The organism is Clostridium manihotivorum (assembly GCF_004015185.1).
Classification (GTDB): Bacteria; Bacillota; Clostridia; order Clostridiales; family Clostridiaceae; genus Clostridium_AR; species Clostridium_AR manihotivorum.
In genome coordinates this window covers 115,343-173,013 of the sequence record NZ_CP025746.1, presented here as the reverse complement: position 1 = coordinate 173,013, position 57,671 = coordinate 115,343, and the positions used below count along the sequence as shown (strand labels likewise).

Below are 57,671 nucleotides of genomic sequence, written 5' to 3'. Positions count from 1 at the left end.
AGTTAATTTGTTTATTTGTCAATGTTATAGATAAATAACTCAGATATAACTTAAGTAGTAGTATAGTTATTTAGAGCTAATATTCTTGTAGTAAAGGGGAGAAGTATATGTACGAATTAACTAAAGAATATGAAACTGGAATAGATAAAATAGATAATGAGCATAGAAAGTTATTTGAGATAGCTGATAAATGTTATCAAATTGTCAATGGCGGTTTCTATGAGGATAAGTATAAAGAAATACAATCAGTAATAAATGAATTAAAATATTATACTAAGTTTCATTTTTCTGAAGAGGAAAAGTTTATGGAAAGTATAAAGCATAAACAGATATTTAGCCACAAGTTACAGCATGATTATTTTATTGAAAAGATAGATAGTATAGACATTAACGAGCTAAAAGATAATCAAGATAAATATATAGCAGATATTTTAGACTTTGTTGTTATATGGATAAAGCAGCACATACTCCAGAAAGATAAACAGTATGTTAAGGATGTTCATTAAAGGACTTTTTGTATCGATACACTTTACAAAAGATAACAACCACCTATAATAGTGTATAAATATACTAATAGAGGTGATTTTATGAAGACAAAGAATGTTGTTTATATAGGTTTATTAGCAGCCTTATGTTTTGTAGCTACCTATATTAATATACCACTTAACTTAGGTGGAGCAAAAACTATGATACATCTAGGAACTACAGCTATCTTTATTTCTGCTGTAATGATAGGACCAGAAGCAGGCTTTGCTGGGGCTATAGGATGCGGGTTGTTTGATTTATTAGATCCAGCTTATGCATCTTATGCTATATTTACATTCATAATAAAGGGGCTTCAAGGTTATAGCGCTGGCAAAATAGCTTTTTTAGGAAGCAAGAAGGGCGAGAGTCCTATTCAGAATCTTTTTGCCTTCCTTGTAGGGGCTATAGTTTCTTTAATAGGATATTTCTTTGTAGATTGGCTAGTTTTCTACAACCTTCCAGTGGCACTTCAGCATACTTTAACATCTATTGCAACTTCTGTAATAGGAATAATATTTTCCTTAGTGGTAACATCAATAATAAAACCAATAACTAAGAAAGCTAATATTGGGTTATAAGTTTAAGGAGCATAAGTGATGAGAAAAAGAATTGCTGTAATGCATGACCTACCATCCTTTGGTGGAGCAGCTTTAATGAATACAATTCCTATAATGTACAATATGGGAATTGAGGTTAATCCTATTCCAACAGCACTTTTCACAAGTCATGGTGGGTTTAAAGGTGTAAAGAATATCGGAAATGATGCTTTTTTAGATGAATATCTTGATCAGTGGGATAAACTGAAACTAAGTTTTAATGGAATATATTTAGGATTATTTACTTCATTAAATCAAGTTATTTTCGCTAAGAAGTTTTTGAATAGGTTCAAGGCTGAGGATAATATTGTTTTATTGGACCCTATAATGGGTGACAATGGAAAGCCGTACAGCTTTATAAGTGATGAAAGTATAGAAAATATAAAATCTCTTCTGCCATATGCTGATATCATAACGCCTAACCTTACTGAAGCTTACCTTTTGCTAGGAAGGGAGTATAATGAAAATCCAAAAGATAGTGAAGTTTTAGATATTTTAAGTAAGCTATCTTTAATTGGGCCTAAAAAGATTGTCTTAACTTCAGTGTTAAAGGGAGAGAGGATAAGTACCTTTTTATATGATAGTAGTTCAGAGTCGATAAAAGAGTATTGCAGAGATACTTTAGATGGATACTATCCTGGAACAGGAGACGCTTTTGCATCTGTACTCATAGGAAGTATGCTTCAAGGAAAGGATTTAGAAACCTCTGTTTGTAAAGCTATAAATCTTGTAGAGAAAGCAATAAATATACTAAATGATGAGGGCCTGAATCCAATGGAAGGACTGCCTTTAGCAAATGCTGACTTGATTAGAGAACTTATTTAAAATTAATTATAACAGAGGATTTTAGCGGCACCAAAGATTAAGTTAGAGTTAGTAAAAAAGATTTTATCAGTTTATGTAATAAATTATTTCCTGAAAAATAAAGAGAATAAGATTATTATATTAGCCCAGATTGATTTAGTTAGTCTGGGCTAATATGCTATCATATGTGAGCGCTTTGTTTTACTTGGTTAATTATATCAGGGTTCTCCACTTCTTCTAGAGATTCATTCCAGTGTTTATCGAAGTTTATCTTATATATCTCCACACTACTTTCATCATTAACAGGACACATAAGAACATATTCAGCAGAGTTTACTAAAACTTGATCTAAGATCTTATACTCTACCTTATTGCCATCTTCATCAGTAAAGCTCATTATTCTATGTTGTGGCATAATAAATTGCTCCTTTCTATTAAAGTTATAAGATTATTATTTACATAAATCCGATTTATATGAGAGTTATAAAAATAAAATAGAAATAACTATTATTATAAAATTTAAACTAAACCATGATTTTTATGACTTAAATATTAATATTTAGGGCATCCTTATATTGAAACTTATAATGATAAAAAACATTTTAATTTGAAAATATGGTCAATAAGTTTGAAAGGAGCTGAAAAACCGTTGGAATGAGCATATTTATAGACCATATGCTTATATGTAGGGTGAGTTTCATCCGAAGTTACGCCTTTGGAGTGTCAGACCATACGAAGATAGTATTAAATATACAAAATCGGACACGGTGAATAAGGAAGTAAAATTAAACTCTAGAAGTTATTTGCAGAGTATTTTAGTTTTACAAAACGGTAGAAATGAATAGAAGCGTAGGAGTAAATCTTAATAAAGAATTTAGACATCTTATGAAATATAAGAGAGCACCTTTTCCAAAAGAGGATTTAGAATCAGCATATATGGAATATGATCATTGCGAACAAAAGGAGTATGATCATCATTCTAATAATGCAAAGCATCATAATATGTTTGAGGATTGGGGAATGAAGGAGTGCATATATGCTAGTGTTGGTTTTGCTGTATCAGTGGCTTCAGTGGCTTATGTACTTACAAGATCTAATCACAAGAAATTCGGAATGTTTTAATAATATATTATTAGAAACTTTCTTTCCTAAAGGTTAATTGGTTCACTTGTAAAGTAATAAACTTCAAAAATACATTAATGGTTAAATAGAAAAGCTTTTATGGATATTAAAGAAATATACCACCTCATTACTTGGGGTGGTATATTTCACCTAAGAGGTGATTGTATGAATTATGATATTTTATTGAATTTAATTGATACACATAATGAGGCTAGTATAATAGCAACTAAGAGGTTTCAACCTAAAGAGGTTGTTTTTATATGTGATAAGGATAATGATACTGACATCCAATTAGAAGGATTAAGAAAATACTATTCTAGGAACTTTCCAAACATTATATTTGTAACCAAGGTAATAGAAAAGCTCGATATAGAATCAATCAAAGCTATTGTTGAAAAATATAAAAATAATAAGGTATTAATAAATCTCACAAGAGGCCAAAGACTTAATTCATTAATATTACTACATTTGGCAAAGCAATATAACTTTCCTTGCGTATATTTAGATATTGAAAATAAGAAGCTCACTAGCTTTAATGAAGATGTTATAAATATAGTGGATGAGGAGTTTGAAGATTTAAATATTAAGGATATGATTGAAAGCATAGGGGGATCCATAATAGTTGATTCTATGGAAAGCAATAGCAATGATATAATAGAAAAATTAATAGACTTGATATCAAATAATTTAGACACTTGGGAAAGATTAAAACATAGACTATACGATCCAAAGGTTTTTATACACAATGAAGCAGACCCTACGGTTATGGGGCTAGATATGAGCCTTCTTACAGAAGAAGAGATAAATATATATAATTCAATACTAAAGCTTCTTAAAAATCAAAATCAAATCGATTATATTATAGAACATGAACAGTATGTAAATATAAAGTTTCTAAATAATTATATAAAAACCTTCATCTTTAAGAGTGGATCTTGGTTAGAAACTTATACAAGGAAGGTAATCGAAAGAATACAGCAAGTTAATGATGTTAAGAGTGGTATGTTATTTCTATGGGACGATGAACAGTCAAGGGTAAAGAATGAATTAGATGTAGTAGCTATAAAGGATACTGTTTTGATTTGCATTTCTTGTAAGGACTCAGGGAAATATGATGAAGTTGCATTGAATGAACTAAATGTTTATGCTCATCAGTTAGGTGGAGAAGAGGTTATTAAGATTTTGGTTGCTACTAAAATGCCATTAAAAAAACCTGTGCTTGAAAGAGCGAAAGAAATGGGCATTAGTGTAGTAATATTTGATGGAAACAGAGATAGCTTTGAAGAGAAATTAAGAAAAATAGTATTAAGATAAAACCCCTCATTAAATTTAGTGAGAGGTTTTTTATCCTTTAGAAGATCGTATTTAGATGTTATAGTTTTATGCCTATTGTTTCACCCATAGTTACTTTTGTTTCAAAGCCTAGCTTAGTTTGGTCTATTATATCATTATGGACTTTAGCTACGCCTTTCTTTAGGAATAATATAGTAGTGGAACCACCAAACTTGAAGTAGCCTTTCTCTGCTCCTTTTTCTACCTTTTTATTAGGAGTATAGCTTTGAATTATTGTACCAACACAGGTTGCACCAACTTCTATATGAAGTATGTCACCAAAGTTCTCTGATTTAAATAGAGACCATTCTCTTTTGTTTTGACAGAATAGCTTTGGTACTTTTTCTAGAGCTATAGGGTTTACTGAATAGTAGCTACCATCTATTTTTTTTGTTTCCCCACAAGTTCCATAGTCTATAAAGTGAAAACGATGGTAATCAGTAGGGCATAAACGAAGCAGTATGCAGGTTCCTCCATCGTACTCATTTGCTACAGCATCATCACTTATTAATTCCTTTAGAGAATAAGTAAGACCTTTTACCTGAACTATATTATCTAAGTCTATATTTTCATATACAAATAGTCTTCCATCACCTGGAGATACTAATGCATCTTTGTTCATATCTGTTGGACGAGCTTCAGAGGTTAATTTTCTACAAAAGAAGTCGTTGAAGCTTGTAAATTCAGACTGCTTTTTTACTGCTAAATTAATATCTATATTAAATTCATCTATAAATTCGTTTACCTTTTTCTTGCTTAAAGGTGAATCACAATAATAACCATACACTTTTGAGAAAAGCTTTCGCTTTATAAAAAGCTCTGTTAAGCTTTTTCCTACAGGAGATTCATAACACCACTTTAAATAGTTTAATCCAGCAACCTGTTCTTCCTCATAGTTTTTTGTTTTTCTATCGTAGATCTTAATCATAGTTTTACCTCACCTTTTAAATATATATTTGATACATATAGCATATTAGATGTACCACTTAGCAATAAAATTTATAGTTTCAAATTCTTCTCTCAGAACCCAGAGGAGCTTTTAAAATAGATTTCAGATCAAAGTATTACATCTTTATATAAATATATACCACATATTTTCACTTAATTGTATCATATCAGATTTTTTGGTCAACAATAATATCTTGAAATAGATATTGTTAATACTATCTAAATATTGTATATTTAAGATAAATAAGTATGTATAAAATATGTATATAATGTTTAGATATAAGTAGTTTACCTAAATTTATATATTTTTATTGGCTGGTCAATAAAAATTACGGAGTGAGTTAAGATGAATAAAACCAAAAGAATAATTTTTGAAGCTGCAATAAGTATATTTTCAAAAGCTGGTTATAATGGTGCTACTATGGATGAAATAGCTCTAGAAGCAGGTGTTGCAAAAGGCACATTATATTATCACTTTAAAAGTAAAGAAGAAATATTTAACTTCATAATTACTGAGGGTATAAACCTTATGCATGAAGAAATAGATCAAGTTAAAGACTTGGAAGGGGATGCATTATTTAAGCTTAAAGAAGTGTGTAAGATACAACTCTCATTTTTATATAAAAATAAGGAATTTTTTAAGGTTATAATGAGTCAGTTGTGGGGCCAAGAGCTAAGACAGTTTGAACTTAGAAATCAATTGCAAAAGTATGTGTATAGCATTGAAGTTTACATAAAAGAAGCTTCAGATACAGGGCTTATAAGGAAGGGAGATACTTCTTTTTTAGCCTATGCTTTTTTTGGAAGTTTAATATCTGCTGCTATATACGAGATATTGAATATAGATAAGATAAACTTAGAGAACATTATTGATAACCTAATAGATTATAATTTCAGAGGGTTACAAATTAATAAATCTTAAACTATTATACTTTAAGGGCTGCTGACATTTGTCAGTAGCCTTTTTTACCGTCTAGAAAACTATCTTTTCCATAAAGATTCATATAATAGATACGGGACTATTTAATACACATACAAAATAGGTATATTTAGGATATTGAGAGAAATATTGAGTTCTATTTAGTTTACGAGGTTTATATTAGTATAATCGCCTGTAATTGGCTTTGAAAAAAGTTGTACTATGTAGTATAAATGAAACTGACCAGTCAGTACAAAACTTATGAAAAGTGGGGTGGAAATATGAAATTTGCTAAAATTGCTTGGAAAGACATTTCTAGCATATTTAGAAACAGGCTGATAAGAGTTTCTGTAGTAGCAATCATCATAGTACCGTTATTATACAGCTTACTTTATCTAGCAGCCTTTTGGGATCCATATTCAAGATTAGAAGATCTTCCAATAGCTGTTGTCAATTTAGACAAGGGTTCTGAGAATGATGGTAAGGCTGTAAACTATGGTGATGATATTGTAAAAGAACTAAAAGATAATAGGGAAGTAGGGTGGAACTTTACGACCTTACAAGATGCAAAGGATGGGCTAAGTGGAAGCAAATATTATTCAATGTTTGTAATTCCAGAAGATTTTTCTAGTAAAATAATAAGATCTAAGGATCACAAACCAGAAGCACCAGAGATTAAGTTTGTGCCTAACGATAAAAAGAATTTTCTTGCTTCACAAATTGGAGGAAAAGTTGAACTAGCAATACAACAAAAAATTTCATCTAATATATCAAAAGAATTTACTAAGGTTACTTTTGATAATATGTATGAACTAAAAGATGGAATGCAGCAAGCTGCAGACGGAAGTAAGAAACTTTATGATGGTATAAATACTTTAGGTAGCAGTGTACCTACTATGAAGGATGGAATCGCTCAACTTAATGATGGTTCTACTGCACTAAAGAATGGTATAGGTCAATTAAAAGATAAGACATCTGCTATGCCAAGCGGAGTATCTCAACTTTATAATGGATCAAATCAAATAACAGATGGTCTTGGACAGTTAAAGGCTTCAGCTGGAGTACCTAAATTAATTGATGGTTCAAGTCAGATAACTAATGCACTAGGACAGTTAAATGATAAGGTTAAGCAAGGTCAAGATACTATTGTAAGTCTAGGTCTTAACAAGCTTGATCCTAAAAAGGTTCTAAATGTTGAGAATCTACAAAAGGTTAGAGCTGTAATAACAGCAGGAAAAAAGGTATCCAATGAAGATCTTTCAATACTTAACTCTCTAAATACTACTAACGTTAAGTTAGTTAAAAGCACAATGGATGATGTACAGCAATTAGCTAGTGATGAAGGCATAAAGACTATAATGAGCAAACCTTCAATACAGCTCGTTTTATCTCAAATGGACTTCTCAAAGGCTGAAAACCAACAAGCCTTACAGACTAGAGTTGCCAATGCTACAAAGTTAGTTAATGATGCAAACAAGCTTCAAGCTATGCTCACTGGAGTACAAAGCAAATTACCTAAAGAACTTGCAGGAATAATGTCGTCAAGTGATGCTATGAAGAAAACTTTCTCTGATTTGAGAGCTACCATAGATAATGTAAACAAGTTAAATGCAACAATAAACTCTTTTGGAACTATAAATACTGGTGCAGTAAGCCAGGCACTAGGTAATGTAGCTTCAAACAAAGCACAATTAAGCTCTCTTCTACAAGCTTCGGCTGCCTTTGGTAAAGATACTAGTGCTCAACAAGCTTTACAGAATACTATGAATGACTTACCAAACTTAGAGCAAAGCTTAGAAGACATACAAAATATGCAAAGTCAGATTAATACAGATACATTTAAACAACAAAAGGATGGGCTTTTAAATGGACTTGATGCTTTAGTTGCAGCAGGAAAGTTAACTGATAGCCAAGCTCAACCATACAAAGACTATATAAATAAGACTGCTCCAGCAATCCTTAAGATGAGCAGTATGAATGTTAAGCCATATATAGATAATATAAATACTTTGAAAAAGTATAGCCAATTGATTCAAGGCTTAGCCCAAGCTTCTGCTCAAAATGCTAATAACTTACTAAGTCTATCTAGTTCACTAAATAATATTAGTGCAGACCAAGTTCAAGCGATTCAAGGACTATTGTCTAACTATGGAAGCTTAAGAGCTGATTTAGATAAAAATTTAGCTTTAGCAAATAATATTAAACCTTTATTGACCGATGATAATGCATTAGCTTTATATGGGCTTACTCAAACAGCTAATGAACTTCAAGGCGATTTGGCAAAGAATCAAGATAACTTAAACTTAATAAATGATTTAATATCAAGTACTCAAGATCCTAAGGTTCAAGCACTGCTTCCAAAGCTAGCAAAGGTCAAGAATGATATTGATACAGCTAAGCCTCTTATAGCTCAGCTTAGTACACCTCAAACTTTAGCTATGCTTGAAAAAGCACCTGAGCTTGCAAACCAAGTTAAGGGACTTCAACAAGATTTGAAGAATAATGCAGATATATTGGAAATAGCTAATAGAACTTTAACAGAAGGAAATCTTGAAACCGCACAGAACTTGATAGCTTCGCTTCCACAGTTAACACAAGGTATCCAAAAGTTATATGATGGATCTACTCAAGTAACTGGAGGTATCCAAACTGTAGATGGAGCTGTAAATAAATTATATGATGGATCAAGCCAAGTAGCTGGAGGGCTAGGTCAACTTAATGGATCTGTTCCTACATTAATAAGTGGTGTAGGCCAATTATATGATGGATCAGCGAAGTTAAATGATGGCTTAGGACAGCTGAATGGTAAGATGCCAGAGCTTTCAGACGGTGTTACTAAACTTACAGATGGTTCTAAGGAATTATCAGACAAGTTAGGAGAAGGTTCTGAAAAACTAAACACTAAGCTTAAGAATTCAAGTGAAGATATGGGTGCCTTTGTATCAGAACCAGTTAAGGTAAGCACAGATGCTATAAATGCAGTGAAAGACTACGGTAGTGGATTTACCCCATACTTTATCCCATTATCCTTATGGGTTGGTGCAATAATGATGTTCTTTGTAATATCACCAAAGGTTGCCGATGGAATGAATGCAGGTTCTGCTTCAAGAGTTTTGGGTAAATACTTCTCATATACCTTTATAGGCTTCCTACAAGCTGTATTAGTAAGTGTTGTAGTATTATTCTTAGGTCTTAAGCCAACGAATATGATAGCTTATTTTGGATTCAATATACTACTATCTTTCACATTTATAGCTATAATACAAGCACTTATATCCTTGCTAGGGGATGCAGGAAGGTTACTTGCAATAGTATTACTTATATTTAACTTAACAACCTGTGCAGGTACATTCCCATTAGAGTTAGTACCAAAATTCTTCTCAGTACTAAATCCATACCTTCCATTTACTTATGCTATTTCAGGCTTAAGAGAGGCTATATCAGGCTCAGATATATCAGTTATAGCACATAGCTCTTTAGTTATGTTAGCATATCTGGTAGTATTTATAACAGTAGCTGTTCTCTTCATAGAAAGAGGAGAAAAGTTTGTAAAGCTAATAGAAGGTAAAAAGGAAGAATTAGCAGCATAGTATATAGTAGGGATATTTAATATAAACTGCTGATGGAGTTTTCTATCAGCAGTTTTTTTCATATCTTGACTTTAATGTTAGAAAGGTTTAAAATTAGTATGTATTTTTCAAATAACTAGATATGTCCTCATAGTTAAATGGATAGAACAGTCCCCTCCTAAGGGACAGATGTAGGTTCGATTCCTACTGGGGATACCAAAAAAAGGCTATAAATGAGTGTATAACTTGTTTGTAGCTTTTTTGATTTTAGAAATGCGACAATTTAAGCGACACAATACTTCTTTAAGGCTTCTTAAACATTTCATCTAAAAGTGAAGCAGTTCTTTCTTTAAATTCTTTCATGATATGGGTATAGGTGTTTAATGTTGTAGCTATGTCCTTATGTCCTAGCCTTTCAGAGATGACTTTTATGTTTTCATTATTTAGAAGTAATAATGTAGCGTGAGTATGTCTTAATCCATGAAAGGTTATTTGTGGAAGTTGCATATAATTAATAGGAGCTTGTCCTTTTCTCTTTGTAATATCTTCAATAGATTCCTTGTAATGAGACACTGCACGTGTAAAGTTCATTGATAGGTTACGGGGGTTATAGATTAAACCATATCTATTTTGAATAACAAAATCACTTTCTTTAGGTGTATATTCGTCTTTAATGGCTCTTAGGTGCTCAACCAATATTCTAGGTATAGTTATTATTCTGTAGCTTGTATCGGTCTTTAGAATGTCTGTAGGTATTAACACCTTATTAATTCTATCAAATACAATTTGGCCACTTACTTCAATTTCTCCTTTTTCTAAGTTGATATTACGCCATCTAAGACCACATAATTCAGCAATTCTTAATCCTGTAAGTATATCTATAAATATTGGGGTATACAAAGATGTTCCTTCTATCTGATTTAAAAAGAAATCGACCTGTTCTTTGCTCCAGTATTCAATACTAGGCTTTGTTACTGGCAATTTTTCAATATCTGTAGGAGATATAGCTATCAGCCTCATTTTAATTGCATACTTAAAGCAATTATTTATTATTTCTATAATTTTCTTTACTGACGATGGCTTTAAGCCTTCATCTACAAGATGATTATAAAAGTTTTGGACTATCATTGTGTCAATTTCAGTTAGCTTATATCGGCCTAAGTAAGGAAGTATATGTGTTTCTATCCTAGATTTATAATTGGTCCTGGTATTAATACTTAGAGTTCTGCTTTTATGCTCATCAAACCATTGATTTATAAAATCGCTAAAAACAATATTTTTTGCTTCAACCTTAATGGTTCCTTTATTTACACTGTTAGCATATTCATTAAAGTATGCTTCTGCTTCTTTCTGAGTTCTGAAGCCAGTTTTTTTTATTCTTAATCTTTTTCCATCTTTGCCAGTTCCGAAACTACCTTCAACTATCCAATTAGGTTTGTTTTTTGTTCCTTTATTTTTGAAATAAGCCATTTTATTTGATCCTCTCTAATTTTTTCATAATACTTTTATTAAAGTTAGTTAAGTATCTAATTATAGTTATTAGATTTAATGTTTTGTCACTTAGTGTTTTGTATGGAGATATATTTAATATCTTTTCGGGATTGCTTAAGTAATAAAGTGCTATATCTTTTTGTGGTTTCTCATTGTAATAATGTTCAACTATATAATACTTTTCATCATCAGTTAACAGATCATAAGCACTTTCAAATGCTGATATAAAATCTAGTGTAGCTTTATAGGCACTGTTTAGCCGTTCTAAGGTATCCAAACGTTCTTTTGTATCTCCTAAATTGACATAATCATTTTCATAAGTTTTTATATCTAATTTAAGAATTTCACATCTAGCTTTATTAAACCTGTATTCATCAATTATATTCATAAATTCCTCCTGGTTAAGATTTATAAGCATTCTACTAACTTATAAATCTAATTTTACCTAGTGACACCATAAGCATTTCACCATTTTCTAGCTCTAGAAGTGCACAAGGGGTACTTTGTCCATTCCAATGAGTATCTTTATAAAACTCATGGAAATAAGCGATACATTCTACTTGATCTTTATTATTAAATACTTCAACTTTTCTTAAATTGTCTCTATTCATTTAATTAATCTCTCCCTGTAAAATAGAAATAATATCATTTAGTAATTCATTTTGAGATTCTTTTAAGTGATTACTTTGGTGCATTACTTCGACTTTAATGTCTTCAACACCTATTCTTACTATTTCTATTGCTTGATTTTTGCTATAGCCTTTTTCTATTATTTCGGCTACTACTTGCTCTACTTCTTGAGTAAATCCATTTAGCTGGTCTGTTAAGTTTTTTATTGTTGTATACATTCTAATTCCTCCATTAATGTTTCTTTTGCTTTTTCCAGTGCTTCATAATATAAGTCAAATAATATTGAGGCAAATTGTTCATCATATTGTCTTTTGATTTTAAACCCATAAACTTCACTTCCAAGTGAAGTAACTAAGGATTCATGATTGTTTATTATTTTTAGTGCAGAAAGTACCTTATATATAGAGTGATGATCGTTTAATATACACATTATTTTTTTTATAAGTTTTTGATTTGGCCTAAATGCAACCATGTCAACTTCAACATAGGAATATCTTTTGGTTAGCCTTTTGATAGTTATATAGGGTATGTTTGAATTCTCACAATAGATAAAATGTGAATTTGTATTATAGTTATCTTCTATTATTTTGTATTTTATATATTTAGCCATTGTTTTTGCTCCTCTAAATTTTTACTTCATTGCAAGCTTTTACGCCATTATATACAGGCTCTTTTGGTAGTATTTCTTGAACAGTATTTTCAGTTTTAAAAGAAATATCAAAATAGTATACCTTATTGCCATTTGCATTGTCTTTTTTTACACCATAGCCTTTTATTTGTCTGCCAAAGTTAGTCTGGCTTACTGGTACTATTTTTTGTTTAATGCAAAAAGCATTATAGCTGTTATAGAGTACTGTTGCATTTATAAGATTTCCTTTGCTTTGAGAAATACAGTTTTTATAAAAGGCATAGACACTATCAACTTCTTCTTTAAAATTCTCGAGTTCTTGTTTAGCCGCATTACTTACCGTTACAGTCCAATTATTTTTTTTAAGCCTTTTTAACCCCTCATAAGCCCAAGTAAAAACAATGTCAATTTCATTTCTTATTATCTTATCTGATATGAGAGGATCTTTTAATTTATTTGCTATACCTTTTCTTACTTCTTCTTCGTTCCCAAAAGATTGATTAAAAGGTATTATTATAGGTCTGCGGAAAAAGCCTTTAGATTTATCAGAGGTATATGGCATACGATTAAGTCCAAAAAAATGAGTTATATTAAACCTCATTCTAACTATATTGGCAAACTTACGATTTACCTTTACTGGTTCAGAGCACACCATTGATTTAAATATCTTACTGTTCATTTTCCCTTCTGTTTCATCATCGCGGACTATATTAACGTGTTTTCCTTCTGCACTTGATATGTCATAATCACCATTAAAGTCACCTAAACCTATACTGCAAATATATTTTTCGTCTAGTAGAGCTTCCTGTATTTCTTCCAGAGCTCCTTTTCCATTTGAGCCTTCCCCTTTATAAATAAAGCAATTCTGAACTTCCTTTCCATGTGGTGATAGCATAAGTCCCCATGACTCTTGAAGGGTTATAATACTTTCAGTATCTAAAATACCTTCTAAAAAACTTTTGAAATGAGAATTATTAAATTTTGTTTTAAAGTCATGTTCTATTAAATTAGCTTTAAATTGTACTGATAACTTGTATTTTGGATCGTGTGGTAGTAGTGAGTCTTTTTTTATATCAATTACACCATTTAAACAATTAATATAATCTTTTTCAGCAAATGTTTCTCGTGCATCTTCACTTGTAAGCATGATTTTTTTAGCAAATTCTAATGAATGATTTACTGTTTTATCTTTACTATTTATTGCATATTGAAAAAATAATTTTTGAACTTTTTCAGTTTCTAAAAAGTCATAACACCCTTTTTGCTTATTGTAAATGAACCATAGATTTCCTTTAACATAACAGGGGTTATTCTCCATTACATATTGAACTAATAACCAAGTGTCAACATTTCCTTTTTCATCACAATAAGGAGGTAATGCATACTTAAGTACACTATCAACTTTCTGAATAACTATATCAGTTTCTAATGGTGGATTTAAGTAACATTGATTATACATAAAAGCATATGGAATTAGATTCTCTTTTTTTCTCATATTAGGATTATTTTTAATTTGTGACCCTAACCATGACAGTAAAGTGTTATCCCTTCCTTCTCCTTCATTAACTACTTTATAATATTTTGAGTTGGAAATCTTTGTTGTATTGCTTGCTTTTTTTACTGGCTTATCTTGATGCTGTTTGAATAGGGTAATAAGACTTTGAGGCATAGGTTTAATTTCGGAATTATTTTTTATTGAATAAATTAAGGCTTTACCTTGACCGTTAAGTTGAATTTTAGTGCCTGGAATAGGAACTAAGTTGCCATCGGTCCTTACATCAATACCAGGTTTACCAACACCCTTAAAATAATCTGTAATACCTTTTATTCCCTCAACATACTTAAAATATAAATGATAACCACCTCTAGGGCTTTGAATTATAAAAGTTGAATTAATTATTTCAATATCCTCTTTTGGTAAGTCTTTGATGAGTTCTTTAAAACTTTCAACTCCGTTAACAGTATCAGAATGGCCTATATCTAAATCAATGACAGTTATATTACTTTTTTTACCTAATAAAAGTGAAAATCCAGTAACTTGACCTTGCTTCTGATTTCCTTCTTTATTGATCCATGAGAATTTTTTTATATTACAACCATCAATATCTTTTATCCAAGTTTCTTCTTTGCTCCATTGACAAAATGGAGTTTTGCTATATCCAGTTAGAGGAACTAGTGGTAATAATTCATGAGACGAAACTATTTCTCTTATGTTTATACTCAAATATAATCACCTACTTAAAGGCTAGTCTAAAGTGTTTTAGTCCATTAAATGACGGTTGTTTATTTAACTTTTGACATAGCTCTACATAATTTTTTAGTATAATAAAATTCATCTTTACACCTTCCTTCACTAAGCATCTGCAATATTAGCAAGTGTTTTTAATAGACCTTTAAAGGTTTCAAATTGCATTTCGTATCCTTTAATCTTATTTCTTAATTTCTCATTTTCCAGTTGAAGTTCAAGTACTTCATTGTTATTTTCTAGGCCTAAATATGAATTTAAGTCTTTTCTTGCTACTAAGAATTTACGTCCTATCTTTTTGCCCCTCAGCAGTCCTCTAGCAATGTCCTTTCTTAATTGTTCAACTGTTACTCCAGTTTCTTGACTCGCTTGTATAAGCTCTAAAAGCTCTTCTTTCATCACAGATAAATCCCCCTATTCTTAACTACTATTTTTATTAAATTTATTACTTTCTTACTCTACAATACATACCGTTACTTAATGCAAAGCTATTTCCATCATTATTTTGAAAGTAGTATCCATCAAAATTATTACTATGCTCTACGCAACCAGCTTCCCACTGATCATATTCGGCGTTATAAACTTCTAAAGGATAGCCGCAAGTTAGTTCAATTTCATTTATGCTATATCTATCATTACTACCTAGCTTTAAGACACCTTCCTTAGCACTTTTTGAATAATGATTTACCTTCCACATAAAGATATCAATGTCTTGAATTAACTTTTCCATAGCTTCACAAGCTTTTATATCTTCAAAACTATTATTTTTCACCTGGGTATAAATCTTATTAAGAGTTTTTGAAGTACTTTCTACTAAATTAAAAGCTCTCATATATTCTGAATCAATCATTATTGACCCCTCCTTTTTTGTACTCTTGCTAATTCTGCACCTGCATTAAAGCCGTTAGAATAGGCTTGTTCAATATATATATCTTCAATTTTATTTCTAATTGAAAGCCATTTTCTGAATAAATCTAAGAGATTTCCTTCTGGAATCATTCCATACATATCAGAAAAAATTTTATCGTCAGCTTCTTTCAATACGTCCAGTATGTAATCATTATCTGTTTCATAATTGTTTCTCAACATTTCTTCCCTTGAGTAGCTCATATTTATCACTCCATTGAATTATTGTTGTAAATCATTGCGATTTATTTTTGTCATTGCTCTGCAGTGTCTATTTTAGAATTTAATAGATATGATTTTTGCATATTAGCACTTTACTAATTTTCAGATAAGAAAAGTTCTTCTACAGTTGAGCTAAGAGCAGCTGCAATTGCCTTCATCTGTCCAAGTCTAATGTTGTCAAATTCAATGCCTTTTTCCCACTTAATTAAAGTTGCTGGGGAAACATGAATTTCTTTTGCTAGGTCAATTTGTTTAATGCCCTTTTTGATTCGAGCAATTTTTAAATTAATTCCCATATTAATTTCACCTCACCGTCATTTAAAGTAACTGTTGATATTTTGATTATAGTCATTATAAATGACTATGTCAATAATATTATTCAAAAATATATATTTTTAATGACGGTTGTGATATTATAATGCTGAGGTGAATAATGGTGAGTATTTCAGATAATATAAAAAAGATACGAAAAGATAATAAATTAACTCAAAGACAATTTGCTGAAAAAATAAATAAAAAAGAAATAACTGTGAGAAGATATGAAAGTGGCGATATAGTACCACCAATAAATGTATTAAATGAAATATCAGAAAAATTTGATATACCAATGGCAGATATAATTGGTGATGATATTGGGTCTGACATTCAAAATAAATTTGTTGATTCAGAAGTGGAGATTGCTAATAATTCTGACGAAGGAATTATAAATGCATTGGATAAACTTCATAAGAAGCCATCATTAATACAGAAGGAGAAACGAATAAAAGAAGAATTGCATACTATATTAGATGACTTTGATAAATTTGCATCTAATAAGCTTGTTGAAAAAGATATTGGATATAAATTTAATGACTTTTCTAGCTTTGAACAAGATGAGCTATTTAGATTTATGTATGATATGCTTAAAATAAAAACTACTGAAATTAAATCAAGAAATAAATAGAAGCTAATTTATGATCCTTTACTAAAGTAAGGGATTTTTTTATTTCCACCATTGCGGAACTTTTCGCAGTAATAATCAAAAAATATTTTTCGACAAATATAAGACAAAGTGTCAAGGTGTCATATAAATTTTTGAATATATAATTTTCTACCAAGTGATTAGCTATGTATTTATAAAGTTTTCTACTAGGTAGATTTTTCTTTTATATAATAAGCACTTGATTTATTTATTTTAGGGATAGTTTGAGGAGAGTTATCTTTAAACTATCCCTATGTTTAAAGTATTGATACATCTATATTAGGGATAGTCAGTAATAGTTGGGATAGTTTTTAAATTAGTAAAAAAAATATATACAAGTATATAGGTATAAAAGGTAGAAATATACCTATATACCACATTAAAAATATTAAATATATAGTTTTCATCTATGAAACTATTAAACTATCCCTAGATTTCATGTAAAAGCTCATGTTTTCTTACTTAGGATAGTTTGCCTAACTGTAACTAAACTATTAAACTGTTAAGAATATTTATTCACATTGCTAACAGTCTGACCTTGACAGGTGGCGACACCTATGCGAAAAAGTGCAAAAAGTGTGTAGTGTGGCTATATTACTGGGTTTGTGCTATAATATAGGCGTGATATGGCTGATAATCAACAATGAATAATAAATGTATATTAATAGTCTTGCAAGTCGCGTTGTCGCTTGTATTGTCGCCTAAAATTACATGGATATACACTAACCTAGTGTTTAAGCCAATGTTATTCGGAAGTGGTATTCCTATATAGAATATAAATGTATAATATACAGAATATATAGTATAAATATACATAAGTGAGGGGTGTCTTCTAATCTAGAAATAGGTAAAACCACGGTCGGCCAGTTCCACAATTTTTATAATATTTTTAAAAAGTCATAGGTGTAATAAGTCTATGGTGAAGGGAGTAAACAAAAGATGGAAAATTTACAAGATCAAAATTTAGAAATTGAAGGAGAGGGAAAGTCAACGGAAACTAATTCAGTTGGTGAAATAACCTTAGAACAATTTCAAAATGCAATTACAAATAATCTAGATATTAAAGGCTATTATGATAGCGTTGTAGATAAAACTGTTAGCAAAAGGCTTGATAAAAGTATTGAGTCGTGGAAGACTAACAACTTAGAAAATTTGATTAATGAGGAAATCGATAAAAGGTATCCTCAAAAGTCAGAAGCAGAAATAAAACTTGAAGAAATGAATAAAGCTCTTGAAAAATCAAATGAAGAAAAGCGGCAGCTAGAATTAAAAATGCAATATCAAGAGTTATTGGTTAAATCAAATATACCTGTTGAAATGGTTAAATATTTAGCGGGCAAAGATGTAGAAGAAACTATGAATAATATAGAAGCGTTTAAAGGGTTAATGGTTCAATATGTTAATGGAGAAGTTGAAAATAGAATGAAACTTGGTTCTTATATTCCAGGTGGAGGCTCTTCTATTAGCGGTAGAAAAGAAATAAGTGACTTTGAGCGTATAGTAAAGGGAGTAAGATAAATATATGGCAGATACAGATTTAATTTTAAGTCAACAATTAGATGGGGTTATACCCACTGAAATAAGTAATGAGATAGTACAACAAATAATGCAAGGATCAATTTGTATGAAGTATGCAAAAGTTGAACCTATGACAACACCTAAAAAGACGATACCAGTTGTTATAAATGTTCCAGGAGCTACATGGGTTGGTGAAGGCGAAAAAATAAAGGTTGGGAAACCTTCAATAGTTCCAGTAACATTAGAAGCTAAAAAAATAGCAATAATAATGACTGCATCAAGAGAAGCTCTTTCAGATCCAGTAATAAGTTTGTTCGAAGATCTTAGAGATGCTATCGCAGAAAGTTTTTATAGTGTAATTGATAGAACTATATTAACTGGAGATACTTCAAATCCATTTCCAAAGACATTATTATCTATAGGTACAACAAATGGTGTAAGCGAAACAGATGATATAATGACAGACATATCTAACACTTTAGGAAAAGTAGAAGAGTATGGATTTACACCAACTGTACTTATTCAAGCGCCAAAAACAAAGACAAAATTAAGAAATCTTAAAACAACTATGGGAACTCAATTGGTTAATGATGTAAGTAATATCTATTCCACACCAGTTGAATACACAACACATTTTGATAGTACAAAGACACCTTTAATTACTGGAGATTTTAATTATCTAAGGCTTGGTATATTACAAGATATTCAATATGAGGTACTTAGAGAAAGTACACTAACATTAGAAGATGGTACAAGTATTAATTTAGGACAAGAAGACCTTATGGGGTTAAGAGTTACTATGAGAGTTGCATCGCAAGTACTAAGAGATGAAGCTTTTTCAGTAATAAAGCCTAAAGTTTAGTGGCGACAACATGGCGACAATAAGTCGCTAAACAGATTTGAAAATTAAATTTTATGATTAAAACAAAACCCACTCAAAGCCTTTAGGAATAAGGCTTTAAAGTGGGTTTTTAATTAGTAGGACAAGCTTCATAAATTCATATTTTAATTCCTACTGGGGATACCATGTATGGTAAAAGAATGGCTTAACTTTAAGGGTTAAGCCATTTTTGCTTACTTTAAATCTTAGTATAAAGCCAAAGTTAGAGCTTAATTTAAGTAGCCACAGGGTTAAACTCTACAATAAATACGTAACTTTATATAAATATAAAAAGTTATAAATAAAACTTTAAAACAAGTAAACTTGTTAAGAATTTATAGTAATAATGCCGTATTCCTGATTTTTTTTATTAAGATATATTACTTTGCAATAAGTATATACTTTAGTTAAACGTTATGCTATCATATTTTTGTAAAGGTAATCATGTTAGTAAGTAAGAGGTGATGGTATTGAAATTAAAATTAGCTCCAATTTTTTCTGACAATATGGTCCTTCAGAGGAATTCTGAGGTTGTTATTTGGGGTGAGGCTGATGAGAATGAAGTGGTTTTCGGTAAACTATGTGGACAAGAAGTAAAGGCCATAACTGAAGGCGGAAGGTTTAGATTAATTTTTAATAAGCTTGAAACAGGCGGGCCTTATGAACTTAGTGTTTTATCAAAGGATCATGAAATTATACTAAAAAATATTCTGGTAGGTGAAGTTTGGATTGCTGGGGGGCAATCAAATATGGAGTTCAACTTGAAGGACTCTATAGGTGCAGAAGAAGAAATTACTAATTCTAATTGTTCAGATATAAGGTATTACAATGTACCGGATATAACTTATGAAGATGAAAAATGTATAATTCCTGAGGGAATTGTTGATAATGGCTGGAGTATATCTTCACCAGATACATCAAGATATTATTCAGCAGTTGCTTATTACTTCGCTAAGAACTTATATGCTGACTTAAAAGTTCCAATAGGTATAATCAATTGTAATAAAGGGGGAACTTCTGCCTCTTGCTGGATGAATGAAAAGTATCTAATTGAAGATAAAGAATTATCTGAAGCATACCTAGATCCCTACAAAAGGGTTATAGATAATCTTACAGAGGAAGAAGAGGAAAAATTAATCCATGAGTTTCATAAAGCTCAAGAGGATTATGCATTAAAAGAGCAACAGTATATGAAAGATTATCCTGAATGATCTATTCAGCAGTTGCAGGCTGATATAGGCTTTGCTCCTTGGGAGCCTCCGTTTGGTAGAAAGTCATATCTAAGACCTAGTGGGCTTTACTATACAAAGTTTAGAAAGATAACTCCATTTACAGCAAGAGGTGTCATCTGGTATCAAGGGGAACAGGATTCTTCACACGCAAACTTATATAAGAAGCTTTTTAGTTCATTAATAAGAAGCTGGAGAGAGGATTTAGAAAATCCTGAGCTTCCTTTTGCGTTTGTCCAATTACCTATGTTTAATGAAGAAAAGGTTGATACTTGGCAGATTTTAAGAGATGCTCAGCTATATACTTATAAAAATGTAAAAAATACTTCTATAGTAGTAACAGTGGATTGTGGAGAAAAAGAAGATGTTCATCCTAAGAATAAAAAGCCGGTAGGTGAAAGGTTGTCCTTAGTAGCAAGACAGGATGTATATAAGGAAAACATAAATGGATACTCTCCTATATATAAATCTTATAATATCAAGGACAACAAGATAGAAATAAGTTTTGATCATGTTGAAGCTGGGGATCTAGTTGTAAAGTATGATGAAAAACTGAAGGGGTTTGAAATTTGTGGGGAAGATAGAGTGTGGGTTGCTGCAAAAGCTGAGATAGTTGAAGATAAGGTTGTAGTTTATAATGATAAGATAGACAATCCTATAGGAGTTGCCTATGGGTGGAAAAACTTTGTAGAGATTAATCTATTTAATTCAAAGGGACTACCAGCAGCTCCTTTTAATACACTTAGCGAATACTAGCAATAGAAGTATACATCTTACTGATTAATAGGGGGAGAATTGTGTTGTTTGAATAATAACGCAATTCTCCCCTATATTTTAGGTTTTATAAGAGTATGTTATTCATAAGAGTTCTTATATTAAGATGTGGAAGTGTATTTGAAGAACTTAAATTTGAAGATATGTACTTGAAAAGTATATGCCTAAAAGTACTTAAGTTAAATCATAAAGCTAGTAAATTGCCGAATCTTATAAGGATACTAACTAAATAATATGAAATATACTTTAGAATATAATATATTTTTTAAATAAAAGTATAGACATTTAATTAATATATTTATATAATAAAAATGTGAAACGTATACAAAAGTATTAAATGTTTAATTAAAAGATTATAGTTTAGAAAAATAATAGAGATGGGGGATATAATTTGAAACATAAGTTTCCAGAGAACTTCTGGTGGGGCGCTGCTACATCTGGCCCTCAATCAGAAGGTAGATTTAATAAGAAGCACAGAAGTGTATTCGATTATTGGTATGATACAGAACCAGATGCATTTTTTGATAGAGTAGGGCCTAATGTAGCTTCAAATTTTTATAATAGCTTCCGTGAAGATTTTAAGATGATGAAGTCAATAGGATTTAACTCTTTTAGAACTTCAATTCAATGGACACGTCTTATAAAAGACTTTGAAACAGCGGAGGTTGAAGCAGATGCAGTTAGATTCTATAACGAAGTAATTGATGAATGTATATCTAATGGTATGATACCGGTTATGAATCTTCATCATTTCGATCTTCCTGTAGAGCTTTATGAAAAGTATGGTGGATGGGAATCAAAACATGTTGTTGATCTATTTGCTAAGTATGCTAAGGTTTGCTTTGACCTATTTGGTGATAGAGTTAAACATTGGACAACTTTTAATGAGCCAATAGTAATAGTGCAAGGTGAATACTTGAATCAGTTCCACTATCCTAATATAGTAGATGGTAAGAAAGCTGTACAAGTTTCTTACAATCTAAACCTTGCATCAGCGAAGGCTATAGAAGAATTTAAAAAGAATGAAAATAACAAGGGTGGAAGAATAGGAATAGTATTGAACCTTACCCCTGCATACCCAAGATCTGATTCAGAAGAGGATTTGGCTGCATCAGATTTTGCAAATAAGTTCCATAACAGAATGTTCTTAGACCCAGCGGTTTTAGGACATTTCCCAGAGGGGTTAGCAGAAGTCTTTGAAAAAGATGGAGTGCTTTGGCAGTCAAGTTCAGAAGAAATGGAGCTTATAAGAAATAATAAGGTTGATTTTCTTGGTGTAAACTTCTACCAACCGTTAAGAGTTAAGGTTAGAGAACATGAATTAGATGAGTCAAAAACTGGCTGGCTTCCAGACAAGTACTATGAGTATTATGAGATGCCAGGAAGAAGAGTGAATCCACATAAGAATTGGGAAATATATCCTGAAGCTATGTATGATATAGCTATAAATATAAGAGATAATTATGGTAATATTCCATGGTATGTGTCTGAAAATGGTATGGGTGTTTATGGTGAAGAAAAATTCAAAGATGAAAATGGAATGATTGTAGATGATTATAGAATTGACTTTGTAACAGAGCATCTAGAGTTTCTTCATAAAGGTATAGAAGAAGGTTCCAATTGTTTTGGATATCATTTATGGACACCAATAGATTGCTGGTCATGGATGAACGCATATAGAAATAGATATGGATTCATATCTTTAGATCTAGCAACTCAAATAAAGACTATAAAGAAGTCAGGCTATTGGTTCAAAGACGTAGCTGAGAATAATGGTTTTTAATTAGATATTTAAATATATCTCATTAATAGAGAACTAAATAGCAGTGATTTGGAAGTATATTAGTATATTTATAGAAAGCTTAAAACTAATTTAACATACATTAATCCCATAATGTTAAGTAGTCCCAAAGGTTGACCTCTTTTGGGACTAATATCAAAGAAGTATTTGTATATCAGTAGAATTATTTATATGTATAAGTATGTCTTACAAATAATAATGATAGAAAATTAAATGATATTGATTGGTGTGAAAAGTTTATTTTAAATTATTTTTATAGAGTAGGTGAAAATAATGCATATATTAACCTTTGACATAGGTGGAACGTCTATAAAGTATGGCGTTTTAGATAGAGCTGGTAATATATATGAAAAGGGCAAGTTTAAAACTCCAAATTATAATATTGATGCACTGATTTCTGGAATAGCAGAAGTTAAAAATAGTTATAAAGATAAATATGAATTTGAAGGGATTGCTATGAGCTGTCCTGGAGCAGTTGATGATGTTTCTGGAGTTATAGGCGGAGCTAGTGCAGTACCTTGTATACATGGATTTGATATTAAGAAAAAGATAAAAGAAGCTACAGGATTAAGTAACATAAGAATGGATAATGATGCTAACTGTGCAGCTTTGGCAGAGGTTTGGATTGGAGCAGCAAGAGATAACAAGGATGTGCTATTTGTAATATTAGGGTCTGGTGTTGGAGGAGCTGTAATAAAGAACAAGAGAATACATAAAGGTGCCAATCTTCATGGTGGAGAATTTGGTTACATGATTGTATCAGAGGATTATACAACTTTAAGCACGGTGGCAACACCTGTTCATATGGCAAATAGCTATGCAAGAATAAAAGGAATTAGCGAAGGCTCTGTTGATGGTGAGCAAGTATTTAAGCTTGCACAATCTGGAGATGAAGTAGCTTTACAAGAGATAAAGAAATTCTATAGGAATATAGCTATTGGCATATATAATATTCAATATGTGTATGATCCTGAAGTTATAATTATAGGTGGAGGAATAAGCGTAAGAGAAGATCTTCTTCAAAATATAGAGGCAGCTATGGACGAACTTATGAAGACTGTTAGTATTGCTAAGGTTAGACCTACTATAAGAAAATGTAAGTACAGCATTAAGGAGTAAATATATTTCGAGTTAAAAACACCCAAAAATGTAATAAAATATGGTATAATATAATAAGGGAAAGTGCCTAATTTACTACGTTTGCGGGGATGAAATATGGATAAAATGACAAGAAAACAAAAGAGAAAAAAAGAGAATGAAATAAATTATTTCGGAGAATTTTCGAAAATTAAAAACCACTTTTTTAAAGATCTAAATAAAAAATTAGCAATTGTAAAAGACAAAAGAAATCAGAATTATGTTACTTATACACCAGAAATAATACTATTTACGGTAATAATGAAAAATGTTTCAGGCATAGTAAGCATGAACAAAATGACAAAGATTTTAATAATGACGCCGTAATAGAAAATATTGCGACGTCATTAGGATATGATTCTTTAGAAGAAATACCACATTATGATACAATTAATAACTTTCTAAAAGAGTTAGAAGTAAGTGAATTAGAAAAAATTAGAGACTACATGATAAGAGAACTTTTCAGAAAAAGATCATTAGAGAAATATAGATTGATGGATAAATACTGGTGTATTGCCATTGATGGTTCACAACTATATTCTTTTAACGAAAGGCATTGTGATCACTGTTTAAAAAAAGAATATAAAAATAAAGAAACTGGAGAAGTAGAAAAAACTGTATACTATCATACGGTTTTAGAAGCAAAGTTAGTCTTAGGAGATATGGTATTTAGTATATTAACTGAATTTGTTGAAAATGAGGACGAGAGCGTCAGCAAACAGGATTGTGAAATAAATGCAGCTAAAAGGCTAATGAAAAAATTAAAATACAAGTTTAGAAAGCTAAATATCTGTCTTCTAGGGGATAGTCTTTATGCTTGTGAACCGATTTATGAATTATGTGATGAGTATAATTGGGAATTTATCTTTAGATTTAAAGAAGGAAGAGCCAAAACTCTCTGGGAAGAAATTCAGGTTATAAAAAGCTTTGAAAACAACGAAATTACTTCTACATTGGCTTTTGAAAAACAAGAGTTTAGTTGGGATGCAACTTATATTAATGAAGTCTCATATAAACATAGATTTATTAATACCGTAGATTTTACTGAGACAATTTTTAAGAAATCTAAAGATAAAGACAGCCGTGAAAAAACGACCAAAAACTTTGTTTTTGTTACGAATATACAGATTACCAAAAGAAATGCGTTCAAAATTGTATCTGCTGGTAGAAGTAGGTGGAAAATTGAAAATGAAGGCTTTAATAACCAGAAGAATATAAGATATGACATAGAGCATGCTTGTTGTTTAAATTATCAAGCTATGAAAAACCACTATTTATTAATACAGATATCAGACATATTAAGACAACTGTTAGAAAAAGGTAGCGTAGCAATAAGAGAATTAAAAGTTGGTATAAAAGAAATATCTTCAAGAATATTAGAATCTTTTCGACGAGAACCTCTAATATCTGAAGATATATCACGATTAAATCAACATATAAAAATACGCGACCTATAACAATATAATTTTAACAAAGGTGATGATAAAAAGAAAGACTATGGAACAAAAAAATAGAAAAAATTTTATTGGTTGCAAAGCAACCTAAGATATTATTTTTAAAATTATCGGAATAAAGATATTTTCTTAATTTTCTGAAAAAGAAAAAATCAATTTAAGAAGATTTTCTAAACATAAATTAATTTAATCGTTGATACTGATGTAAGTATTTCAATGATGCAAATCTAATAGGTGCAGTTTATAATTATATTAATTAGTTTAAATTAAATCAAAAGATATGTTTTCCGCTTGTTGTCATATATGATTTTACAGGGATAAGGAACTATGGAAAGTCCACTATATTACAACATATATAATAATAATAGTATCATTTATTTAACGTATATCTAAAGTAAATAAAAGTATATATTTTTATTAAAAAGTATATAGACATTTGGAAAAGTGTAGTATATAATAATGTTGTAAGATATATGTAAACGATATTAATAAATCTACTAAGGTATAAAAAACTATGGAATTATGATTTTAGATCATAAAATCAAAGGGGGAATTTATAAATGAATAAAAAGACATTAGCTTTAGTGATGAGTTGTGTTTTAGCAGTAGGAGTATTTACTGGCTGTGGTTCAAAGGGAGATTCAAAAGATGGAGACAAGATAACACTTACAATACTTAGTCAGAAAACAGATTTTGTGAACACAAAGTTTAAAGACTATGCCGAAGCTTATAAGAAGGATCATCCAAATATAGAATTAAAGTTTGAAGCTTATACAGACTATGATGCTCAAACTCAAACAAGAATAACTTCAAATGAATATGGCGACGTATTAATGATTCCTAATACACTTCCTATAAGTGAAAGGCCAAATTACTTTGAATCTCTTGGAAATGAAAAGGATTTAGCTGGTAAGTATTATGGACTTGATGGTGTTGGAGATGAATTTGGTGGTAAGATATACGGTATACCATCAGATATGAATGTAAGTGGTATGGTTTATAATAAAAAGGTATTTAAGGATGCAGGGATTACAGAGTTACCTAAGACACCTGATGAATTCTTAAGCGATATGCAAAAAATTAAGGACAAGCTACCAGATGTTACTCCTTATTATACAAACTACAAGGATGGATGGCCACTAGTACAATGGGAGCCTGATACATTATCTGTATTCGGAAAGAACACATATACTAATCAGGAAATGGTTAATTCTGATGACCCATTCTCAGCTGGAAAGCCTCACTATATAGTGTACAAGCTTATGTACGACTTAGCTAATAAGAAGCTTATAGAAAAAGATCCAACTACTACAGATTGGGAACAATCTAAGACTCTTTTAGCAAAAGGAAAGATAGGCGCTATGGAGCTTGGAAGCTTTGCTATAGCTCAAATACAAGCTCAAGCTTCAAATGCAGATGATATAGGCTATATGCCTTTCCCTTACCAAGTGAATGGTAAGTTCTATTCTAATCTATCTGCTGACTATCCAATAGCTGTAAATAAGAACAGCAAGCACGTTACTGAAGCAAAAGAATTCCTTACTTGGTTTGTAGAAAAATCAGGATATGCTCAAGATTGTGGTACAGTACCAACACTAAAGGGAGCTGATATGCCAAAGTCATTACAAGCATTTAAAGATCTAGGGGTAGAGTACTTAATGCCAGCTTCTGCTAAGCAAGGTCAGGCTGGATGGAATGATAAGATAGATAAAGCGGCTGAAATTGGTTTATGGCAAGCTGACTTTAGAAGAAGAATTATTGAATCAGCTATAGGAAACTCAAAGGAAACTTATGATCAAATAATGAATGACTTAAACTCTAAGTGGAAAGCAGCAAGAGAAAAGGTTGCTTCAGGAAAATAGTTAATAGAATTTAATCTTAGTAAAATCCTGTAATAGGGGGGGCTAAGATAATTACAATAGAGTTAAAAAAGAGGTTTTAAATATTTTACTAAAATAGGAACTTTGTAGTACAAAATACAAAGTTCTTGTTTTAATAGATTATTAGAAGGGGGATATATTATTGTTTAAAGTCAGCAAGATGAGTTATAGTGCTCAGAAGAAGTTAATAATTGTACTATTTTCAGTGATACCAGTGGCTCTACTATTAGTTTTTTGTTATTATCCTCTAGTTAGAATGTTTGAATATAGTTTTACTGATTGGAACGGAATCTCAAAGGATTTTAATTTTGTAGCCTTTGATAATTATAAAACTATTTTTTCTAAGCCAGAGTATTTTAAAGTTTTCAAAACTAGTATTTATTATTTCCTAGCTACATTTGTGCAAATGGGAATAGCTCTTTACTTTGCTACAGTCTTAAGCTTCAAAGTTAAGTTTAAAAATTTCTTTAAGGGTGCTATTTTCTTCCCATATCTTTTGAATGGCGTTGCCATCGGATTCATATTCTTATACTTCTTTCAACCAAATGGAACTTTAGATACTATAATGAAAGCCGTTGGATTGGGCAATCACACTCAATTATGGCTTGGAAACCCTAATATAATAAACATATCACTAGCATTTACTTCTATTTGGAGGTACATGGGTGGTAACTTTATTATATTCCTTGGTACTATTCAATCTATCGACGGTGAAATATATGAGGCTGCAGAAATAGATGGAGCAAATAGATGGAGGCAATTTGTAAGCATAATACTTCCAAACATAAAGAGAATAGTTGTACTTAATATAGTTTTAGGTATAAATGGAGCCTTAAGTGTATTTGAAATACCATATATAATGACTCAAGGAGCTAATGGAAGTAAGACTTTCGTTATTCAAACACTTGATACTGGATTTAAGTATCAAAAGCTAGGTCTTGCTTGTTCAATGGCAATAGTATTATTAATCATATCAATAAGCGTAACTTTAATCCAAAAGAAGTTTTTAAGTGAGGAGGATTAGTTTATGGTAAATAATAAAGCTTTAAGCACAGCAACAAAATCACCTAAAAATGGAATGGACTTAAAATACAAAGCTAAATATATTGCTTCAGACGTGTTTAAGTATGCTACGTTGATTTTAGGAGCAGCTATGACTATAGTTCCTATATTAGTAGTACTTTTTACGTCGTTTAAGACAAGTACAGAATATCAGACTACAGGACCACTTACATTACCTTCAGGATTAAATTTTAGTAATTATGTCACTGCTTTTACTAAAGGCAATATGGTTACAGGATTTAAAAATACAGCTATAATACTTGTTGTGTCATTATTCGGTAAAATACTACTTGGAACTATGATAGCTTATGTATTACATAGGTTTAAGTTTAGAGGTAAGAGCATAATTTTAGGTTTGTTTCTTTTCGCTATGCTAGTGCCAACAGTATCTAACCAAGTAGTTGTATTTAAAATAATTGCTAAAATAGGATTGTTTAATAAATTAGGTTCAATATTATTACTTAACCTTGGAACAGATGTAATATCAATGTATATATTTCTACAATTTTTAGATAAGATTCCAGTGGCTTTAGATGAATCCGCTATGCTAGATGGAGCATCTTACTTTACAATATATACAAGAATAATATTACCTCTTCTTAGACCAGCTATCGCTACAGTAGTAATACTAAGTGGAGTAGGAATCTATAATGATTTCTATACACCTTTCTTGTATATGCCTGATCCAAAGCTTAGGACAATATCCACAGCACTTTTCAACTTTAAGGGGCCAATGGGTTCTCAATGGGAGATCATTGCTGCTGGTATAATGATAGTTATAATACCAACTTTAATCATTTTTATATCATTACAAAAACATATCTATAATGGAGTGCAAGGATCCGTTAAGTAAGATAGGTTAACAAAGTTAAGTCTATGCATGACTTTTCTCTTTAAAATAAGGGACATGAGTGTATAGACTTAATTTATTCTTTTGGGTTAGATAGTGAAAGCTAAAATTCTCATAAGAATATAATAAAAAAAGCTTGTCTTTTTTGTAGGAGAATACATTTTATATAAAGCTGTTGGTGAGTATATGTAGCTAATCTAAATACATATAGAAAGATATATTAAAAAGTATAGGGAGATTAATATGGATTATATAAAGGGATTTACCTTTGGATTTATGGATAAAAGTTCAGATTTATCCTCCAATGAAGGAAAACAATCGTTAAGATTACTTAAAGAAAGAACAAATTCAAGTCATGTCATTTTAGCAGTTGGAGCTATCCAAGAAAAACCTCAATCAACAAATATTTATTACAATGATGATGAAACTGTAAGGGATGCTGACCTATATAATATAATTCACTATGCTAGGGAGTTAGGCCTTAAGGTTATTTTAAAGCCTATACTAAACTGTAAGGATGGTACTTGGAGGGCACACATAAACTTTTTTGATATAGAGGCCCCATGTGAACCAAAGTGGAGTGACTGGTTTAGACGCTATAGTGAGTTTATGGTTCATTATTCAAAGATAGCTGAAGAGACTAACTGTGAGATGTTGATAATAGGCTGTGAGATGGTTCAGACAGAAAGAAAAGACCAGTACTGGAGAAATCTAATCAAGGATGTTAGAAAGCAGTATAATGGACTAATTTCATACAATACTGACAAGTATCAAGAAGGTAATGTAAGTTGGTGGGATGCTGTAGATGTTATTTCCTCAAGTGGATATTATCCTATTGATAAGTGGGATAAGGAGCTGGATAGGATAGAAGCTATAGTAAGTCCTTTTAATAAACCATTCTTTTTTGCTGAAGCAGGATGCCCAAGTAGGACGGGATCAGCATTTTTACCTAATGATTGGACTCTTAAAGGTGATATAGATCTTAAAGAACAAGAAACGTTTTATAAGACTATGTTTGAAAAGGCTGGTAAGAGAGAATGGGTGAGAGGATTTGGTTTATGGGACTGGAAAGCTAGACTTTATGGAGAAAATGATGCCATGTATAATGGTGATTATAGTGTTTTTGGAAAGCCAGCAGAAAAGATAGTATTTGACTTTTATAAGAAAAAATAAAATATCTTAAACCTGTTAGAAGCGTGAGAGTTAGAAGCTTCTAACAAGTTTAAGATATTAAGCTTAATACTTTAAACTAATGCTATTAAAAATGTGTTTTAGCGAACTATTACTGTTTCAAAAGCAAAACCATCATATCTATGGATAGAGATTGAGTATTCAAATGCGCTACCGCTTTCAAGGTAAGCAACTTGTTCAACCACTGCTACAGGATCATTTGGTTCCAGATTAAGATGGTCTTGTTCTATATCACTTGCCTTTCTAACCCTAATTGTTCTGTGCGAACTTTGAACTTTTAGGCCGAGATCGTTTTCTATGTAGGAATATATGGAATCTAGTGCGTGTTGCCTCTTAAGTCCAGGTATTAGGCTAATAGGCATATATGTATTTTCCATTACGAAAGGTTTGTTATCAAGATATCGTACTCTTAATATACTATACACAAATTCCTCATTTTCAAGATTAAGCTTTGATTTAATTTCTTCATTACTAGCTATTACCTCAAATTTTAGAAGTTCGCTTGTAACCTTTCTATTACTATATAGCGCTGTTAGCCCTCTAAATTGATTTGAAACGAGAAGTTTACTCATGTCAGTACTGCTGATACTTTTTACGAAGGTACCAGAACCTCTTCTTTTAACTATTAATCCCTCAGCCACCAATATATCTAAAGCCTTTTTTACAGTCATCTTACTAGCTTCATATTTTTCACATAGATCTTTTTCAAAAGGTAGTTGTTCGTTGGCTTGAAGAGAACCTTGAACTATTTGATTTCTTATATCATTTGCTATTTGCATATATTTAGTCATGACATTCTCCTAAATTATAAAAGTTTATAGGTATATACTTATATGATAACACATTATACCTATTTAATATATACTTATTTAATAAAATTTTAACATGCATGAAGCCTAGTATTTGTAGCGCTTTGCATCTGTGTGTTAGAAAATGTTTTTAGTTTTATGAGTATACTTTTCTTTTGTGATAAGATACAAATTTACTATTGGAAATGTGTATAATAGATACAAACTTATATTAGCTAAAATTCTAAATCCTAAGGACATTATATAAAGTTAATTAATCTTCATATTAAGTAAAAAAATAATTTATATGTTTATAGATATTTTTTAAGTCATTAAGTATAATGAACTTAATAGAAAATAAGGGTAAATTAGGATTATATTTTAAGTCTGTTAATGCAACTTTTCGCACTTATAGGAGGAAATATGGGCAAAAAGGAAAAGGTTTTGATAGCAACAAACATAGTAGTTGGAATAGGTATAATTTCAACTATAGCAATAGGAATACATAAATATAAGGAATCGAACATAGAAGATAAGCCTGCTAAAATAGAAACTACAACTTTAGAAAAAGAAGAAAGTAAAGAATCATATGAAAAGGTAGATTTAGAATCAAGTAAAAGTGATATGGCAAAGGGTAGCGAAGCTAGTGACCAAGCATCTAACAACAAAAAAGATGATAATGCCCAAAAAGCTACTTCTACAGATAGTAGTACTCAAACTACATCTACTACTAAGACATCAAATGATAGTAAGAAAAATACAACAAGTACAACTAACAATAAAGCTACTTCAAAAACCAATACAAGTACATCTAATACAAATAAAACTACTAGTTCATCAGATGCTAAAGCAAATACAGGTTCTGCATCAAATGCTCAACAAAGTAATAATGTATCAACTCCTAATAATGATGCAACCCAGAAGACAGAAACAAAGACTGAGGTACAACAAGCTACTCCGGAAAAAACAGCAAATCCAAAAACGGATATTCCAGCTGGTACAACTTCTAGTAGCAGTGATACCAAAGCGGATCAGCCTGCAAGTACGAACTCTGACACCAGCTCTCAAGCACAGGATGGTAAAAGTCAAACGTCTGATCAAGGAAATACGCCTTAGAAGGGGTACTGAAGAAACTCTCTTCAGTACCCCTTTTTCGTGTGCCCAGCATGGGCAACAACTTGGCGGTGAAAGTCCGCTGTGGGCTTGGTAGTGGGAACCACTAGCTAAGGGCAAGGGTGTCCATCGTGAGGTGGAATCTGAAGGAAGCCTAAGGCAAAGTCTCGGTCTGAGGGACACGAACTACATATAAGGCTTACTAGGGACGGACGAGTTTGCTAAACAAAACGAAGTCCTACACTATCCCAATTCCTAGGAGTAAATGTAGCAGATATATGAGATGAAGGTTGTTGTTCTTACCTGGGGAGGTCTGATAGATACATCGCTAACAAAGATGAATTTCTAAGCGGTAACCTACATAGCGATATGTAACTGAACTATCAGAAGTCAGCAGAAGTCATAGTAACTCCGCTAATCGCGATAGCGGATGAAGGACTGAACTTTAAGGAGGTTTTTCAAGTTTGAAAGTTTCGCAGAATACTCAAAGATTGCAGAAAACTAAATATTTAGGCTCTAGTGCCCAAGATAGAGTGGAACTCGAAGATAAGCAAAGAGTGCATAGAGAATTCTCGGCAACTCCAAAGGAGAAAATCAGTGGATTTGAATATGGCTCACTAGAAAGGATATTATCCAAGGATAATATGAACTTGGCTCTTAAAAGAGTAATTTCTAATAAAGGTAGCCACGGCGTGGACGGAATGACAGTTTATAAACTTAAACAATTTTTGAAAACAAACTGGATATCTATTAGAGAAAGTATTCTTAATGGTGAGTATAGACCAATGCCAGTTAGAAGAGTAGAAATTCCAAAACCTAATGGTGGAACTAGGCTCTTAGGTATACCTACAGTTTTGGATAGACTTATCCAACAAGCTATTGCTCAAGAATTAAATAGTATTTATGATAGAAGATTCTCTGAAAGTAGCTTTGGCTTCCGCCCCTCAAAGAGGAGCTAAAGATGCAATTAAGAAAGCAGAACAGTATATCAATGATGGCTATAGGTGGGTTGTTGATATGGATTTAGAGAAATTCTTTGATAAGGTTAACCATGATATCTTAATGCATAAATTATCAAGAAGCATTAAGGATAAGAGGGTATTATCCCTAATAAGGAAATATCTTCAGTCAGGAATAATGATAAATGGTGTAGTGGTCAGAAATGAAGAAGGAACCCCACAAGGAGGACCGCTGAGTCCACTATTATCTAACATAATGCTAGATGAACTAGATAAAGAGTTAGAAATGAGAGGTCATAAATTTTGTCGCTACGCGGACGACTGTAATATCTATGTTAAAAGTGAGAGAGCTGGGAAAAGAGTAATGGAAAATATAACAAATTTCATTGAAGGCAAACTCAAATTGAAGGTGAACAGAGATAAAAGTGCAGTAGATAGACCTTGGAAGAGAAAGTTTCTAGGATTCACGCTAAACCTAATGTTTGGTAAAGCATACTCATCTATATCAAAGCAATCATTAAAGAGATACAAAGATAAAATCAGAGAAGTCCTATCTAGATCAAAACCGATAACTTTGGAACAAAGAATAGAAAAATTGAACCAAATTAATATTGGTTGGATTAACTATTATGGAATAGCCAAATGCAAAGGAATAGTGGAGCATTTAGATATTTGGATAAGGAAAAGATTAAGAATGTGTATATGGAAACAGTGGAAGAAAGTTAGAACTAGATATAAAAACCTTAAGAAGCTGGGACTTGAACACTACGAAGCTATAAAGTTTGCCAATACCCGCAAAGGATACTGGCGAGTAGCAAATAGTGCAATATTAAACACAACTCTTACAAATAAATTCTTCTCGGACTTAGGCTTAAAAAGCCTAACGCATCAATATATTAAAATTCATTCAACTTAAAGAACCGCCGTGTACCAGACCGGTATGCACGGTGGTGTGAGAGGACGCTGAATAAAATAATTATTCAGCTCCTACTCGATTTAATAACTCATAAATTTGCTTTAGATATCGATTTTTTTCTTGATAAAAGAAGAGTAAATATAAGCCCTAATAAAGCAATTACTGCTGCGCCTATAAATAGCTTGGCAAAGCCATTATTTAAGGTGCTTTGAAAGACATTTTCTATAGTTGTTCTTGAAGTATCTATTTGAGAAAGGTAGTCTGTTTTCCATTTACCTATCAATGCATCAGCGGTAACCCCCTTAGGCAATTTACTACCTTGCATCTGCTGTTTTAGCATAGGAGAAAATTTATCTATCATTGAACTGCTAAACTGCTTAAGGGTATCTGTAATAGTGGTAACATCAGCATTTTGTAGTGCTGATAGCTGATCTGGAGATATTGATGCTGAACCACCTTGGGCCATAGATATAGCTGTATTGCTACCAGGTACAGTTATCTTTGGTAGTACATTCATCAATTTAGGAGCCAAGTTCTTTCCAGCTTCAGATATAAAACCAATTAATATATTTGGAGATATAGCCACACCTATAGATCTAATCAAAGATAAGGTTGATTGCGCTGAAGCAGTTTCAGTAGCATCTACATTGGTTTGCATTAGATAATTCAACGGGGTTCCCATGCAAAAGCCCATTCCAAGCCCTATAAAGGCTAACCCAATCAATAAGCTTATAAATGAAGGCTGAGTTGCCACCACAAAGGCTAAAGTAGAAGAACCTATTAATGTAGATATAAATCCCATACTTAATACAAGCTTAGGAGAGTATTTATCTACAAGTTTCCCACCTAAAGGAGCAGAAACTCCTGAGAATACAGCCATGAGAGTTACTAAGTAACCACCGGAACCAGTCTTTAGCTTTAGAACATTTTCTCCAAACTGTGGTACAAATACTATTCCCATCATTCCTGCACCAGTTATAAATGCTATAACAAGTGTTAAGGCGATTTCTCTATTAGTAAAGTATTTTAAGTTTAATACTGGATCTAATGCTTTTTTCTCAATAACTATAAAAATAGGTAATAGAATTATAAATACTAAAAGGTAAGGCCATACTTTAGCGGAAGTTACGCTGTTTGCAAAATCATGAAACTGAAGGTTTGTAAGTGCATACATTAGTGAAAGAATCACTAAGGTTACCACAACACTACCTAGAACATCCATCTTTTTAGGTGCTTTAACAACTTCTTCATCTTTAACTAAAAGAGCTATTATTATTACAGCTATACAAATTGGAACATTTATAAAGAATAACATGCCCCAGTTGGAATTTCCAACTAAATTAAGTAGTGCTGAGCCAGCTGTAGGGCCTAGAGTAGTAGAAACTCCATATATAGCTCCGACCATGCCTAGGGCTGAACCTTTCTTTTCAGGAGGAAAGCTTTCGCCTATATAAGCTGTGGCTACTGGCATAATACCTCCACCGCCTAAGGCTTGAATTACTCTTGCAGCTAACAAGAAGGAGAAGCTTCCGGTATAGTCTGATATGCAACAAAGAAGAGAACCTACACCGAATAAGGCTATGCTTAAAGTAAAGATCTTTTTCTTTCCATAACGATCAGAGAACTTACCTGCTATTGGCATAGATACTGCATAGGCAAGAGTGTATATAGTTACTATCCATACGCTGCTACTGGAGGATATGGAAAGCCCTGAAGCTATTACAGTTCTAGCAGGGGATACTATACCAGTATCAAGGGCACCTATGAATATACCTAATAGAAAGATTATTAATAATACAGTTTTGTTGTTTTTGTTCATAAAAATCTCCTTTCTGAACTTTGTTCATTTAAAATTTAAAATAAATCATTTAGCTGTTTACAACTAAATGATAATAGTTACATGTTTAATGAATAGTATATGTCATCAAAAGTTATATCTTCCTGTTTTATTGCGAAGGTTAGAGAATTAACTATAATCTTTGATAATTTTTTTGCGTCTATTATAGGATTAATTTCCCCTTTTTCTTTAGAAATATTAATTGTTTTTTCTAGAGCTTCATACATAGGATCATATATAGAGTACTTAGGACAATCTTTAGAACCAGCAGCCGCCATCATCATAAAAGTATCAATATATGTAGATAAGAATTTATCTATTTCAGAATAGATAAGAAATAATTTATCTTTTATATGCATATCTTTATATACTAGGTTCTCAGAAAGTTCAATAACCTTATCCCAATCGCTAGATATTATTTGTATAACTAAAGAATCTTTATTAGAAAAGTAATTATAGAAGGTTCCAATTCCTATATTACAGGATTTAGCTATATCTCTTATATTAAAGGCTTCATAACCAGCATTTGAAAGAACAGTTCTTCCTTCTTCAATCAGTTTATCTCTAACATCTAATAGTATTTTTGGCATAAATATGGACTCCTTGTTTTTATGAACAACGTTCATTTATATTTTTATTATATTACAAATAAAATATAAATCAATAGAAAGTTGATTTTTTAGTAATATTTATGTTTCAAATAATATATATATGGTTTATATTTAATTTATGTACATACATATAATTGGAAGCGAGGGATGCGTATGAGGCAAACTCGTACTGAAAAAATTAAGATTAAGAAAAAAAAGAAAATAATGAAGTTTATAAAACATACTGTAACTTTCATAGCAGCAAATTTAGTAATAGGACTAGCTCTATCTGTACCACTAGTATACTATGGACCATTTACTAATATAAAAGAAATGTTAGTAACTACTGCAATGACAACTCTAAGACATCAGTTTTTAGTTACTCCATTTTTAAGTAAGGCAGAAATAGATAGAATAATGGCTAAACAGAAGGTGGAAGATGATGTTAATAGCGATACTTCTCAAATAGCTGTACAAGCTGTTGCCACTCCGGTTTCTGCTATACCAGATCAAATAGAGAATAAACAAAACAATATCAGTGATCCTTATAATGGCATAAAACTTATAGATATAAGTAATGATAGATACAAAGGATACATAATGATAATAGATGATCCTAAAAGGATTACAGTGGCTACATCCTCTAAGCTTGGGAGCACTGGGATGAAATTGGACCAATTAGTAAAAGAGGATAATGCTCTTGTAGGTATAAATGCTGGTGGATTCGAAGATGAGAATGGTAAAGGGAATGGCGGAAAGCCTTTAGGTGTAGTAGTACATGAAGGTAAAGTTCTTTATGGTAAAGAGGATACCGAGTATTCAGTTATAGGATTTAATAAAGATGGGGTTTTGGTACTGGGAAAGTATACCTTAGAAGATATAAGAAAGAACAACATAAAAGAAGCTGTATCCTTTTCACCTTTTCTAATAGTTAATGGAGAGACTACTATAAAGAGTGGTAATGGAGGCTGGGGGATAGCACCTAGAACTGCTATAGGCCAGAGAAAGGATGGGTCTGTAGTTATGTTGGTTATAGATGGTAGACAGGTTAAGAGTGTTGGGGCTACCCTAAGAGATGTTCAAGATATATTACTTCAGTATGATGTATATAATGCTGCTAATCTAGATGGTGGAGCATCAACAACTATGTATTATAAGGATAAAATAATAAACAGCCCTTCATCATTGGCAGGGCCTAGAACTTTGCCTACAGCATTTATAGTTAAATAATTAATTTGCCATAGCTTTATATTCAATAGGGATTAGTACAAAGATATAACTTCTTAGTAGAATCTATATTTTAAGTTATCCTCACAGAAATCAGAGGGCTGTGAAAATAGATTTAGGATATGAGGGTTACATCTTTAATAAAATAACCCCTAATATGATATAATAAAGTGTATGGCATTTTTTGTACTATATGGGAGAGTGATGCTTTTTGGATTCTAGTATTGAATGGGACTTTTTAATCTTAATAATATTGCTAGCACTGTCTAGTTTTTTTTCAGCTTCAGAGACTGCTTTGATGTCTCTTAGTAAGATAAGGATACGTCATCTTGTTGAAGAAAACATAAAAGGGGCAAAGCTAGTAGAGAAGCTTACTGAAGAACCTAATAAGCTTTTAGGAAGTATTTTAATAGGCAATAATGTTGTCAATATTGCTGCATCTGCAATAGCAACAACCCTAACTGTAAAACTTATTAAAAGTGATTGGGGAGTAGCTATTGCTACAGCAGTAATGACTATTTTAATATTAATATTTGGAGAAATAACACCTAAAACCTTAGCAAAGCAGAACTCTGAGTCAATATCCTTGAAGGTTATAGGACCTATAAGCTTAGTTGTAAGTATACTTAAGCCATTTGTATTAGTATTTAATAAAATCTCTTTATTTTTTGTGAAAGCATTAGGTGGAGACAATCAGATTAATCATCCTTTTATAACTGAAGAAGAGTTAAAGACTATTGTAAATGTTAGTGAAGAAGAAGGTGTTCTTGAGGTCGAAGAAAAAGAGATGATATATAATGTATTTGAATTCGGAGATCTTCAGGTAAAGGATGTAATGGTTCAGAGAGTTGATATAATAGCTGCTAATCTTGAGGTTACCTACGATGAAATAATTCAAATAATAAAAAATGAACAGTTTTCTAGAATACCGATATATGGAGAAACCATTGACGATATAGTTGGGGTTTTAAATGTGAAGGATTTAATTTTAGCTGAGGATGTAGATACTGACTTTTCTGTAAGTTCCTATATCAGGGAACCGCTATATACTTTTGAATTTAAAAAGATAACAGAGCTTTTCAATGATATGAAGAAGAGTAGAAATCATATGGCTATAGTTCTTGATGAGTATGGTGGAACTGTTGGCATAGTAACAATAGAAGATCTTGTAGAAGAGATTGTTGGAGAAATAGAAGATGAGTATGACGATGAGCCAGATAAACCTATTGAAGTTATAAAAGAAGATGAGTATATAGTTGATGGAAGTATGAGAATAAATGATCTAAGCGAACTACTTAGCGTAAAAATAGAATCAGAGGAGTTTGATTCTATCGGTGGTTTTATAATAGGTCAGATAGGAAAGATGCCTGAGGAAGGTGAAGAAGTAGCATATTTAAACATAAGATTTGTAGTAGAAGAAGTAGAGAGAAATAGAATAAAAAAGGTGAGGATACACACCTAAATAGATGTAAAAAAGAAAATTTATAGCGCCTGCAAGGTCTTTATCATATATAATTTGAAAGGCTGATGTGCAAAAAAGATTCACTGAAAAAAGCCTTTTCAGTGAATCTTTTTCTTATTATAGATAGATTTTTATTAAAGAACATCTTTAACATTTATATGTCTTATTATAGGCAAGAGGAGGATAGTAGATAGTAGAGATATGCCTAGTGGTATTAGTCCATAAGGCCATAATTGAGTTATATCATTATTTGAAGTTGCATTTAAAATTAATATGCAAGATACTACCATAAAGAGAATAGACACCTTAACAGTGGAAAAGAAGGAATATATAATAGAAACAAATGAATTAAAAATAGAGTAGAAAACTACTGATAGAACTATTTTAATTAAAATATGACTACTAAGGGTATCCGTAATTGCTGGGTGAATATAGTTTGCTATACTAGAAACAGTGAAGAATATGACAGCGCCTAAGGCTGATATAATCATGCAGTATAGGCAGTTGACAACTAGTTTTGCGAAGTATATCCTTGTTCTGCTTATAGGATAAGTAAACATTATATTTATTGTCTTTGTTTTATATTTTTCCATGAATAGTTCTCCACAGAGGATACAAGTGAAGATATTAGTTATTATGCTTATTATACCAAAAGATACTGTGGTTATTTCGTTCCAATTATGAAGTCCTTTCTCTGTGTAAATCACTGGAAGTATAATGAAGGATGCTAATAATAGGGTTATTAGTATACCTATAAATTTAGTTCTTCTTTTTAATTTAAACAATTCAACCTTTACGAGATTAAGCATTTTTGTTTCCTCCTATAAGTGATATAAAGTGATCTTCTAGGGAATCCTTTTTTATGGATAAGGACTGAACCTCTACTTCATTCATTGTAAGAAGTCTATTGATTGCTACGCTGTCATCTAATTTCTCATATATCCTTATCTTGTTTGGGCCATCAACTATGAAGTTAGTTATATTCATTTTTTCAGTTAATAAGAATGAAGCTTTATTAACATCATTTACAACAATCTCTATGGAATGCTTATTTTTTGACTGAATAGCCTCATAGTCAATCTCTTCAATCATTTTTCCTTTATGAATTATCCCTATGGTATCAGCAATTTGCTCTATTTCACTTAAAATATGGCTGGATATAAGTATTGTAATACCATGTTTTTTTGAAAGTGTTATCAATAAATCCCTTATATGCTTTATTCCCATTGGATCAAGGCCATTTATAGGCTCATCAAGTATTAAAAATTCAGGCTTTGTAAGAATAGCTCTAGCTATACCCAATCTCTGTTTCATACCTAAAGAGAATTCCTTAACAAGTTTTCCTTCAAAGTTTTCTAACTTTACCATATTTAGTGCATCATCAATGCAGTTCTTATCCTCATACCCCATTAAAGTTTTATGAATTTCTAGATTCTCTCTAGCTGTAAGAGTTTCGTAAAAGGCTGGATATTCTATTACGCTACCAATTCTTTTAAAAACTTCATTTCTGTTCAATTCTATAGGTTCACCAAAAAATTCTATAGAGCCTGAGGTAGGTTTTAAAAGATTTACTATTAGTTTTATTGTAGTAGTTTTTCCAGAGCCGTTTTCTCCTAAGAAACCATATATTTCTCCCTTTTTTATATTAATGTTTAGGTTATCTAATATTACTTTATTTTTAAGTTCTTTTGTAAGGTTAAAAGTTCTTAATGCATATACCATTATTAAAGCCTCCATAATCTTATATAAATTTTTTGTTAGTTTCTAATAATCTAAATTATACATGGATGTATTAATTCAAAGCAGAATATAAACCTTCAACACTGCCTATCTAAACTTAGACGAATTTTTTCTTGAAGTGCTAACCTTTAATAACAGTATAGTTAAGATACCTTTAAAATTTTTAAAATAAATCTTACAAATTTCTTAAATAAAGAAATAAGATTATTTTGTTTCCTTATTTAAGTAAAACTTAAAGGTTGTTTTCTTGTAGGGTAAGCTTTCCACAAATATATCACTATTCATTTTTTGTACCAATGCCTTTACAATGGTTAAGCCTAGACCGCTGCCGCTATAATCCTTGTTTCTCGAGTCTTCTACGGTGTAAAGTCTTTGGAATATTTTGTCCTTATCTGATAAGTCTATGCCTTTTCCATTATCCCATTGCTCTATCCAAACTAAGTTTTCTTCCTCATATACCTTAATACCTATTGAAGTTCCATCAGATCCATATTTTAAAGAGTTAGTTATAAGATTTTCTAATATTCTTGTTAAGGCTTCCTTATTTGCAAGACAGTAGATATCTTTATCAGGTATGACTATTTCTGTAGAAAGGTCTTTTTCAGTTAATATATCGTAGAAGTTTAAAATTACTTCTCTAATGGTTTCTGATATATTTATATTGCTTAATAATATCTCCTTATCTCCAGATTCAAGCTTAGAAAGTGAGAAAAATTCATTAATTAGATTAATAACTTCATTTGTTTTATTTCCTAACTTTAATAAGTAGTTTTTTTTATCTAGTTCAGGAAGATTCTCATTATAATTTATCTGATCTATATACCCAAGCATAACCGTCAAAGGAGTTCTTAAGTCGTGAGAGATATTTGACAGCATTTTCTTCATTGACTCTTTAGATTCAAGTTCACTAACTTGAAGTCCATGAAACTCATTTAGCATATTGTTTATGGAGTTGCACAGCAATCTCTCTTCATGAGTAGTATTGCTTAATCTTAGTCTTAAGTTTACATTTCCGGAAGAAACCTTATCACATATTGATGATATATAGGAAAGTTTCTTTTTGTTTTCAATAATTTTGCTTATTAGATAACAAACGATTATTATCAATATAACTATTATAGATAGTAATATTCTTATCATACGATATCTCCTAGCTTATAACCTATGCCCCAAATGGTTTTTATATATTTTGGTTCTGATGGATTATCTTCTATCTTTTCTCTTACTCTTCTTATGTGAACCATAACTGTATTTTCATCATTCATAAAATCATCTTCCCAGATAGATGAAAATATCTGAGCCTTTGTAAAAACCTTTTTGGGGTTTTCTAAAAACAACTTTAATATCTCAAATTCCTTTGAGGTAAGATCTATAACAATATTATTTTTTATTATCTGATAGTTATCTATATCTAGTATAAGATCTCCTCTTTGTACTCTCTTCTCTTTTATTACAGGGTTTTTATAGTAGCTGATTCTCCTTAAGGCTGCATTTATTCTAGCGTTTAATTCATTGAGTGAGAATGGCTTCGTGATATAGTCATCAGCACCTAACTCTAAGCCCAGTATCTTATCAAGCTCGCTATCCTTAGCTGAAATTATTATTACAGGAACCGTACTATTTTCTCTTATCTTTCTTAAGACTTCTTTACCGTTGACTTTTGGGAGCATAATATCCAGAAGTACCAAATCAAAGGTGTTTTTGTAGAATTCATCTAAGGCTCTTTCACCATCTTTGGCTGCAGTAACAAGAAAACCTTCTGTTGTAAGGTGTTTTAACACCAACTCACTTATTTCGCTATCATCTTCTACTAGTAGTAGTTTGTATATTTTAATTACCCCCTATCTAAAAACTTAGTGGTCTTATTGGATGATATAATATATACTATATTTTACATTAATAAACGAACTCTTTAAAGTAAGGATGATATGTTTATGAATTTTATGGAAGAAGCCGTTAAAGAGGCTGTTATAGCTAAAGAGCTAGGAGAAGTACCAGTAGGCGCAGTTATAGTTAAAAACGATGTAATAATAGGAAGAGGACATAACTTGAGAGAAACAAATAATTCTCCATTAGCCCATGCTGAAATACTTGCTATTGAAGAAGCTTGCAAGAATATAGATTCATGGAGGCTTAATGGATGTGAGCTTTATGTAACTTTAGAACCTTGTGTTATGTGTGCAGGAGCCATAATACAAAGTAGAATATCAAAACTTCACATAGGAACCTTTGATCCTAGTGGTGGGGCCTGTGGGTCTGTTATTGATTTAGTACAGAATAGAAACTTGAGTTTTTTTGTAGACGTAACATGGTGCTATGATGAAAGATGTAGTACTATAATTACTGACTTTTTTAAAGAAAGAAGAAAGAAGTGATTTTTATTTAATATATCTACTCATACATATCCACGATGATATTTAAAGTATAGTATGCTGAAAAATAAAGCGAGCATCTTTAAAACTTCCTTATTTCATAGAAAGGAAATTTTAAAGATGCTTTTATTACGTTATATTTTTGTACGTTCAGCATGATCATTATCAGTGATTTTTTTATTGCATAGAAACTTATAGTAAATGATAAAGAGTCTAAGATATATTCCTAATAATTGTGTTGAGCTTATCTATGGTAAAGATTATATCTTCTAAAGTGTTAAAGTAATTGAAACTTAGTCTTAGCAGTCCAGTCGGAAATGTATTTATTAATTTGTTATAGGATGAGTTGCAGAATAAGCCAACGCCTGTATAAATACCATCTCCTAAGAGCTTTTCATGGATTTCTATAGGTTTGATAGAATCAAGCTTTAAGGATATTATACAACTTCGGTCTTCTATGTTTTTATTTCCTATAATCTTTAAACCACCTATATTTAAAACCTCTTTTATAAATAATGAAGTTAGCTCATCTGTTTTAAGTTTAATATTAGCTATTCCTATATTTAATAGGAATTTTAATGCGAGGTTTAAACCATATATGCCCATGTAATTTAGAGTACCAAGTTCAAGATTGTTGTTTATTGACTCCATATAATTTGAATAATTCTGACTGTTAATAGTACTTATTGAAGACATATTACTTATAAGCTTATCACTTGCAATAAAGCCGCCTATTCCTTCAGGCCCAAGCAAATACTTATTTCCGCTAAAAATTATAGCATCTGCATGTAACTTTTCATTGTCTATTTCCACCGTACCAATGCTTTGAGAAGCATCTACTATAAAGAATAGGTTATACTTATCACAGATTTGTCCAATCTCTTCAAGCGGAAGGATTGTCCCAGATATGTTTGAAACGTGAGATAAAATTATTGCTTTTGTATGTCTATTTATAAGTTTTGGTATTATTGTTGTATCAAGCTGACCTGATTCATTACAAGGAATCTTCGATATGTCTAAGCCGCTGTATATCATAGAGTTTATTGGCTTCATAATAACATCATTTTCAATGGAAGAAACAATGACATGGTCTTTTTTGTTTAATATACCCTTTAGGATCATATTTATTGCTAATGTGGAGTTTGAGGTAAATATTACATTGCTACTATTCTTATTATTCACTAATCTACATAAAAGATTTCTAGTTTCCTCTATCATTGATTTTATTTCGTCTATATATTCTATAAAGTTTCTATTAGACTCTAGTATTGTAAAGTACTTGAATATATTGTCATATAGATTAGGAGTTTTTGGATAAGAAGAGAAGGCATTATTCAAGTAAATCGTTCTCATTTCATACCTCCAATTTTTAAAAAGCTCTTTATATTAAATATATTAAGAAGTGTTGGCTTTTATGAGGTTTAGATACACTTATTTTAAGGTTCTCATTTTCAAGAAATTATGATTATTTTTAACCAAGTTATTCAAGTTTTGATACAGTTTAAATTTATAAGTGGTATAATAAAATATATACTAATTCGATATAAAATTTTTAACCTCTTATGGGTTTAAAGATGAGGTTTTTCAAATATGAGTTTTTGAGAAAGGGTATATACAATAATAGAATATATGAGGGGGAATAAAAGTGGATAAGGTAGAAATGTTAGTAGGGTATGATATGAATCTTTACTCTAAGAAGTTTGAAGAGAATTTTAATAAGATATCAGCTTTTATGTATAACTTTTTTAAGTCTACTATAGGTGATAGGGTAGCTGGTATGAATGTAGAAGAAAATGTTCTTCTTGCTTGGGCATATTATTTTGTACAAATTGCTAATGACAGTGATGAGAATGGAAATAAGATAATGCTAAGTATGCTAAATCATTTTGACTATCTAATAAATTCAAAGGATGAAGTTGAAATAAGAGGCATAGATGAAAATAAAACAAATTATCTTCTTCTTGATGAATCTTTTTGTGCTGTTTGGTTTAAAGCTAGTACTTGCTCGATGTTAGGCTTTTTGTATGGTCAAGAAAATATGGAAAAGGCTCATGCTTTTTTAGAAGAAAACTTTTATAGCAAAAATGAAAAGTATAGAAGTATGATGTTAAGACAAGAGGAAGAGGCATAGTATATAAAATTGTAAGCCATTCAGAGGAAATTAATTAAAAGATACCCTTGCTTTGTTAAGGCTACTATTGATTTGGAGAGATGTCCGAGTGGCCGAAGGAGCTTGTCTCGAAAACAAGTGTAGGGGCAACCTTACCGCGGGTTCAAATCCCGCTCTCTCCGCCATTAGTGAAGAAGCTACTATACTTAATTTGTATAGTAGTTTTTTTACTGTTAAGAAAAGTATAAAGTTCTTTATTGGCTAAGCCTAGCGATATAAAAGGTTTAGAATAGCTTTTTAGGATAAACAGTAGGAAAAGAAATCTTATTCGTCTGCCAGATTTTCCTCATAGCATTTGGAAAGGTAGAGGTGAAAAAAAAGATTCATATTAAGTGAAGTTGGTTAATATAAATATAACGTTGTGATTTGAAATGGCTCTATAGGTACCCTTTATGAAAACTTAATTTATGGGTGTTCGATAATCTAGGCTTCTGGGGATTAGGTGATCCTGGCTTCCTGGGATCATAAGCCATGCATAAATTAATGGTTGAAGCTGGATAGATATAGTATGAAAAAAATAGGACAACATAAAGTGTAAATTTATGGTAGATAATATAATTAGCAGGTGATATAATCTTAAATGGTGGTTTTATAAATTATAGATAAAAAATTAAATTTATATAATAATAAATCAATAAAGCGGTAACAATTTAAAATGTATGAGAGTATATTGTATATAGAGAAAATCAAAAGGATAAAATAATTATCCTGGGACGAATGAGCCCGTTAAATTTGGGACGAAAGAGCCCGTGAAAAAAGGCACCTACTGGTGCCTTTTATTACGATATTTTCTATAGGTATAGTTTATAAAATATAATCTTATATTCCGAAGTTTTTTCTTAGAGCATAATGTACTATAAACTTTTCTGAGAAGTTTGGATTTGACGAACCGCCTTCTCCATAGCACCAAGTTATTTTATACTTTGGTTTTCTTAAACTTTTACTTATGTTTTTGGTGTTGCCTATAACTCCAAATTTGTATAAGAAGTTTAGACAATTATCTAGACTTATTATATTAGGGTAGTTAGTTATATTCTTATTATAAAAGTCTTTTATTGTTGCATAATCAAAGGTTTGATATTTAAGATCTCTTATGAGGTTTAGCGATTCTTGAACAACTTTAGGGGTGTTATGGATTGATAGTTCATTCTCTAGTTCATTAAGAAACTTGTTTGAATAAACTGACTTACAACTTGTAAAGAGTTGAGAACCAAAGTACTTGGCATTAGGATAGGTGTTTTTGATTATATTCAAGTAATTAATTATATCCCTTGGTCTGCCAAAACTGTAATCCATAAGATAGTCAGAAGCTTCTTGATGGTTTATCTTTTCAGGGAAAAGTCTTTGATAAAGGCACTCTTTACTCATATTAGAAAACTCTTTTACAGAAACAGAAATCTTAGATAATATCATATCCATTAAGGGATTTTCCCAAGGTTCTTTGCAAGCTATTTTTGGCCAATTCAAGTTTACTTCACAATCTACGATTAATCTATTTAAGTTAGCTGAATATAAATGAAGGGTATTTAATATGTCATCCCTTAATAATATTAATATTCTACTGTTAGAAGAATTAGCATTTATAAGTTGTAGGTTGATATCATTGCTTACTGTTATTAGGGAAAGAAGCAAATCGATGTAAGAGCAATCATCCTGTATATTTCTTTGAAACTCATCTAAGTCATCATAGATTAAAATTATATTATAATGAGGGAGACACTTGTTGAGTAAATTATCTAATTTACTTAATAGATTATAGTATTTATTTTTCTGAAAGTTTTTTGTTATATTATAGGCAATCTCAGCAGAAGTGTTTATTTCATTTAATGGAGAAGGAACTTTTAACAATGTATTTAATTTGTTATTATTACTTTTAGTAAAGGAAGTCATTGAAAAGATTTTCTCTGAATATAAGCTGCAATAAAAGTGTTTAAGCCTATTATGGTGAAACATAGTTTTAAAATTGTATGGTTCTGGCTTTCTAGATAAGATTAACCTACATATTTCAAGAAGGATTGTCCATTTCCAAAATACTGATATCTCACTTTTAGGAAGTACAGTTTCATTAAGATCTATCAGTGTCTGAAGATTAAAATCGCTAATCTTCCTAGTAGTGCATACATATCCTTTATTAGAGTAATTCCTCTCGATATATTTAGCTAGTATGGTTTTACCAGTGCCTTTACGTCCAGATATTATGAATTTGTTTCTGTTAGATATTATTTCATCATAATTATTATTTATATAGAATAGATTTAGGAAGTTTTTTTCAGTGGATTCGCTTTCACCGTTAGCATATCCGATAAAAATATCTTTTAGCTTAACATTATCATTAAAACAATTAGTATCTCTAGACATAAAATCACCCACTAAATTTAATATATAAGTTCTAATAAGGTTTCTACATTCTAACGCATAGCCTGTCTATTGTTGCTGTAGGAACCTTATTTATTGTTCTAATGAAATTTTGTATTGAATCCTTAACACGATTCACACTCTTAAAGAACACATTATTCACTACAGATGATTTTAACCATCCCCATAACCCCTCAATTAGATTTAGTTCTGGACTATATGGTGGTAAAAACATTAATTCAAGTCTATCCTTCATTTCTTCCAAAAACGGTTGTATCAACTTAGCATGATGAATCCTAGCATTGTCAAGAACAATCACTATTTTACCCTTCGGGTATTGCGAAAGCACCTTCTTTAAAAACTCAAGAAATACTACAGCATCATATTTATCATGTTCTTCACAATAGACATGACCGGTTTCATAATCTAATATTCCTATTAATTTTACGCCTGCATTCTTTCCATAAGTAGGTATCTTTCGTTGTTGACCTTTTACAAACCATGTCTTTTGAATAGCCTGATAATCTCTTATCATTGATTCATCTTGAAATAATATAGTATCAACTAAGCCATCAAGGTGTTTTTTTTAGAGTTTCAAAATCCCTTTTAAAAACTTCTTGTTTTTCCTTATCAGCCTTTTTCAGTACGTATGTTGGTCTTGTATAACTCAAATTTAGCCTATGAAGTATAACTGCCATGTTTGCTATGTTTTATAATAATTTTAAAGTTAAGCATAACCCATTGACATATTAACTTAATTGTCCAGTTTTTTATTGCTTCAAAGCCTACTTCGTCAGGCGTGTTATTTGTTATTACATAAATAAGTTCTTGTTCTTGCTCAGGGCTTAATTTTCTAGGGGCACCAGATGGTTTCTTCATAGCAAGACCTTCTAACCCATTGACTTTATACTTTTTAATATAGCTACCAACAGCATGCTCTTCTAACCCTTCCATTTCTGCAATTACTTTATTCTGAAAGCCTTGAAAATGCTTTAAAACTACAGAGTATCGTTTATACATTCTTATATTTTTAGTTTTTTTCATTGCCGCTTGTAATTCCAATATTGCTTTATTATTATATTCAACTGTATTCTTCATCACATTATTCATTTGAATCACCTCACAAAATAAATATATATTTATTTTGTGTATTCTTAGCAAATAGTATAAACGGAAATTAAATGGTAATGAATTTTATTAAATAGAACTTATATATTAACAAAAGTAATAATATTATTATAATACATTTTGAAAATAATTCCAAATGCATTGTTACTATTGAAAATGTATAATGTTACTATAGTTTAATATATAGCTAAAGTAATGAAAACATTCGAATAAATGTGTAAAATTTTAAAAAAATGTTATTTATAAATACTATTTTTATTCAACTGAAAACGATATAATATGAAGATATTCGTTATAGTAGTTAAGAAAATATTACTATTATTGAAAATGAATAATTTGCTTGACCAACTTGCAATTTGTACATATAATATTATTATGTAAAGTTGAAAAAAGTAAATTAGCTAGATGAACAATGGCGTTCTTTGAGGGGTATGTTATACCCTTTGAGGAGCGTCTTTTAAAATACCAAGGAGGAATAAATTATGTTAAAGAAAACATTAGCACTGCTTACTGCAGTTACTATTTTAAGCGCTACATTTGTTGGATGTTCAAAGGGAAATGAAGGAAGTAGCAAAAATATGTCATAGCTACAGATGCAACATTTGCACCATTTGAATATGAAAAGGACGGTAAGTATGTAGGTATTGATGTTGAGATACTTGATGCTGTAGCTAAAAGTGAAAACTTTCAATATGAATTAAAGCCAATGAATTTTAAAGGTATAATTCCTGGAATAACTTCAAACCAAATAGATGGAGCTATTGCTGGAATGAGTATAACTGATGAGAGAAAGAAAACTTTAGACTTTTCAGATGGTTATTTTAATGCAGGTATTTCTATAGTAGTAAAAGCTGATAATAATTCAATAAAGTCAGTTGATGATTTAAAAGGAAAAATATTTGCAGTGAAAAAAAGGTACTGCAGGTTCAAAATATGCAGAACAAGTAAAAGACAAATATAATGCAAATATAAGATATTTTGATGATTCTCCATCAATGTTTCAAGAGGTTATAAATGGAAACGCTGATGTTAATTTCGAAGATTATCCAGTTATAGCATATAAGATTGCTACTGATTCAACACCTTCATTAAAGGTAGTTGGTGACAGACTTACTAAAGATACTTACGGATTTGCTGTTAATAAGGGAAAGAATAAGGAACTGCTAGATAAGTTTAATGCTGGTTTGAAGAAGATAAAAGAGAATGGCGAATATGACAAGATACTAGCAAAATATATAAAGAATAAATAGGAGATTTTCTATGGATAACTTTTCTATAATTAAAGATAGTTTGCCAAGTTTATTGAGTGGACTTGCTGTAACTATAAAACTTACTGTTATCTCGTTGTTTTTTGCTTCTATACTTGGATTAGTATTTGGACTGTTTAATATCTCTAAGAATAAGGTGTTAAAATCAATAGCAGTGGTATATGTTGATTTAATCAGAGGTACTCCTCTAATAGTTCAAGCATTTTTTATATACTTTGGACTACCAGGTGCATTAGATATAAAAATAAGTGCTATGTTTGCAGGCTCTTTAGCGCTAAGTTTAAATGCAGGAGCTTACATGGCTGAAATCTTTAGAGCGGGAATACAATCACTAGATAAAGGTCAAATGGAAGCTGCAAGAAGCCTTGGACTTCCGTACTCAAAAGCCATGAGAAAAGTAATTTTACCTCAGGCTATTAGAAGAATGACTCCAGCTATTATTAACCAATTTATAATATCTCTTAAGGATACCTCTATATTATCTGTTATAGGAATACAAGAGTTAACTCAAAGTGGAGAAATTGTCATCGCTTCAACTTACAAATCATTTCAGATATGGGGAGCTGTAGCTGTGATGTATCTGATTATCATAACATTGCTTTCAATCATCTCTAAAAGAATAGAAAGGAGCATGAACATATGATAAAGGTTGATGGTCTAAAAAAGCACTTTGGAAAATTAGAAGTTCTTAAGGGAATTGATCTTAATGTAGAACAAGGTGAAGTTCTTTGTCTTATAGGTCCATCGGGTTCAGGGAAAAGTACATTTTTAAGATGTTTAAACAGACTTGAAGATATAGACGGTGGAAGTGTGGTCATAGATGGTGAGTCTATAAGTGACCCAAAGGTAAATATAAATAGGATAAGAGAAAAAATAGGAATGGTATTTCAATCATTCAACTTATTTCCACATCTTAGTGTAATTGATAATATAACTTTAGCACCGGTAGAATTAAAAAAAATGAACAAGGAAGATGCTAAGAAAAAAGCTGTTGAGCTTTTAGAAAAAGTAGGACTTGGGAGTAAGGCTAATGAATATCCAGATAGATTATCTGGTGGGCAGAAGCAAAGAGTAGCTATAGCAAGGGCTCTAGCTATGAATCCAGAGATATTGTTATTTGATGAACCTACCTCAGCGCTAGACCCAGAGATGGTAGGGGAAGTTCTACAGGTTATGAAGGAGCTTGCAAATGAAGGAATGACTATGGTAGTAGTTACTCATGAAATGGGATTTGCAAGGGAAGTAGCGGATAGAGTTATATTTATGGACGGAGGTTATATCGTGGAGCAGGGTGATCCAAATGATATATTTTCCAATCCTCAAAACCCAAGAACAAAGGACTTTTTAAATAAGGTTTTATAATTTGTAGATTTTAAAAGTGATACTATAATAAACAAGATTTATTATAGTATCACTTTTTTTATTTAAGGTTGCATTATCTCAAAGTTAACGAAATATAAAGCTAAGAAGGTATTGAAATTTTATAGAGCTTTGAGTAATAAGATTAGGCACTTTAACCTTTAGTAAAAAAACTAGTAAAAATTAAGTAAAAAAATATTGTAATTTTACTAATAGTGTTATAGAATTTAATTAATGATAATGTTTACTTGTTCATAAGGAAGAAAAAATATATATTTTACAGGCTAATATGGGAGGAATAAGATATGGTTAATGATTTAAAGATTGATTTCGAAAGAGTATTTGGTGCTGAAGGTCAGGGAGCTTACTTTGCACCTGGAAGAGTTAATCTGATTGGAGAGCATACAGACTATAATGGTGGCAATGTATTCCCTTGTGCTCTAACCTTTGGTACTTATGCAATTGCCACAAAAAGAGATGATAAAAAGGTAAGGCTATACTCCAAGAATTTTGATCAATTAGGCATAATAGAATTCGATGTTAATGAAATAAAATATGAGAAGGGTCATGATTGGGCAAATTATCCTAAAGGAGTAATATGGGCTTTTAATGAAAGTGGTAAGAAAATAACTAGTGGTATGGATGTACTTTTTTATGGAAATATTCCTAATGGTGCAGGATTATCTTCATCAGCATCAATAGAATTAGCTACTGCTGTAATACTAAAGGACCTATTTTCCTTTGATGTAGATATGATTGAGATGGTGAAGCTAAGTAAGCAAGCAGAAAATATATTTATAGGTGTCAATTGTGGAATAATGGATCAATTTGCCATAGGAATGGGTAAAGAGGGTTGCGCTATTTTATTAGATACAAATACATTAAAGTATGAATACGCGAAGGTAGATATTGAAGGCGCATCAATAGTAATAGCTAATACAAATAAGAGAAGAGGCTTAGCTGACTCAAAGTATAACGAAAGAAGAAGCCAATGTGAGGAAGCTCTAAAGGACTTGCAGGTAGGGCTTGATATAAGAGCGCTGGGTGAGATCGATGAAGCAACTTTTGAGGCTAATAAAGGGCTCATTAAAGATTATATAAATGTAAAAAGAGCTAAACATGCGGTTTATGAAAATCAAAGAACTCTAAGGGCGGTAGAAGCTCTAAGTAATAAGGATATAGACTTGTTTGGTAAATTAATGAATGAATCTCATGTGTCTTTGCGTGATGATTATGAAGTTACAGGAATAGAACTTGATACTTTAGTTGAACTTGCATGGGATCAAAAGGGAGTTATTGGATCAAGAATGACTGGAGCAGGCTTTGGAGGATGCACAGTAAGTATAGTAAAGAATGAGTTTGTTCAAGATTTTATAAAAAATGTAGGATCACAATATAAAGAAAATATTGGATATGAAGCCGATTTCTATGTGGCTCAAATTGGTGATGGTGCTAGAAAGCTATAACAATAACTGATAAACTATAATAGGAGAAGTAAAAAACTAACTATTAATATGTAGGAGATGATTTTGATGAGTATTTTAGTTTGCGGAGGAGCTGGGTATATCGGTTCTCACTGTGTATACGAGCTTATTGCAAGAGGCGAGGACGTTATAGTAGTAGACAACCTTCAAACTGGACATAAGGAGGCTTTGCACCCAGAAGCAAAGTTTTATGAGGGTGACATAAGAGACTATAATTTTATGGACAAGGTGTTCAAGGAAAATAATGTTGAAGGGGTAATACATTTTGCTGCGAATTCTCTTGTTGGGGAAAGTATGCAATTACCTTTAAAGTACTATAATAATAATGTTCATGGTACTGAAGTATTACTTCAAGCAATGGTTGATAATGATGTTAAGAAAATAGTATTTTCATCTACTGCTGCTGTTTATGGAGAGCCTGAAACAGTTCCTATAACTGAAACTGATAAGACAGAACCAACAAACACATACGGTGAAACAAAGCTTGCTATGGAAAAAATGATGAAATGGGCTGACAAAGCACATGGTTTAAGATATATAGCACTTAGATATTTCAATGTAGCAGGGGCTCATCCAAATGGTTTAATAGGAGAGGATCATACTCCTGAAACTCACCTTATTCCTCTTATTTTACAGGTACCATTAAATAAGAGAGAAAAGATAAGTCTTTTTGGAGATGATTATGATACTAAGGATGGTACATGTATAAGAGATTATATACATGTAAAAGATCTTATTGATGCACATCTTTTAGCATTCAACAAGCTTAGGGATGGATGGCAAAGTGATGTATTCAATTTAGGAAGTGGAAGTGGATTTACTGTTAAAGAGATGGTAGAGGCAGCTAGAAAAGTTACTGGACATTCTATACCAGCAGAGGTTTGTCCAAGAAGAGCTGGAGATCCAGCAGTATTAATTGCATCAAGTGATAAGGCAAAGAAGGTTTTAGGTTGGGAACCTAAATATAATAATGTAGAAGAAATAATAGCATCAGCTTGGAACTTCCATGAAACACATGTAAATGGATTTGAGGAGTAAAATGCTGTTATAAGTATAGGGGATAAGAAAGATGGTTATAAATATTTCAAAAGAGATAGAGAGTTTATTAGACTATGCTATAGAGAAGGAACTTATAAGTCCTTTAGATAGAATTTATACTAAAAATAGATTGTTAGAAGTATTAGAGTTAACAGAGATAGACGAATATACGGAAAATCACAAAGAAAAATCTTTAGAATCAATCTTAGAAAATATACTTTCCTTTGCTTCAGATAATGGAGTTCTTAAGGATGGTGGAGTGGTAGCAAAAGATTTATTTGATACTAAAATTATGGGATGCCTTATAGGTAGACCTTCAGAGATAATAGAAAAGTTTAATTCTTTATATGAACAAGATAATAAGAAGGCAACTGATTATTTCTATAATTTAAGTAGACATTCTAATTATATAAGATGGGATAGAGTTCAAAAGGATTTGAAGTGGAAGGTTAACACTGAATATGGAGACATAGATATAACTATAAATCTATCTAAGCCTGAAAAGGATCCTAAAGCTATAGCACTGGCTAAAAATATGCCATCTAGTTCTTATCCTAAATGCTTACTTTGTAGAGAAAATGAAGGTTATGCTGGAAGGATAAATCATCCAGCTAGACAAAATCATAGAATTATTCCCTTGAATCTAAACTCAGAGGATTGGTATCTACAGTATTCACCTTATGTTTATTACAATGAGCACTGTATAGTATTCAAAGGAAGTCATGAACCAATGAAGATTGGAAAAGAAAGCTTTGTAAGACTTCTTCAATTTGTTGATAAGTTTCCACATTATTTCTTGGGGTCTAATGCTGATTTACCTATTGTTGGAGGATCCATTTTAACTCACGATCACTTCCAAGGAGGGAATTATGAATTTGCTATGGCAACTGCAGATACTGAAAAAACCTATGTTGTTAAAGGCTTCGAAGATATGTCTGTAGCAAGAGTTAAGTGGCCGATGAGTGTGATTAGACTTAAAGGAAATAGTATTGAAAGATTAGTTGAATTATCTGATCATATATTGAATAGCTGGAGACAATATTCTGATGAGTCTGTAGATATAATTTCATTTACAGGTGAGACTCCTCATAATACCATAACTCCTATTGTTAGAAAGAAGAATGGATTATTTGAAGTAGACTTAGTTCTTAGAAATAACCGAACTTCTGAGGAGCATCCAGACGGAATATTCCATCCTCATAGAGAACTTCATCATATAAAGAAGGAGAATATAGGTCTTATTGAAGTTATGGGGCTTGCTGTATTGCCAGCTAGGCTTAAGGATGAGCTCAAAAGTTTAGAAGCTTATCTAATAGGTGAATGTAAATTAGAATCTATTAGTAAGGAATCTGAATTATATAAGCATAAAAGCTGGGCTGAAGATATGATAAGTATTTATGACGATATATCTTTAGGTAATGTAGAGAGCATAATTAGAAAAGAAGTTGGAATTAAGTTTGCAAAGGTTCTTGAACATTGTGGAGTATTTAAAAGAGATGAAGTGGGACTAAGTGCTTTTGATAAGTTTGTAGCTTCATTATAATATGATTTTGTCATATTCCATGGCTGAAAATGTAAACTCACTACGTTCGGACATACAGTTTTACTCTTTATTTAGCCATTCACTTTTTATAAATCTTATGTATATAAGTTCTAATAAGGTTTCTACATTCTAACGCATAGCCTGTCTATTGTTGCTGTAGGAACCTTATTTATTGTTCTAATGAAATTTTGTATTGAATCCTTAACACGATTCACACTCTTAAAGAACACATTATTCACTACAGATGATTTTAACCATCCCCATAACCCCTCAATTAGATTTAGTTCTGGACTATATGGTGGTAAAAACATTAATTCAAGTCTATCCTTCATTTCTTCCAAAAACGGTTGTATCAACTTAGCATGATGAATCCTAGCATTGTCAAGAACAATCACTATTTTACCCTTCGGGTATTGCGAAAGCACCTTCTTTAAAAACTCAAGAAATACTACAGCATCATATTTATCATGTTCTTCACAATAGACATGACCGGTTTCATAATCTAATATTCCTATTAATTTTACGCCTGCATTCTTTCCATAAGTAGGTATCTTTCGTTGTTGACCTTTTACAAACCATGTCTTTTGAATAGCCTGATAATCTCTTATCATTGATTCATCTTGAAATAATATAGTATCAACTAAGCCATCAAGGTGTTTTTTTTTAGAGTTTCAAAATCCCTTTTAAAAACTTCTTGTTTTTCCTTATCAGCCTTTTTCAGTACGTATGTTGGTCTTGTATAACTCAAATTTAGCCTATGAAGTATAACTGCCATGTCGCTATGTTTTATAATAATTTTAAAGTTAAGCATAACCCATTGACATATTAACTTAATTGTCCAGTTTTTTATTGCTTCAAAGCCTACTTCGTCAGGCGTGTTATTTGTTATTACATAAATAAGTTCTTGTTCTTGCTCAGGGCTTAATTTTCTAGGGGCACCAGATGGTTTCTTCATAGCAAGACCTTCTAACCCATTGACTTTATACTTTTTAATATAGCTACCAACAGCATGCTCTTCTAACCCTTCCATTTCTGCAATTACTTTATTCTGAAAGCCTTGAAAATGCTTTAAAACTACAGAGTATCGTTTATACATTCTTATATTTTTAGTTTTTTTCATTGCCGCTTGTAATTCCAATATTGCTTTATTATTATATTCAACTGTATTCTTCATCACATTATTCATTTGAATCACCTCACAAAATAAATATATATTTATTTTGTGTATTCTTAGCAAATAGTATAAACGGAAATTAAATGGTAATGAATTTTATTAAATAGAACTTATATATATTAATCTTAAGTATATTAGGAATGCTATTAAAATAAAAAGTAAAAGAGAAAATATGTCGCCTGCCAGAATTTCTTCACATACGGTCAGAAAAGGTAGATGCGCAAAAAAACCACTAAAGAAAAGCACTTTAGTGGTTTTTTATTATTCTAGAATGTAGCTTTTAAAGTATACTTTGTAGCAGTGCTATAGTTACCGTTGTAGCCAAAGACAAGTATATAGTAGGTTCCTGAAGAAGATGGAGTATAACTTATACTCTCTGAAGTTGTAGAACCATTTACTGATTTTGCTACTAAAGTACCACTGCTGTTATATAGATATAAATCATAGTCTTTAGGTAAAGTTGTTAAGCTTATG

At 31.2% G+C, this 57,671-nt stretch carries 53 protein-coding genes, 2 tRNA genes and 3 pseudogenes (1 of these 58 cut by a window edge); 34 read left to right on the top strand and 24 right to left on the bottom strand.

Features of this window, described 5'->3' with window-relative positions:
- Nucleotides 1-107: 107 nt before the first annotated feature.
- The 3 genes from C1I91_RS00805 to C1I91_RS00795 all read left to right on the top strand — a co-directional run bounded on the left by C1I91_RS00805 (nucleotide 108) and on the right by C1I91_RS00795 (nucleotide 1,946).
- Nucleotides 108-506, top strand: coding sequence for a bacteriohemerythrin (locus tag C1I91_RS00805; protein WP_128210789.1), 399 nt, complete (start codon nucleotides 108-110; stop codon nucleotides 504-506).
- Nucleotides 507-587: 81 nt separating this feature from the next.
- Nucleotides 588-1,103: an ECF transporter S component gene (locus tag C1I91_RS00800; protein WP_128210788.1), complete on the top strand. Its 516-nt coding sequence runs from the start codon at nucleotides 588-590 to the stop codon at nucleotides 1,101-1,103.
- Nucleotides 1,104-1,121: 18 nt separating this feature from the next.
- Complete coding sequence (locus tag C1I91_RS00795; RefSeq protein WP_128210787.1) at nucleotides 1,122-1,946, top strand: pyridoxamine kinase; 825 nt, start codon at nucleotides 1,122-1,124, stop codon at nucleotides 1,944-1,946.
- A 160-nt stretch (nucleotides 1,947-2,106) separates the two neighbouring features.
- Here the strand turns inward: C1I91_RS00795 and C1I91_RS00790 are convergent, their stop codons facing one another.
- Entirely contained in the window at nucleotides 2,107-2,340 is a 234-nt protein-coding gene (locus C1I91_RS00790) for a DUF1292 domain-containing protein (protein ID WP_128210786.1), read from the bottom strand.
- A 422-nt stretch (nucleotides 2,341-2,762) separates the two neighbouring features.
- Here C1I91_RS00790 and C1I91_RS00785 point away from each other — a divergent pair, with 422 nt between their 5' ends.
- A complete protein-coding gene (locus C1I91_RS00785; protein ID WP_128210785.1) occupies nucleotides 2,763-3,047 on the top strand; it encodes a hypothetical protein in 285 nt (94 codons plus the stop codon).
- Between the two features lie 165 nt (nucleotides 3,048-3,212).
- On the top strand, nucleotides 3,213-4,361 hold the full coding sequence (locus C1I91_RS00780) for a Card1-like endonuclease domain-containing protein (RefSeq protein ID WP_164880401.1): 1,149 nt from the start codon (nucleotides 3,213-3,215) through the stop codon (nucleotides 4,359-4,361).
- A gap of 58 nt (nucleotides 4,362-4,419) precedes the next feature.
- On the opposite strand, the gene C1I91_RS00775 is transcribed toward C1I91_RS00780, so the two are convergent.
- Complete coding sequence (locus C1I91_RS00775) at nucleotides 4,420-5,307, bottom strand: phosphatidylserine decarboxylase (RefSeq protein WP_128210783.1); 888 nt, start codon at nucleotides 5,305-5,307, stop codon at nucleotides 4,420-4,422.
- Nucleotides 5,308-5,673: 366 nt separating this feature from the next.
- Here C1I91_RS00775 and C1I91_RS00770 point away from each other — a divergent pair, with 366 nt between their 5' ends.
- The 3 genes from C1I91_RS00770 (at nucleotide 5,674) to C1I91_RS00760 (ending at nucleotide 10,034) form a co-directional block, all read left to right on the top strand.
- Nucleotides 5,674-6,249, top strand: coding sequence for a TetR/AcrR family transcriptional regulator (locus tag C1I91_RS00770; protein WP_128210782.1), 576 nt, complete (start codon nucleotides 5,674-5,676; stop codon nucleotides 6,247-6,249).
- A 278-nt stretch (nucleotides 6,250-6,527) separates the two neighbouring features.
- Nucleotides 6,528-9,836 carry a YhgE/Pip family protein gene (locus C1I91_RS00765; RefSeq protein ID WP_164880400.1) on the top strand — a complete coding sequence of 1,103 codons (3,309 nt, stop codon included), beginning with the start codon at nucleotides 6,528-6,530 and terminating at the stop codon, nucleotides 9,834-9,836.
- Between the two features lie 123 nt (nucleotides 9,837-9,959).
- Nucleotides 9,960-10,034 (top strand) — tRNA-Arg (locus C1I91_RS00760).
- Nucleotides 10,035-10,118: 84 nt separating this feature from the next.
- On the opposite strand, the gene C1I91_RS00755 is transcribed toward C1I91_RS00760, so the two are convergent.
- From C1I91_RS00755 to C1I91_RS00710, 10 genes are all read right to left on the bottom strand, one after another.
- Nucleotides 10,119-11,285, bottom strand: coding sequence for a site-specific integrase (locus C1I91_RS00755; protein ID WP_128210780.1), 1,167 nt, complete (start codon nucleotides 11,283-11,285; stop codon nucleotides 10,119-10,121).
- Between the two features lies 1 nt (nucleotide 11,286).
- Nucleotides 11,287-11,694, bottom strand: coding sequence for a hypothetical protein (locus tag C1I91_RS00750; RefSeq protein ID WP_128210779.1), 408 nt, complete (start codon nucleotides 11,692-11,694; stop codon nucleotides 11,287-11,289).
- A 34-nt stretch (nucleotides 11,695-11,728) separates the two neighbouring features.
- Nucleotides 11,729-11,917, bottom strand: a complete 189-nt coding sequence (locus C1I91_RS00745) for a hypothetical protein (protein WP_128210778.1) — start codon at nucleotides 11,915-11,917, stop codon at nucleotides 11,729-11,731.
- Nucleotides 11,918-12,154 carry a hypothetical protein gene (locus C1I91_RS00740; RefSeq protein WP_128210777.1) on the bottom strand — a complete coding sequence of 79 codons (237 nt, stop codon included), beginning with the start codon at nucleotides 12,152-12,154 and terminating at the stop codon, nucleotides 11,918-11,920.
- On the bottom strand, nucleotides 12,139-12,546 hold the full coding sequence (locus C1I91_RS00735; protein WP_128210776.1) for a hypothetical protein: 408 nt from the start codon (nucleotides 12,544-12,546) through the stop codon (nucleotides 12,139-12,141). The genes C1I91_RS00740 and C1I91_RS00735 overlap by 16 nt, the downstream gene beginning before the upstream one ends.
- A 13-nt stretch (nucleotides 12,547-12,559) precedes the next feature.
- Complete coding sequence (locus tag C1I91_RS00730) at nucleotides 12,560-14,788, bottom strand: phage/plasmid primase, P4 family (RefSeq protein WP_238475903.1); 2,229 nt, start codon at nucleotides 14,786-14,788, stop codon at nucleotides 12,560-12,562.
- A gap of 129 nt (nucleotides 14,789-14,917) precedes the next feature.
- Nucleotides 14,918-15,211 carry a DNA-binding protein gene (locus C1I91_RS00725; RefSeq protein ID WP_128210775.1) on the bottom strand — a complete coding sequence of 98 codons (294 nt, stop codon included), beginning with the start codon at nucleotides 15,209-15,211 and terminating at the stop codon, nucleotides 14,918-14,920.
- Nucleotides 15,212-15,254: 43 nt separating this feature from the next.
- Complete coding sequence (locus C1I91_RS00720; RefSeq protein WP_128210774.1) at nucleotides 15,255-15,659, bottom strand: DUF5348 domain-containing protein; 405 nt, start codon at nucleotides 15,657-15,659, stop codon at nucleotides 15,255-15,257.
- Nucleotides 15,659-15,919: a hypothetical protein gene (locus C1I91_RS00715; RefSeq protein WP_128210773.1), complete on the bottom strand. Its 261-nt coding sequence runs from the start codon at nucleotides 15,917-15,919 to the stop codon at nucleotides 15,659-15,661. The genes C1I91_RS00720 and C1I91_RS00715 overlap by 1 nt, the downstream gene beginning before the upstream one ends.
- Nucleotides 15,920-16,032: 113 nt before the next feature.
- The gene (locus tag C1I91_RS00710; protein WP_128210772.1) at nucleotides 16,033-16,233 is read right to left on the bottom strand and encodes a helix-turn-helix transcriptional regulator; all 201 of its coding nucleotides are present in this window, start codon (nucleotides 16,231-16,233) and stop codon (nucleotides 16,033-16,035) included.
- 140 nt (nucleotides 16,234-16,373) lie between these two features.
- On the opposite strand from C1I91_RS00710, the gene C1I91_RS00705 reads away from it, so the two are divergent.
- The 13 genes from C1I91_RS00705 (at nucleotide 16,374) to C1I91_RS00650 (ending at nucleotide 30,656) form a co-directional block, all read left to right on the top strand.
- Nucleotides 16,374-16,880 carry a helix-turn-helix domain-containing protein gene (locus C1I91_RS00705; RefSeq protein WP_164880399.1) on the top strand — a complete coding sequence of 169 codons (507 nt, stop codon included), beginning with the start codon at nucleotides 16,374-16,376 and terminating at the stop codon, nucleotides 16,878-16,880.
- Nucleotides 16,881-17,837: 957 nt separating this feature from the next.
- Nucleotides 17,838-18,416, top strand: a complete 579-nt coding sequence (locus C1I91_RS00700) for a DUF4355 domain-containing protein (protein WP_128210770.1) — start codon at nucleotides 17,838-17,840, stop codon at nucleotides 18,414-18,416.
- 4 nt (nucleotides 18,417-18,420) lie between these two features.
- Nucleotides 18,421-19,278, top strand: a complete 858-nt coding sequence (locus tag C1I91_RS00695; protein ID WP_128210769.1) for a phage major capsid protein — start codon at nucleotides 18,421-18,423, stop codon at nucleotides 19,276-19,278.
- A gap of 488 nt (nucleotides 19,279-19,766) precedes the next feature.
- The gene (locus tag C1I91_RS00690; RefSeq protein ID WP_128210768.1) at nucleotides 19,767-20,507 is read left to right on the top strand and encodes a hypothetical protein; all 741 of its coding nucleotides are present in this window, start codon (nucleotides 19,767-19,769) and stop codon (nucleotides 20,505-20,507) included.
- Between the two features lie 12 nt (nucleotides 20,508-20,519).
- The gene (locus C1I91_RS00685; protein WP_164880398.1) at nucleotides 20,520-21,281 is read left to right on the top strand and encodes a sialate O-acetylesterase; all 762 of its coding nucleotides are present in this window, start codon (nucleotides 20,520-20,522) and stop codon (nucleotides 21,279-21,281) included.
- Between the two features lie 409 nt (nucleotides 21,282-21,690).
- The gene (locus tag C1I91_RS00680; RefSeq protein WP_128210766.1) at nucleotides 21,691-23,082 is read left to right on the top strand and encodes a glycoside hydrolase family 1 protein; all 1,392 of its coding nucleotides are present in this window, start codon (nucleotides 21,691-21,693) and stop codon (nucleotides 23,080-23,082) included.
- 291 nt (nucleotides 23,083-23,373) lie between these two features.
- Nucleotides 23,374-24,219, top strand: a complete 846-nt coding sequence (locus tag C1I91_RS00675; RefSeq protein WP_128210765.1) for an ROK family protein — start codon at nucleotides 23,374-23,376, stop codon at nucleotides 24,217-24,219.
- Nucleotides 24,220-24,315: 96 nt separating this feature from the next.
- Nucleotides 24,316-24,564 carry a hypothetical protein gene (locus C1I91_RS28495; protein ID WP_205694264.1) on the top strand — a complete coding sequence of 83 codons (249 nt, stop codon included), beginning with the start codon at nucleotides 24,316-24,318 and terminating at the stop codon, nucleotides 24,562-24,564.
- 119 nt (nucleotides 24,565-24,683) lie between these two features.
- Nucleotides 24,684-25,694: a transposase gene (locus tag C1I91_RS00670; RefSeq protein ID WP_205694263.1), complete on the top strand. Its 1,011-nt coding sequence runs from the start codon at nucleotides 24,684-24,686 to the stop codon at nucleotides 25,692-25,694.
- A 557-nt stretch (nucleotides 25,695-26,251) separates the two neighbouring features.
- Nucleotides 26,252-27,553 carry an ABC transporter substrate-binding protein gene (locus C1I91_RS00665; RefSeq protein WP_128210764.1) on the top strand — a complete coding sequence of 434 codons (1,302 nt, stop codon included), beginning with the start codon at nucleotides 26,252-26,254 and terminating at the stop codon, nucleotides 27,551-27,553.
- Nucleotides 27,554-27,713: 160 nt separating this feature from the next.
- Nucleotides 27,714-28,595, top strand: a complete 882-nt coding sequence (locus C1I91_RS00660; protein ID WP_128210763.1) for a carbohydrate ABC transporter permease — start codon at nucleotides 27,714-27,716, stop codon at nucleotides 28,593-28,595.
- A gap of 54 nt (nucleotides 28,596-28,649) precedes the next feature.
- Nucleotides 28,650-29,486, top strand: coding sequence for a carbohydrate ABC transporter permease (locus tag C1I91_RS00655; protein WP_128215872.1), 837 nt, complete (start codon nucleotides 28,650-28,652; stop codon nucleotides 29,484-29,486).
- A gap of 240 nt (nucleotides 29,487-29,726) precedes the next feature.
- A complete protein-coding gene (locus tag C1I91_RS00650) occupies nucleotides 29,727-30,656 on the top strand; it encodes a glycoside hydrolase family 113 (RefSeq protein WP_128210762.1) in 930 nt (309 codons plus the stop codon).
- Between the two features lie 98 nt (nucleotides 30,657-30,754).
- On the opposite strand, the gene C1I91_RS00645 is transcribed toward C1I91_RS00650, so the two are convergent.
- A complete protein-coding gene (locus C1I91_RS00645; RefSeq protein WP_128210761.1) occupies nucleotides 30,755-31,465 on the bottom strand; it encodes a GntR family transcriptional regulator in 711 nt (236 codons plus the stop codon).
- A 420-nt stretch (nucleotides 31,466-31,885) separates the two neighbouring features.
- Between C1I91_RS00645 and C1I91_RS00640 the strand changes: the two genes are divergently transcribed.
- Nucleotides 31,886-32,578: a hypothetical protein gene (locus C1I91_RS00640; protein WP_128210760.1), complete on the top strand. Its 693-nt coding sequence runs from the start codon at nucleotides 31,886-31,888 to the stop codon at nucleotides 32,576-32,578.
- A gap of 461 nt (nucleotides 32,579-33,039) precedes the next feature.
- A pseudogene (ltrA, locus tag C1I91_RS00630) lies at nucleotides 33,040-34,450 on the top strand (group II intron reverse transcriptase/maturase).
- A gap of 88 nt (nucleotides 34,451-34,538) precedes the next feature.
- Here ltrA and C1I91_RS00625 read toward each other — a convergent pair.
- Both C1I91_RS00625 and C1I91_RS00620 read right to left on the bottom strand, forming a co-directional pair.
- Nucleotides 34,539-36,269 carry an MFS transporter gene (locus C1I91_RS00625; RefSeq protein ID WP_128210759.1) on the bottom strand — a complete coding sequence of 577 codons (1,731 nt, stop codon included), beginning with the start codon at nucleotides 36,267-36,269 and terminating at the stop codon, nucleotides 34,539-34,541.
- 77 nt (nucleotides 36,270-36,346) lie between these two features.
- Nucleotides 36,347-36,877 carry a TetR/AcrR family transcriptional regulator gene (locus C1I91_RS00620; RefSeq protein WP_164880397.1) on the bottom strand — a complete coding sequence of 177 codons (531 nt, stop codon included), beginning with the start codon at nucleotides 36,875-36,877 and terminating at the stop codon, nucleotides 36,347-36,349.
- Nucleotides 36,878-37,051: 174 nt separating this feature from the next.
- Between C1I91_RS00620 and C1I91_RS00615 the strand changes: the two genes are divergently transcribed.
- Nucleotides 37,052-38,107, top strand: a complete 1,056-nt coding sequence (locus tag C1I91_RS00615; RefSeq protein WP_128210757.1) for a phosphodiester glycosidase family protein — start codon at nucleotides 37,052-37,054, stop codon at nucleotides 38,105-38,107.
- A 208-nt stretch (nucleotides 38,108-38,315) separates the two neighbouring features.
- The gene (locus C1I91_RS00610; protein WP_128210756.1) at nucleotides 38,316-39,566 is read left to right on the top strand and encodes an HlyC/CorC family transporter; all 1,251 of its coding nucleotides are present in this window, start codon (nucleotides 38,316-38,318) and stop codon (nucleotides 39,564-39,566) included.
- A 134-nt stretch (nucleotides 39,567-39,700) separates the two neighbouring features.
- On the opposite strand, the gene C1I91_RS00605 is transcribed toward C1I91_RS00610, so the two are convergent.
- The 4 genes from C1I91_RS00605 to C1I91_RS00590 all read right to left on the bottom strand — a co-directional run bounded on the left by C1I91_RS00605 (nucleotide 39,701) and on the right by C1I91_RS00590 (nucleotide 43,087).
- Entirely contained in the window at nucleotides 39,701-40,375 is a 675-nt protein-coding gene (locus tag C1I91_RS00605) for an ABC transporter permease (protein ID WP_128210755.1), read from the bottom strand.
- Nucleotides 40,368-41,288, bottom strand: a complete 921-nt coding sequence (locus C1I91_RS00600) for an ATP-binding cassette domain-containing protein (protein ID WP_128210754.1) — start codon at nucleotides 41,286-41,288, stop codon at nucleotides 40,368-40,370. Before C1I91_RS00600 ends, C1I91_RS00605 begins: the two co-directional genes overlap by 8 nt.
- 222 nt (nucleotides 41,289-41,510) lie before the next feature.
- On the bottom strand, nucleotides 41,511-42,446 hold the full coding sequence (locus C1I91_RS00595) for a sensor histidine kinase (protein ID WP_128210753.1): 936 nt from the start codon (nucleotides 42,444-42,446) through the stop codon (nucleotides 41,511-41,513).
- Complete coding sequence (locus C1I91_RS00590; RefSeq protein WP_338032611.1) at nucleotides 42,443-43,087, bottom strand: response regulator transcription factor; 645 nt, start codon at nucleotides 43,085-43,087, stop codon at nucleotides 42,443-42,445. Before C1I91_RS00590 ends, C1I91_RS00595 begins: the two co-directional genes overlap by 4 nt.
- Before the next feature lie 147 nt (nucleotides 43,088-43,234).
- Here C1I91_RS00590 and C1I91_RS00585 point away from each other — a divergent pair, with 147 nt between their 5' ends.
- Entirely contained in the window at nucleotides 43,235-43,681 is a 447-nt protein-coding gene (locus C1I91_RS00585) for a nucleoside deaminase (protein ID WP_128210751.1), read from the top strand.
- A 210-nt stretch (nucleotides 43,682-43,891) separates the two neighbouring features.
- Here C1I91_RS00585 and C1I91_RS00580 read toward each other — a convergent pair whose 3' ends face one another.
- Complete coding sequence (locus C1I91_RS00580) at nucleotides 43,892-45,031, bottom strand: aminotransferase class V-fold PLP-dependent enzyme (RefSeq protein ID WP_128210750.1); 1,140 nt, start codon at nucleotides 45,029-45,031, stop codon at nucleotides 43,892-43,894.
- Between the two features lie 292 nt (nucleotides 45,032-45,323).
- On the opposite strand from C1I91_RS00580, the gene C1I91_RS00575 reads away from it, so the two are divergent.
- Both C1I91_RS00575 and C1I91_RS00570 read left to right on the top strand, forming a co-directional pair.
- The gene (locus C1I91_RS00575) at nucleotides 45,324-45,809 is read left to right on the top strand and encodes a hypothetical protein (protein ID WP_128210749.1); all 486 of its coding nucleotides are present in this window, start codon (nucleotides 45,324-45,326) and stop codon (nucleotides 45,807-45,809) included.
- Between the two features lie 74 nt (nucleotides 45,810-45,883).
- A tRNA-Ser gene (locus C1I91_RS00570) sits at nucleotides 45,884-45,973 on the top strand.
- 694 nt (nucleotides 45,974-46,667) lie between these two features.
- Here the strand turns inward: C1I91_RS00570 and C1I91_RS00565 are convergent.
- Nucleotides 46,668-48,206 carry a P-loop ATPase, Sll1717 family gene (locus C1I91_RS00565; RefSeq protein WP_128210748.1) on the bottom strand — a complete coding sequence of 513 codons (1,539 nt, stop codon included), beginning with the start codon at nucleotides 48,204-48,206 and terminating at the stop codon, nucleotides 46,668-46,670.
- 43 nt (nucleotides 48,207-48,249) lie between these two features.
- Nucleotides 48,250-49,301, bottom strand: a pseudogene (locus C1I91_RS00560) (IS630 family transposase).
- A 512-nt stretch (nucleotides 49,302-49,813) separates the two neighbouring features.
- Between C1I91_RS00560 and C1I91_RS00555 the strand changes: the two are divergent.
- From C1I91_RS00555 to galT, 6 genes and pseudogenes are all read left to right on the top strand, one after another.
- Nucleotides 49,814-50,581 (top strand): annotated as a pseudogene (locus C1I91_RS00555) (transporter substrate-binding domain-containing protein).
- 10 nt (nucleotides 50,582-50,591) lie between these two features.
- Nucleotides 50,592-51,242 (top strand): amino acid ABC transporter permease, encoded by a 651-nt coding sequence (locus C1I91_RS00550; protein WP_128210747.1) that lies wholly within the window; start codon nucleotides 50,592-50,594, stop codon nucleotides 51,240-51,242.
- Entirely contained in the window at nucleotides 51,239-51,961 is a 723-nt protein-coding gene (locus tag C1I91_RS00545) for an amino acid ABC transporter ATP-binding protein (RefSeq protein ID WP_128210746.1), read from the top strand. Before C1I91_RS00550 ends, C1I91_RS00545 begins: the two co-directional genes overlap by 4 nt.
- Before the next feature lie 302 nt (nucleotides 51,962-52,263).
- Nucleotides 52,264-53,424 (top strand): galactokinase, encoded by a 1,161-nt coding sequence (locus C1I91_RS00540; RefSeq protein WP_128210745.1) that lies wholly within the window; start codon nucleotides 52,264-52,266, stop codon nucleotides 53,422-53,424.
- Nucleotides 53,425-53,490: 66 nt separating this feature from the next.
- Nucleotides 53,491-54,480: a UDP-glucose 4-epimerase GalE gene (galE, locus tag C1I91_RS00535; RefSeq protein ID WP_128210744.1), complete on the top strand. Its 990-nt coding sequence runs from the start codon at nucleotides 53,491-53,493 to the stop codon at nucleotides 54,478-54,480.
- A gap of 31 nt (nucleotides 54,481-54,511) precedes the next feature.
- The gene (galT, locus tag C1I91_RS00530; protein ID WP_128210743.1) at nucleotides 54,512-56,023 is read left to right on the top strand and encodes a UDP-glucose--hexose-1-phosphate uridylyltransferase; all 1,512 of its coding nucleotides are present in this window, start codon (nucleotides 54,512-54,514) and stop codon (nucleotides 56,021-56,023) included.
- Between the two features lie 122 nt (nucleotides 56,024-56,145).
- On the opposite strand, the gene C1I91_RS00525 is transcribed toward galT, so the two are convergent.
- Together C1I91_RS00525 and C1I91_RS00520 are read right to left on the bottom strand one after the other, a co-directional pair.
- Nucleotides 56,146-57,197, bottom strand: a protein-coding gene (locus C1I91_RS00525) for an IS630 family transposase (RefSeq protein WP_128215871.1) whose coding sequence is annotated in 2 segments (ribosomal slippage) — nucleotides 56,146-56,685 and nucleotides 56,688-57,197 — 1,050 coding nt in all. Because the reading frame shifts where the segments join, the coding sequence is not laid out codon by codon here.
- Nucleotides 57,198-57,463: 266 nt separating this feature from the next.
- Nucleotides 57,464-57,671, bottom strand: the final stretch of a protein-coding gene (locus C1I91_RS00520) for a M4 family metallopeptidase (protein WP_164880396.1). The gene runs 1,832 nt beyond the window's last position; only the last 208 of its 2,040 coding nucleotides appear in the window; its start codon lies beyond the right edge, outside the window; the stop codon is at nucleotides 57,464-57,466.

Bases quoted from the DNA above. Each gene is read 5' to 3' on its own strand.
- C1I91_RS00710 (WP_128210772.1), bottom strand. From the start codon at position 16,233: ATGGGAATTAATTTAAAAATTGCTCGAATCAAAAAGGGCATTAAACAA.
- C1I91_RS00785 (WP_128210785.1), top strand. From the start codon at position 2,763: ATGAATAGAAGCGTAGGAGTAAATCTTAATAAAGAATTTAGACATCTT.
- C1I91_RS00645 (WP_128210761.1), bottom strand. From the start codon at position 31,465: ATGACTAAATATATGCAAATAGCAAATGATATAAGAAATCAAATAGTT.
- C1I91_RS00775 (WP_128210783.1), bottom strand. From the start codon at position 5,307: ATGATTAAGATCTACGATAGAAAAACAAAAAACTATGAGGAAGAACAG.
- C1I91_RS00755 (WP_128210780.1), bottom strand. From the start codon at position 11,285: ATGGCTTATTTCAAAAATAAAGGAACAAAAAACAAACCTAATTGGATA.
- C1I91_RS00745 (WP_128210778.1), bottom strand. From the start codon at position 11,917: ATGAATAGAGACAATTTAAGAAAAGTTGAAGTATTTAATAATAAAGAT.
- galE (WP_128210744.1), top strand. From the start codon at position 53,491: ATGAGTATTTTAGTTTGCGGAGGAGCTGGGTATATCGGTTCTCACTGT.
- C1I91_RS00795 (WP_128210787.1), top strand. From the start codon at position 1,122: ATGAGAAAAAGAATTGCTGTAATGCATGACCTACCATCCTTTGGTGGA.
- C1I91_RS00675 (WP_128210765.1), top strand. From the start codon at position 23,374: ATGCATATATTAACCTTTGACATAGGTGGAACGTCTATAAAGTATGGC.
- C1I91_RS00595 (WP_128210753.1), bottom strand. From the start codon at position 42,446: ATGATAAGAATATTACTATCTATAATAGTTATATTGATAATAATCGTT.
- C1I91_RS00600 (WP_128210754.1), bottom strand. From the start codon at position 41,288: ATGGTATATGCATTAAGAACTTTTAACCTTACAAAAGAACTTAAAAAT.
- C1I91_RS00665 (WP_128210764.1), top strand. From the start codon at position 26,252: ATGAATAAAAAGACATTAGCTTTAGTGATGAGTTGTGTTTTAGCAGTA.
- galT (WP_128210743.1), top strand. From the start codon at position 54,512: ATGGTTATAAATATTTCAAAAGAGATAGAGAGTTTATTAGACTATGCT.
- C1I91_RS00655 (WP_128215872.1), top strand. From the start codon at position 28,650: ATGGACTTAAAATACAAAGCTAAATATATTGCTTCAGACGTGTTTAAG.
- C1I91_RS00800 (WP_128210788.1), top strand. From the start codon at position 588: ATGAAGACAAAGAATGTTGTTTATATAGGTTTATTAGCAGCCTTATGT.
- C1I91_RS00780 (WP_164880401.1), top strand. From the start codon at position 3,213: ATGAATTATGATATTTTATTGAATTTAATTGATACACATAATGAGGCT.
- C1I91_RS00585 (WP_128210751.1), top strand. From the start codon at position 43,235: ATGTTTATGAATTTTATGGAAGAAGCCGTTAAAGAGGCTGTTATAGCT.
- C1I91_RS00735 (WP_128210776.1), bottom strand. From the start codon at position 12,546: ATGGCTAAATATATAAAATACAAAATAATAGAAGATAACTATAATACA.
- C1I91_RS00615 (WP_128210757.1), top strand. From the start codon at position 37,052: ATGAGGCAAACTCGTACTGAAAAAATTAAGATTAAGAAAAAAAAGAAA.
- C1I91_RS00650 (WP_128210762.1), top strand. From the start codon at position 29,727: ATGGATTATATAAAGGGATTTACCTTTGGATTTATGGATAAAAGTTCA.
- C1I91_RS00640 (WP_128210760.1), top strand. From the start codon at position 31,886: ATGGGCAAAAAGGAAAAGGTTTTGATAGCAACAAACATAGTAGTTGGA.
- C1I91_RS00545 (WP_128210746.1), top strand. From the start codon at position 51,239: ATGATAAAGGTTGATGGTCTAAAAAAGCACTTTGGAAAATTAGAAGTT.
- C1I91_RS00770 (WP_128210782.1), top strand. From the start codon at position 5,674: ATGAATAAAACCAAAAGAATAATTTTTGAAGCTGCAATAAGTATATTT.
- C1I91_RS00550 (WP_128210747.1), top strand. From the start codon at position 50,592: ATGGATAACTTTTCTATAATTAAAGATAGTTTGCCAAGTTTATTGAGT.
- C1I91_RS00605 (WP_128210755.1), bottom strand. From the start codon at position 40,375: ATGCTTAATCTCGTAAAGGTTGAATTGTTTAAATTAAAAAGAAGAACT.
- C1I91_RS00700 (WP_128210770.1), top strand. From the start codon at position 17,838: ATGGAAAATTTACAAGATCAAAATTTAGAAATTGAAGGAGAGGGAAAG.
- C1I91_RS00670 (WP_205694263.1), top strand. From the start codon at position 24,684: ATGATAAGAGAACTTTTCAGAAAAAGATCATTAGAGAAATATAGATTG.
- C1I91_RS00565 (WP_128210748.1), bottom strand. From the start codon at position 48,206: ATGTCTAGAGATACTAATTGTTTTAATGATAATGTTAAGCTAAAAGAT.
- C1I91_RS00695 (WP_128210769.1), top strand. From the start codon at position 18,421: ATGGCAGATACAGATTTAATTTTAAGTCAACAATTAGATGGGGTTATA.
- C1I91_RS00625 (WP_128210759.1), bottom strand. From the start codon at position 36,269: ATGAACAAAAACAACAAAACTGTATTATTAATAATCTTTCTATTAGGT.
- C1I91_RS28495 (WP_205694264.1), top strand. From the start codon at position 24,316: ATGGATAAAATGACAAGAAAACAAAAGAGAAAAAAAGAGAATGAAATA.
- C1I91_RS00720 (WP_128210774.1), bottom strand. From the start codon at position 15,659: ATGATTGATTCAGAATATATGAGAGCTTTTAATTTAGTAGAAAGTACT.
- C1I91_RS00805 (WP_128210789.1), top strand. From the start codon at position 108: ATGTACGAATTAACTAAAGAATATGAAACTGGAATAGATAAAATAGAT.
- C1I91_RS00750 (WP_128210779.1), bottom strand. From the start codon at position 11,694: ATGAATATAATTGATGAATACAGGTTTAATAAAGCTAGATGTGAAATT.
- C1I91_RS00740 (WP_128210777.1), bottom strand. From the start codon at position 12,154: ATGTATACAACAATAAAAAACTTAACAGACCAGCTAAATGGATTTACT.
- C1I91_RS00765 (WP_164880400.1), top strand. From the start codon at position 6,528: ATGAAATTTGCTAAAATTGCTTGGAAAGACATTTCTAGCATATTTAGA.
- C1I91_RS00620 (WP_164880397.1), bottom strand. From the start codon at position 36,877: ATGCCAAAAATACTATTAGATGTTAGAGATAAACTGATTGAAGAAGGA.
- C1I91_RS00790 (WP_128210786.1), bottom strand. From the start codon at position 2,340: ATGCCACAACATAGAATAATGAGCTTTACTGATGAAGATGGCAATAAG.
- C1I91_RS00540 (WP_128210745.1), top strand. From the start codon at position 52,264: ATGGTTAATGATTTAAAGATTGATTTCGAAAGAGTATTTGGTGCTGAA.
- C1I91_RS00580 (WP_128210750.1), bottom strand. From the start codon at position 45,031: ATGAGAACGATTTACTTGAATAATGCCTTCTCTTCTTATCCAAAAACT.
- C1I91_RS00715 (WP_128210773.1), bottom strand. From the start codon at position 15,919: ATGAGCTACTCAAGGGAAGAAATGTTGAGAAACAATTATGAAACAGAT.